Source organism: Neptuniibacter sp. (genome assembly GCF_024231755.1).
GTDB lineage: Bacteria > Pseudomonadota > Gammaproteobacteria > Pseudomonadales > Balneatricaceae > Neptuniibacter.
Window position 1 is genome coordinate 1 of record NZ_JAAEQH010000112.1, and the last position, 57,671, is coordinate 57,671.

The following is a 57,671-nucleotide window of genomic DNA, read 5'->3' on the forward strand; positions in this document are numbered from 1 at the left end:
AATCCTTGTCCGTTACGACTGTCCCTGCCGTGTTCTTAGTTGATCCGCCTAATGTCATTACTCCTATTGGCCAAGGCGCAATGAGCCTTGATGAGCTCAATAATCGAATCATTCTTGCAGCTCATCAAGCCGGTTGGATTGACGATCAAACTTACTATGCCACCAGACCTGTTCAACCCGGCGTGTCACTCGCGATGTCAGCCCAAGAGCTTAACGAGAAGATATTGCAGGGCCCTGAGTTCCTTGTTCGCTATCTGCGTGCACAAGGAGGGTTATAACGATGAAAAAAGTATTCCAAGTATCGCTAATCGCCTGTGCGATTGGTTTTTCGTCTATGAGCCAAGCAAGCTTACAACAGGAGATGAACCAGTTGTTTGGTTCAATGACCAACAGCACTGCGCCTGGTGTATTCGAGAGTCAGCGGCGTGGCGTTATATCTGGCGGAAGCGTTGTTGTTCGTAACAGGATCATGAATGAGAACCTCGTCTCTATGGTGCCACCGTCATTCCAAGCCGGTTGTGGCGGCATTGATATGTTCGCTGGAAGTTTGTCATTTGTTAACGCGGATCAGTTTGTTCAGTTACTTCGCTCTGTAGCAGCAAATGCCAAAGGGTACGCATTCCAATTGGCGCTCAGTGCTATGTGTGAGAAATGTTCCCAGCACATGGAGACTCTGCAAAAGAAAATTCAGCAGTTGAACGAGTATTTTGGCAATTCCTGTCAAATGGCTCAGGGAGTCGTGAACGATACCTTGGCTGCTTTTGGTAAAAAGGGGCAAACAGAAGCCAGCATGTTGAGCTCACTTAAAGGGGCTGGAGACATTTTTACCAGTTGGAGTGAATCCAATGGTAAGAACCCTTACGAGAATGCTTCAAGTGTCGCGGCATCTGATGTGAACAAAACGATTAAAGGCAACTTGGTTTGGCGAGCACTGAAACGTCACTCGGCATCAAGCTGGTTTGCATCGGGGGATGACCGTTTTCTTGAAGCGGTTATGTCCGTGACGGGCTCGATCATCGTTGGTGATTTAGCGAATGCGGCTGATGGTCAAGGTAAAGCCCCAAAACTGACCAGACTGAATGGCAATAAAGTGACTATTGAGCATCTAATTCATGGCGGTAACGTCGCTATGTACCGATGTGACACAGTGACGCAAGACGGTTGTCTGAACCCGACAATTACTAACGTGACTCTTACTGGGTTATCAACCCAGGTAGAAAATTTACTTCTAGGTACAGGTTCTAGTAACGGCATTATTTTTAAATTTGCTCGAAATACAGGGGCAGCTAGCACCACTGAAAAAGCTTTTATGACCTCGGCTCCTGCAAGCATTGGCGGCATGATTCGAACACTTTCTGCATTAAATGAAGGGGCTGCTAGGTCGTTTGCTTCAAGAGCTGCGCCATTTATTGCTGTTGAGATGGCCCGAGCATTGGTTGAAGACATGCTCAATGCAGCTAGAAGTACCTCCGGTGTGGAAGATCATGCCTATGCGAAGTTATTAACGGAAGACCTTGAACGTGCACGTCGCCAAATCAATGAGGAGTACGCTGCGTTGCAGCGAAGATACGGCTCAGAGCAAGAATTGCTGGCGCATTTTAACCAGGTGATTCAGACCATTCGCAAACAGCGTTATTACACCGTTAAATCTACGGCACTGGGGGAATAGGTCATGTGGGAGATCTATTCCATCGGGGATTCGGCATTTTTAGAGCAGGTCTTGAACGCTGTCGCGATGATTACTGGTACAGGCGACTTTACTTCAATGGTTCGCATTGGCTTGCTCATTGGGGTATTGATGGTCTCTGTTCAGGCCTTAATGCAAGGCGGTCGTGGCATTAACTTTCAACACGTTTTAGTCTCATGGTTAGTCTTTGCAACCATGTTTGGACCCAGTACCCGAGTGAGCATTGAGGATGCGTACACGGGGCAAGTTCGAGTGGTTGATAATGTGCCCATCGGTGTTGCTGCCGCAGGTAGTACGATTTCAACTGTTGGCTTTCAAATCACGCGATTGTTTGAAACGGCGTTCTCAACTCCCGCCATGACGGAATACGGCTTTGCATCCAGTTTACAGTCACTGATTAAAGTGAGAAAACAGGTGATGGATCGCTCTGGGTTGGGTGATGCAAATCGTGTCGGCGGCTCGGATATCGAGCAATCGTGGTTTAACTACATTAAAGAGTGCACCTTGATTGGTATCGACATTGGCCAAAAGAACCTCGATCAGGTGCTGAGTGATCCTAACCCGATGACTGCGATTAGGTTTGATTCGCGCATTTATGGCACGCGCATCATGCTCAGTGGTAGCAGTAGCGATCTGGACTGCACCGATGCCTATAGCCAACTGAAACTCATGACAGAATCAACCTTCATTCCGAGGCTTAAACAGGTTCTGTCAGCCTCATTGGGGACTTCGTCAGCCACTGACACTGATGACGTGATCCGAAATGCACTAAATAACCTTGGTTTGGCTTCGGTTAACACCCAAGAGTACATGACCGCGTCAGTGCTTTTGCCTATTTATGAGCAAAGCGTGACCGGCAAGTATATGGATGATCAAGCTTTCACCGCCGCCGTTATGGTTAACCAAGCGATTGAACAGCGCAATACACAATGGGCGGCGGAGCAGACTCTTTTCCAAAGTATCGTTCGTCCGATGATGACGTTTTTTGAGGGTTTCATTTACGCCATCACCCCTTTGATGGCCTTTGTGATAGCCCTTGGCCAAATCGGGATGCGAATGGCTGGGAAGTACTTGTTAATCCTGCTTTGGATTCAACTTTGGATGCCTGTCATGGCCATCATTAACCTGTATATTCATTTAACCGTTGCAGGGAAAATGTCGGCTCTTGATGCCTTTGCAGGTACAGAAGTGCCATCTTTTGCCGGGATGATGCAGATGGATTCAGTGCTGCAAACCTGGATAGCTACTGGCGGCATGTTGGCGTCGAGTGTTCCGGCGATTTCGCTCATGCTCGTGTATGGCTCAGCAATAACCGCTACCCACTTGGCTGGTCGTCTTCAAAACGGTGATGCCATTGATGAAAAGCTGGCAAGTCCAGATGTCGTGAAAAATGCTCCGGTAATGCAATCACAGTCAATGTTCCAAAATTCAGCCCTTACGGGTTCTGCTATGACCGGCGCGTCAAACCTACTAAGCAGTTTCTCTGTCGGAAACGCAGTGGGTTCAATGGTCGGCTCTGCAAAAGAATCCATGACTCAGGCAACCCAAGCCTTTAGTCGTCAGGTTGGGAATACCATGAGTCGAACTTTTGGTGAAAAGCTAAGTTACGACAACCTGTCTTCGGTTGGACGTCAGATCGGCTCATCTAACTCCGCATCTAGCGCCGTTGTTAATCAGGTTACGGATGACCTGCAAACACGGTATGGTTTCGGAGACGATAAAAAAGACGCTGTACGTGGCTTGGTATCTGGCGTGTTATCGGGAGGCCTAAGGGTCGGTGGCGATGGAACTATTACGAATCCCGGTGAGAAAGAAGTTGCTGATAAGGGTTTTCTTGGAAGGCTTCTTGGCACTGGCGGCAATGATTCTCCACAGGGCAACTTGCCAGGAGTCGAAAAGCCAGACTCATCTCGTGTACCAAAACTATCAAGGGTACGAGCAGGCTTGGATTTAGGTGGTAACTTTAGTGGCCAAGTTGAGTCATCAGAGGGCAGTTCTCGATCTACGACCGCAAATACGCTCACTGGGGAGATGCAAAGCTTGGCATCAAGTGATTCACGACGTGCAGAGTATCGCGATGCAATGGTTAAGGACCTTTCAGATTCAAGACGTTCTGGCGTTGAAATGTCCTTGTCTAACCAAGACTATCAGTCTCTTCAGAGTTCAGCACAAGACGTTGTCACGGCATCAAACCGCTTTAGTGAGCTCGATCAGGCCAGCTACAGTCTATCAGGACAAAGGAACACGGATGGTTCGACGTTAACTCGATTAGCAGCGGATAATCCTGAAGTCATGGATTATTTAGGTCGCTATATGAACCAGCATGTTGAAGCAGGTAACCGATTACGTGAAAACCTTCCAATGTATCAGCGCTTGCTACCTGATGATAATCAGGCGTATGTGGCCGCAGCTATGGAGTCTTTAACCTATAGCAACTCCTCAACGCCCGCTGAACGAGACAATGATTATCAAGCAGCAATGACTGTTATGGCCATGGCTACCGGAGCCGATTTACGATCAATTCAACCGCGCTCTAATGAAGGCTTGTCATCAGCTGCACCTACTTTTGGTGGTGCTCAAAGCCAAGTTGAATCGGGTGTATTGGGCGGCTACGAGGATGCAGCAACAGTTCAAACTCAGTTCAACGCAGCTCAATCGGCTTACCAAACCAATCTGTCTGGTATAGATGGACAGTTGAATGCGCATCAGCAGCAAGCCCAACAGGCCGTAGCTACTGACACAAGTACCTATCAATCTGAACTAAACAGTGAAGCTGGATCTCAGTGGCGATCACGTATTATGGCTGATGATAGCGGAGTTTCTGGTGCTGAAATGTTCTTCAACAGCGCCAGTGCTATTGGTGATTTCAGTGGCAAGCATACTGATGCAGCTCTGCATACCCTGAATCACTTTGGCGAAGACTATGAGAGTTACAAAGAACAAGCGCTTGAAGATCCTGGCTCACGAGGTTTCTTGCACAACGCTACTGTGGCCAGCAAATCAACCTGGGATGGCTTAAAAGCCGCCGTTGATGCCGGAACCTCTTTGGAAAACCCATTGACGGCGTTTAATGATGCATACAGTGGATCGAGTTCGCAGTATGCCTCCGAAGTAAACTGGGGCACTAAGTCTGAAGCCATGTTGGCGGGGGCATTCGGTGCGGCAGTTAATAATCGATATGGTGAGTTTCTAGAGCAGTATGCTGATGATTTTAAACAGGAAGCATACAGCGAAGGGCAGAGAATGGGATTGACCCCGATTCAAAGTCAAGTTTTCGCTCAAGCTTTCAATGAAGGTTTGGCGGGGCGCGTTTTCAACTCTGAAGACTCATCGAGTTGGTCGCCTGAAATGCTTGGTCTAAGGGAGCAAATGCTAAATGAGTATCGTCAAAAGGATGAGAGTGGCGCTTACATCTCTGACAGTGTGTCTGATGAAGATAAAGCATTTGTGGATAAGCAGATTGCAGTGATCTCAAATGCATCCCTTGCGGGAGATTATGCTCAGAACAACTTGATCGATATTAGGGCATATAACCAGGCATCAGGAAATAAATAAAACAAGGAGTAGAAGCTCAAGGCTAACGAAGTTTTATGGCTTAATTACGTAGATAGGGATATATTTCTCCGTACTTAGATACGGAGAAATATAACACATGTACACAATTGGAAAATTAGCCGAACAAGCTAGTATCAATGTTGAGACTGTTCGTTATTACGAACGACGTGGTCTTATAGAAAAACCTGAAAAACCGCATCTAGGCTACCGACTTTATCCTTTGGCAACATTAAACCGAATAAAATTCATTAAACGTTCCCAAGATCTTGGGTTCACTTTGGAAGAAATCTCCAATTTACTCAGCCTTAATGACACTCCCTGTATAGAAGTGCAAGAAATGACTTTACACAAGCTTGCAAGTGTGAAAGCCAAAATAGCAGGTCTTCGCCGCTTAGAAACCGTTCTCACAGAATTATTGAATGAGTGTAATTCTAATACTAACCAATCCCACTGTCCCATTATTGATTCCCTACTTCCTGAAGATTAATAATGAGTCAAATTTTATCTTGACTCCGTAGTTGGGTACGGGGTTTAAGCTTGTTTTACTAAAGTACGATAAGTAGAGTGAGTTATGTCAAAAAGTAATCCCAACTTTCCAATCATCGGCGGTGTTATTGCCGCTATTGGCGCTGGTCTTTGCTGCGCTGGTCCTTTCGTCTTGTTGCTGCTAGGCGTGAGTGGCTCCTGGATTGGTAATTTAACCTTGTTAGAACCTTATCGTCCCATTTTTATCCTGCTGGTTTTAGCCTTATTTGGCTTCGCAGGCTGGAAGGTCTATCGCCCCGTCGAGGACTGTGAGCCAGGCACCGCCTGTGCAGTTCCTCAAGTGCGAAAACGTCGGCAGGTGATCTTTTGGTTAACGGCACTGACTGCGTTGGTTTTAGTCACCAGTAATTATTGGATTGTCTGGTTTGCCTGATGACGATTTCTAACCTTTTATTTTGATTAAATCTTTATGGCTTGCTCTTGGAGAAAATTATGAAAACACTCGCCCTAATGTCCCTGTTCGTACTGACCAGCCTGAACGCTTTAGCTGCCCCGAAAACAGTTACTTTGGAAGTCCCAACCATGAACTGTGTGACCTGTCCCTTTACCGTGGAAAAAGCCTTACAAAAAGTCGATGGCGTCAGTAAAGCCGAAGTGACCTTTAAGACCAAACTGGCGGTGGTCACCTTCGACGACGAAAAAACCACGGTAAAAGCACTGACCGAAGCCACCACTAACGCGGGTTATCCGTCAACGCTCAAGGAGTAAAGCATAGAAATGCTAATACGGTTACTGACCCGGTTCGGCGATAAGATTAGCTCATTGGGCGCGCTGGTTTCTGCTATGGGATGCGCCATGTGTTTCCCGGCCATTGCCAGTCTGGGCGCTGCGGTAGGACTGGGTTTTCTCAGCCAATGGGAAGGTCTGTTTGTTAGCACGCTATTACCCCTGTTTGCCTGGATTGCCTTGGTACTCAACGGACTTGGCTGGTTCAGCCACCGGCAATGGCACCGTAGTGCGCTGGGTGTGGCCGGCCCCATTTTATTGCTGTTATCGCTCTATCCGTTTTTCCAGTACGGCTGGAGCAGCTATGTCACCTATTCAGCATTAGGCCTGATGGTTGCCGTATCGCTTTGGGATATTTTTTCACCGGCGAATAAACGCTGTGATGATGACAGCTGTGCTGTTTAACACGACGCAATGCCTGACTACTATTTGAGGAAAACGAATGATCTTACTATCGATAGAAGGGATGACCTGTCCAAGTTGCGTCGCCCACGTTAAAGAAGCACTCGATGCGATCGAAGGCGTTAATAAGGTTGAAATATCTTATGAAAACGCCAGAGCAACGATCACCACGAACGGTGGGGTCAGCGTAACCGTTCTCATTGGAGCAATAGAAGCTCTCGGTTATATCGCAAAAGAATCCACTGGCACTGCAAAAGAAATTACTTCACCGAACGACTGCTGTGACAACGAAAATGCAAGCAACACTGAAAGCAACCAAACTCAACACGTGGCGATTATCGGTACGGGTTCCGGCGCTTTTGCCTGCGCTATTAAAGCCGCTGAAGGTGGTGCCAAGGTCACTCTTATTGAGGGAGCCGATGTGATTGGCGGCTGTTGCGTGAATGTCGGCTGCGTACCCTCAAAAATTCTAATCCGCGCCGCTCAATTGGCTCAGCAGCAACGCAATAATCCCTTTACCGGACTGGAAAATCATGCGCCCCAATTGAGTCGAGCCTTGTTGACTCAGCAGCAGACCGCTCGGGTCGAAGAGCTGCGCGCGGCAAAGTACCAGAATATTCTGGAGACAAATCCTGCGCTTAGTTTACTTAAAGGTTGGGCGCAATTTAAAAATGCCAACACCCTGATAGTCAGAAAAAATGATGGAACCGAGCAGGCAGTTCACGCCGATAAAATCCTGATCGCTACCGGCTCCACGCCAACCATTCCTCCTATTGATGGTTTAACTGAAACACCTTATTGGACCTCTACCGAAGCGCTGTTTGCTCAGGAATTGCCGCAGCACCTGGTCGTGATTGGTTCGTCGGTTGTAGCGCTGGAAATTGCCCAGGCTTATCGCCGTTTAGGCAGTGAAGTCACCATATTAGCAAGACATACATTGCTTTATCGGGAAGATCCCTTGCTCGGTGAAAAACTCACCGGATGTTTTGAAAAAGAAGGCATTCGAGTATTAAACAGTACGCAAGCTACCAAGGTGACCCACGATGGAAGCCAATTTACATTGGAAACTAACGCGGGCGATCTACGCTGCGATCGTTTGCTGGTAAGCACCGGGCGACACGCCAATACTTGCCAACTCAATCTGGGCGCGGTGGGTGTTACGACCAACAAAAAGGGCGAAATCGTTGTTAACGAACGCATGGAAACCAATGTTCCCGGTATTTACGCCGCCGGAGACTGCTGCAACATGCCGCAATTCGTCTATGTCGCCGCGGCCGCCGGTAGCCGTTCCGGCATCAACATGACGGGCGGATACGCCAAACTGGATCTATCCACCATGCCAGCAGTGATTTTTACCGATCCCCAGGTGGCAACTGTTGGGCTCACGGAAGAGCAAGCCAACGCACAAGACATTGAAACCGACAGTCGTGTATTGGAGATGGAGAACGTGCCGCGCGCACTGGCGAATTTCGAGACCGATGGTTTTATCAAATTGGTGACGGAAAAAGCCACTGGCCGCCTGATCGGGGCGCAGATTCTGGCGCATGAAGGTGGAGAACTGATCCAGAGTGCGGCGCTGGCGATCCGCAACCGTATGACGGTGACGGAATTAGCCGACCAGCTTTTCCCTTACCTGACTATGGTGGAGGGTTTGAAGCTCTGCGCCCAAACCTTTAACAAGGATGTCAAAGAACTGTCCTGTTGTGCTGGGTAACGAACTTGAGTTGATCCGTATTCATTGATGGAAATGGCATTTTTCATTCGTAGTACGAAAGTGCCAATCAATTTTTTGAGTATAAGTAAAAAAGCAGTCAATTTACTATGACCTTGTTTTTTTAGGGAGGATAGATGAGCGACCATCTGCAAATTCGTTTACCCAGTACCAATATTTTTTTTCGCTCAGGCTTAGTTCTCGACCGGTATCTTTCAGTTGTCTTTGAAATAAATGGATTAGTCCGCTTAAGCCTAAGAAGGCTAAACCGACACATAAAATTGTCCAACTCGCTTGCCAATATGCGATTGCTAAAAACATAGTGGTGATGGTTATAAGGCCGATAGGACTAGCAATTGCTTTGAATCCCAAGTAGCTGAAAAAAACGATGGTGCAAATCAGAAATGGCAAAGCCGCTAACTTGGCAGATGCCGTTAATATTTCTGAGGGAAAAAAATGAGCCGCAGCCAAAGTCGCCAGAAAAAGCCCCAGTGATATAACCCAGCAGCGTGCTGGTAAAGATTTAAGTAATTTTATCATCTTAGTACTCTCAAAGTGCACGGGCGGTGCACAATCAAATCATGCATCAGCATTTTAGTTCTCAAAAAGTGCTCTAGTGGTTTGCTCGGCCATAATCTCGCACACAGGACATTTAAGCTGAATGCGCTGTTGAGATACCGTCAAATACAGACTGCCGCATCGACACCGGTGTAAGGATGCTAGCTGTGATCTTAAATCACGAGCTAGAACCCAACCTTCATTGATGGTCAGTTTTTTCCAGGGGATCTCAGCTGGAAGATCTGCTTCTTTTCTTGCAACCAAATACGCATCGTAAGCCTTCATCAAAGCATCGATATTTAATTGCTTGTAGACATTATCACCACCAATATTGACATAAAGCGCCATAAGCAGGGAGCCTTCAACTAATGCTCTTCTGCTTTTGACGATGGCATCAGATTCTGGCAATTGACCAGGACAAGGTGACTTGCCAGTCACTTCTTTGTGGAGCCTTCTGATAATGTGGATTGGCAAACCTGTATCGAGCGCGATAATGGTTGTTCGAAATCCGTATTTAATAAGCAGCGAGGCTCGGGTAAACAGCTCACTTTTGGACAGGTTATCAATCATGCATCCCCCTTGTTGTTTAGGGTTGATAATAAATAAGCGATTCTTGGGATACCTGTGCCTTTGCTCTTCACCATCTCAATCAGTTGGCTTTGGTTACCCCTTGGTTGAAACAGCATGAATGATGAGGTCGCCACTCGTTGCAGGTCGTCAACACCGGCATTAATAAGTGCATCCACCACGTCGCGTGTAAGTCCAAAGCGCAAGACCGCCTCTTGCGGATCAATGCGCGCCAATTCCCGTGCTGCGTGCAGGTACGCCAAGTTTAATTGATAGAAGTCTTGTTGATTGGTTGTCATTGACGGACCTCCAGTTCATGTAAAATATTGCGATAAATAGAAAGCACTCTTTGCCCATACCAGCGTGCACGCTCTTCGTTCCAACTGTGATAGCGGCCTATGCCAAGCTCTAAATCGTTAGGTGAAGACTTGATTGCTTCGGCCAAAATACTGGAGCCGACGGTAAGGTTGGTGATGGGGTCTAGCAGTTCCGCCGCTGAGCTCACCCGATGCCCATGCCAATGCAAATTGATTTGCATTAGGCCAATATCGAGCTGGTATTTTTCACTCTCTTGCAGTGCTTGGTTTAACAGTTGCTCCGCTTCTGTCTTAGATTTGGCGTAGGTTGCATTTGAACCATTGCGAATTGCGTATGGCCATGGACTGGTCATGTTAAGACCTCGATGTGAGGCCGACTCAGCCAAGGCAACGGCGTAGAGCATGACTGGATCAATACCAACACTTTGTGCTGCTTTTTCCCACTGATAGCCCGGAAACGCATAGACTGAAGTGCTTGCGGACATGGCTATCACTAGGGCAATGGTTTTTGCTTTAATCGTTTTCATTTTTGTCCTCTAATTGATTTCCGAGAAGCGCCTGAATGGCTTTCGGGCTTATTCTTTTTAATGGCACTGCGCTAAAGTCGGCGATGCCTCTCGTATAAACTTGTGCCGCTTTTGACCAGTCGCCTACGGCAACAGGCGCTTGCATATCAAATCCTTTTTGCTGGTTCTGATGGTCTGCAATACCCTGTAATAGCCTTGGGTATTCACCCACTTCGTCCCGTAGCAAGTAAGCCTGGTAGCGTGTTAAAAACTCTTTTTGCTTAAAGGGGTATTCCCTGTCATCAACCTTGCAGAGTTCAACCCATCCACCCATGTCTGAAATCACGCGGTGGATAAGCGCATCGTCAAACATCACGGATGTCCAAGCGCCAACCTGACGAACAGCCTTGTCAACTTTGTTCCAAGCAACCATGGCTCTTGAACCCGAGTTGCCATCGATATGCTTGATGACGTCAGCGGGCTTTGGAAAAAATTGCCCAGTATCCGGTGATTGAATATGCCGAGTCAGACCGATTCGCACTTCTTCAATGCTATAAGCACGAAGGGCTTCAAATGCGATGGATAGCAATTGCGGTGATACGCTTTTGCCATACATGGCCCAAGCTGCTCCCCAAACTTCAGCAAACTCGCGTTTATCAACCTCCTGCACTTGAACGAACCTCCCGAATACCCGGTCCGGCCCAGCTTTCAGCAATGCGGCGATTGCTTTCTTCAATATTCAATTGGTGATTGCTGCCCTTTAGGCTCGTCGATGATTGCTGTACTTCATCAATGCGAACGTACTCGTCTTCCCATTGCCGGTTTAAAAGCCAGTTATGTGGCATAGGGGTCTTAGTCCGATCTTGATACTGCAATCGGTTTTCTCGTTGCTCTTTCCAGCGTGTTAGCACTTCCAAGGCGAGTTCATGGTCTTCATTGAGGCCCATGCGTAGCCATTCTTCTTTGGCTTTCGCTTTTTTTTCTTTGCGTATTTGTACATCCCAGAAGTCTTCAAACTGTATGTGGTCAACAGTTTTAACTGTTGGTTTATTGCTTCCCTCAGAGTCATCCGACCGTTGAGAGTCCCTTACCGGGTTGCCATCAGGCATAAACAATGATGAAAATTCTTCTGGTAGCCGAGCTTGAAAAGCGGCAAGAGATTTCAAAAGTGATACCATACCAATGAAGTCGGCAGGTACATCTTTAAGCAACCGAAAGGCTGCTTTACCTTGGTTTGGGTTTTCGATTGGGTTGTGCTTCAGAAAGCTCCGAATCAAAGTCCAACCGGATTCCTCGCAACGAATGAGGAACTGATCTTGTTCTAACTCATTTAGAGCCTTGGCAACCTGTTGCTCATCCCAGTTCAAGTCAGAAGCGACGTAACCAATCGGCAATCGAAAGCAGCCAAGCAAATTACAATGTGGGCATGTAAGCAAATACAGTCCTAGCAACTTCGCTGAGTCACTCCAGGACAAAACGTTTTGCTTTAGCCAAAAGCGGGTATAGACCTTGCCATAATCACGCATGGAGGTACTCGCTTTTGTATTTACGTAAAATGCTGACCATTACTTGCCCTTAATCCTACTGGTTACTGGCTTTCAGCTCGCTTTGGCATTCGGGGTAGATGTCCGGTCTTAACTGAGATCGGGTTACCTGTCCTTGCGTAGCTTGTTCGATGGGTAAAACGAATTCAGCGGGAACACGCCCTGATTTATTCAACCAAAACCAGACGTTTTGCTGTTTTGAGTTGATGGCTCTTGCTAATGCTGATTGCCCGCCGACCAAGTCAATGGCACGGCGGAGATGTTTTTGTGTCGTTTTGAACACTTCCATACCGTCTCCTGTTACAATAATAACTGTTACAAGATTGAATGTTACAGTTTAAACTGTAGATAAGTCAACAGTTAAAATTGTTGAAAGACTACAGTTTTATTTGTAGAATGCGGGCTTATGAAAACTTTATCCGAACGACTAAACCATGCCTTGCAGCTTACTGGGGTAACTCAGTCTGAGTTGGCTCGTCGCATTGGTATCAAACAGCAGTCGATCAGCCAGATTTGCTCTGGTAAATCGGCTAGGTCTCGTTACACCATGCAGATCGCGGAGGCGCTTCGCGTGAATGCTCATTGGCTCGCCACAGGTGATGGCGAGATTGGCTTGGGGGTCGGTAATGTAGAAGTCGGGCCTGATATTAAGGGAAGAATTCCTCTCATTAACTGGGTTCAGGCCGGTGATTGGACTGAAATAGCGGAGGGATTTGCCCATGAAGATGCTGAGGAGTGGCGTGAAGTCACTGGGAAAGCACATGAGGGTTGTTTCGCACTTCGCGTAAAAGGCGACAGTATGGAAAATCCAAGCGGAAAAAAATCCATACCTGAGGGGGCAGTGATCGTTGTTGATCCTGAGTTACCTTACTCTTCAGGTTCATTGGTTGTTGCGCGTTTGGATGATTCGAAAGAAGCAACCTTTAAGCAGTTGGTTATTGATGGTGAACAGAAGTATCTAAAACCTTTGAACCCGCAATACCCTGCAATACCGATCAACGGCAACTGCACCATCATCGGTGTAGTACGACAAGCTATCATCGATTTCTGGTAGCGAAGGAATTTGTGGTTTAGCCACAGTTGTTCATTAGCTGAAGAAGCAACGATTGCAAACAGCTACAACTGAGCATTGGTGCACGCTGAGAGTAAATGGTAACCGATTAGATAACCATTGATTGTTTATAAAGTCAAGATCAGCGAAAATAGCGGCCAATTACGATTAACACGACGGATTTGACAAGCGAAGAACTGAAAAGAGAGTACTTCCAAAAGTGTGTACAAATCCGTGTACAAACTAAAAGAATTTATACATGGCAAACCAAGATTTTCTTAATGAAATCAATAAGCGAAGGACCTTTGCTATCATCTCCCACCCCGATGCGGGTAAAACCACCATTACTGAAAAACTGTTGTTATTCGGGCAGTTGATTCAGCAAGCGGGTAGCGTAAAAGGGAAAAAAGGTGATCGTATGGCTACATCTGACTGGATGTCGATGGAGCAGGAGCGTGGTATCTCGATCACCTCGTCGGTGATGCAGTTCCCGTATAACGGTCGAATGGTTAACCTGCTGGATACTCCGGGCCACGAAGATTTCTCTGAGGATACTTACCGCACCTTAACGGCGGTGGATTCTGCGTTAATGGTTGTGGATGGTGCGAAAGGTGTCGAAGATCGAACCATTAAGTTGATGGAAGTTTGTCGCCTGCGTGACACACCTATTTTTTCATTCGTGAACAAAATGGACCGTGAGATTCGTGATCCTATTGAGCTGCTCGACGAGATCGAGGAAGTTCTGAAGATTGCTGCTGCGCCTATCACCTGGCCAATCGAGATGGGGCCGCGTTTTAAAGGTGTTTATAACCTTTATACCGATACGATTCACGTCTTCCAGCCGGGCCAAGGTCATACTATTCCTGAAGATGTCCAGGTTAAAGGTCTTGAGAGTGATGAAGCAAAAGAGCTTTTAGGTGATATCTACGAAGACTTTCTTGATGAAGTTGAGCTGGTACGGGGTGCAACTCATGAGTTTGACCAAGAAGAGTTCATGGCGGGTAAACTGACCCCTGTCTTCTTTGGTACGGCTTTGGCGAACTTTGGTGTACGTGAAATGCTGAATGATTTCGTTGAGTGGGCGCCTGCACCAATGCCGCGTGCGACGTTAACCCGTGAAGTTGAACCGGCTGAAGAAAAATTCAGTGGTTTTATCTTTAAGATTCAAGCCAATATGGATCCGAAACACCGAGACCGTATTGCTTTCATGCGTATCTGTTCTGGTAAGTACAGCAAAGGCATGAAGATGCGTCATTCACGTATCAAAAAGGATGTGAAAATCGCTGATGCGGTAACCTTTATTGCGGGTGATCGTGAGAATGTAGAGGAAGCATGGTCGGGCGATATCATCGGTTTGCATAACCACGGTACGATCCAGATTGGTGATACCTTTACAGCTGGTGAAGAGCTTAAATTTACCGGTATTCCTCATTTTGCACCTGAAATGTTCCGTCGTGTGCGTCCGCTTGATCCTCTGAAAATGAAGCAGTTGCAAAAAGGTCTGCAGCAGCTATCGGAAGAAGGAGCCGTGCAGTTGTTTCAGCCGTTGAAAAACAACGATCTGATTCTTGGGGCAGTCGGTCAGCTGCAGTTTGACGTTGTTGTATTCCGCCTGAAAGATGAATACAAGGTTGAGTGTAAATACGAGCCGATCAGTGTGCAGACGGCGCGTTGGGCTGAGTGCGATGATGATAAGATGCTTTCTGACTTCCAGAAGAAGAATCACGACAACTTAGCTATTGATGGCAGTGGCCTGTTGACCTATCTGGCGCCAACTCGAGTAAACCTGAGCCTTGCTGAAGAGCGTTGGCCAGAGGTTGCTTTCCGTGCAACGCGTGAGCATTAAACTTTTGATGGGGACAGATTTAAATCTGTCCCCCCGTTCAATTTCTTGACCTGCCCTGCATAGAAATACCTCACTACTAGCTTGCTGCTTGCTGCTTGCTGCTTGCTGCTTGCTGCTTGCTGCTTGCAGTTTTGCTGCATAAGCTACACCTATGCAATTTATAGATACTCATTGCCACATTGATTTCCCCGTCTTTGCAGAAAAACGATCTGAGGTTCGAGAGCGGGCCTGTGATGTTGGTGTATCCGACATTGTTGTGCCTGGGGTAACCGCTGAAAAATGGACTACGTTACTTGATATTGCTGGTTCGCAGCCAATGTTTCATCCCGCTTTGGGTTTGCATCCTTGTTTTTTGGAACAGCATAAACCACAGAATTTGGTGCTATTAGATGAGTTGCTGAGTAGAGGGAACATCTGTGCTGTAGGTGAGATCGGCCTTGATCTGTTTATTTCAGGGGCGGATCTTGAGCAGCAATTATTCTATCTCGAAGGGCAGCTGGAGTTGGCTCAGAAATATGATCTGCCCGTGTTACTGCATGTCCGTAAAGCACATGATCAAATGTTAAAGAGTCTTCGATCAGCAAAGCTTTCTCGTGGCGGTATCGTCCATGCTTATTCTGGTAGTAGGCAGCAAGCTGAACAGTATCTCCAATTGGGTTTTAAGCTGGGTATTGGAGGGACTCTGACATATGAGCGGGCGAAAAAATTACGCAGTATTGTCGAGACTTTGCCGCTAGAAGGCTTTGTTCTGGAAACGGATGCTCCGGATATGCCTTTAGCAAATTATAGGGGTGAAATAAATTTGCCGCAGCGAGTGGTCGAGGTGGCTGAAGTGATGGCGAAACTTCGTTCCTGTCCGTTGGAATTTGTGTCCGCTATCACTTCCCAGAATGCCAAACAGATTATTAAGAGCCTGCGCTAAACATCTCTGTTTCGATATCAGTTAGTACTTTCCAAACAATTTTTGTTTTTTCATTTACAGGTATCTGGAAAAAGCGGCCCTCTTGTCCAATGGCTTTTGCTTGGTAGCTGTTGTCATTTGGCTGCTTAAGGATGCGCGTTAATGAAACAGGGTAGTTTGGACCTTTTACTTTTTGATTGTATGCCTTTTCAATCGGAACTAGTTTTGCTCTGGATGACACGATTTTTGTCATGTCTCTACATGACTTTGTATTCCCGAGGCAGAAAAAACGATACTTGGTATCAATCAGGTAATAGCTTGTGTCCGCTTCAGGTTTGTCGCGTGATGTTAGCGAGTCCATACTTACGCAGCCGCTAAGGCCTATAAGTGCTAGAAAAATAAGAGCGGTACGCATATTTGCTTCCTTTTATTTAATTCAGCTTCGGAGATCTTTAGCAGATATCATCAAATGGGTTATCTACATCCAGACTGATTGGGTTGTTGTAACCTGGTAACTCAATCTGGCGGTCACTAATTTTAAGATCTTCCCCCTGAAGGACATTGTTGTCGTAGAGATATATAGGATTAGCATCTCCACGCAGTGCTGATTGGTCATAGGCTGATGCAGCAGCGCGGGTTTGTTCTAGTTTATCTCTATAACAGCTCAACTGTTCTTTGCTGTAACGCTTCTCCAGCATGGAATTAACAACATGGGGAGCTAAAACTGGGGCGGAGGCGTTGTTGCCACCAAAGCCTTTAGAGTTCAGTAGAACAGAATCCATGCCGGTAACGCCTACCTCAATATGCTGATTGCTTAGCAGCAGATTGCTCTGATGCACATCTTCAGCAAATTCGGGTGTTGTGACGATGCCTGGAATATAACCATATTTCCAGACTCCTAGGGATGTGCTTAGCTGATCGCCACCTGCGGTGCCTTGAGAGTGCCCCAGATAGCATTTAACTGCTGCAACCGGCCAGTTCTGGATATCAAATGCTTTAGCGGTTTCGTTAATAACGTGAGACTCTGTTACCCGGTTTTGAGGGGTACTTGTACCATGAGCTTGTACAAAACTGCGTTCTTTAAGAGACTCTTCACCCAGCATCTTTTTGATCAAAGCGGCGGATTTTGCCAGGGTAATATAGTTACCAACGCCTGGAGCAGAGATTGACTTCTTGTGACCGTCAGCATTTACAAACACCTCAGGTACTGCTCCGTAAATTTCGGCGCCAAGCTCAATTGCTAAGTCATCGCTCATCATCAAGACGAACTGACTACTCTCGCCGATAGTAAAACCACAGTTATTACCAAATGGACGGCAGGCTTTACGGTAATCCTGTTCGGAAAGCTCAGTTAGATTATCTAGAGCCAGTAGAGCTTTGTCCTCTGCCAGGGCTCCCATAGCACGGAAGCCTTCGATTATTTCTGGGGTAACGGGGGCATCGCTGCCTCCGACAAGGACAACTTTACGGCGACCTGAACGGATATCATTTACGGCGCTGCGCAGGTTGTAGAGGAACGTTGCGCAGGCCCCAAGAGCCCCACCTGTTGTACCTACATTGCCGAGAACATATGCGTTAACAAAATCAGCAGGCATCTGCGCGTAACCCAGAGGCATCTGCTTAGATGTAGTGCGTTTACCTATGGCTGGAAATTTGGTCAGGCCTCCAAAACCATAATCGTCTAGCTGACCAATGGAGTTGCTGGCGTAAACTGCAATCTGGTCAGGGGCTACCTTTTCCGTAATCTTCTCAAATGGAATGCCAGTTGAAGATAGGGCATCCGAGGCCGCGTAAACTGTCATCTGCAGGTTGCGTGGATGGTTGCGAGATTGGTACAGCTTACCAGGGGTAAAGCCTGAAGGCAGCTGCCCAGCGGCTTGTACTGCAGCGGTTTTTGAATCCGGAAGAATGACGTCCATCTGACCGCTAACTTCTATATCGTATTGGCCAGGGGCTGTTTCTGTTACTTGCCAGTGTTCAGGGACATTAACCGGCATCTGACGTTTCCGTAATCGGAATTTCAGCGTATTGTCGCCACAGTTCAGGGACGCCTGCTTGTTGAACATAACCTGGTCAACGTCAAAACAGTCTTTTTCGATGCGGCGGATCAGAGTGCTGTCTAGCAATTGTGGCTCAAGTTCTTTGATAAGCCCTTCGATTGAGTACGTCTGTCCATCCTGAGTCTGGTATTGCCCATCTTCTGACGAGGCAAGGCCGGTCAGCATTGCTAAATCTAACAGAGTCTCAGCGCGACTTTCTGGATCCAGTTTATCAAGAATCAAGCGTCGGTAAGCGTGGTGAAATGAGGCGCGTCCAGCAGGGTTAATACCCCCAAAACCAACAATGACAGGAAGCTGGGACAATTCGTTCTCCTCAGGATGGATGTAACAGAAGTAATCAATATTCAGATCTATTCCTAAAACTGCTGTAGTAAACAATTGATAGCAGTGATGGCGAGATCCTTACCTTAAACAGAACATTTTATCGGTGTTTCATGAAACTGACTAGTTCGAAAAGAGTATTTATCTGCATAAGTCAGCGAATATTAAGTATTGAATGTATATTATCTAGGAAAGATTTTTCACTGGAGTGGTTATGAGAAAGTTTGTTGCTATTTGTGCTCTTGCGGCCGTCACTGCCGGTTGTCAGACAATTGACCCGTATACCGGTGAGCAGAAAGTTGGAAATACTGCAAAAGGTGCGGGTATTGGGGCTGCTGCTGGTGCTGTATTGGGTGCTGCGGTTTCCAGCAAAGGGGATCGTAAGAAAGGAATACTGACCGGAGCTTTAGTTGGCGGAGCTGTTGGTGGCGGTATTGGTTATTACATGGATCAGCAGGAAGCCTTGTTACGTCAGGAGCTGCAAGGCACCGGTGTTCAGGTGGAACGAGTGGGTGATTCAATTCGTCTCATCATGCCGGGCAATATTACCTTTGCATTGGATTCTGATCAGATTGCAGCCAATTTCTATCCGGTGTTGGATTCAGTGGTTAGGGTATTGGTTAAGTTTGATAAAACCGAGCTTAATGTTGATGGTTTTACTGATAGTACGGGGTCATTTGAATACAACCAGCAATTGTCAGAGCGTCGTGCAGCGCGAGTAGGGGATTATCTGGTAAATTCTGGGGTTGATCAGTTGCGAATTAATGCACGTGGTTATGGTGAGAGATACCCGGTTGCTGATAACGACACAGCAGATGGTCGAGCACAAAACCGCCGTGTTGAAATTAATATCAGTGGTCAGCGAAGCTAGTCTTTAAAGCTATATAGATTCCGTAGAGCCCAAGAGGGCTCTAATTCTTTATTTTCAGTTTGCGATAACCAGATCGCCCGGTCTGATATTGAACTGTTCTACAGCGCCTTTTATCTGCCCCGATGCAAAACTGTTTTGCACGTCCTTTATCACTAGTGTCTGCTGGGTATTCATTAACTGTGTTTGAGGGCGCATATCAGGTGTGTAGAAGGTTGAGCGGCGGTAAACAGTAAGTTTGTCCCCTATTTTTACACCTTGAGCAGAACCCGCTGAGATCCAGATGGTTTTATCCTGGCTATTGGTAATACGTGCGGTGAAGGGTTCGCATAGAAGATTTTCAGTCAAATCATTAACGATCTGCTGCTGAAGTTCCTGAATTTTTTGGCCGTAATCCTCTTGCGCAAAACTGGTACTGGAAAACCCTGTTTTGATACTGGGGTCCAGGTCCCATAATCCTGCCGTTTGATAGCTTTTCTGCATGACTAAATTGCCTGAAAAACCGTCGTGAACAAACAAATCGATTGTGAATGCGCGCAGGTTACGAAGAGGTTTTTGGTTTAGGTATTTAGATCGATTATAAAGGTCTACAAAGTAGTTATCTTCATTGTAGGTACTGGGGTCAACTATGGACATATCTTTGATTACGCCGGAAACCACATAATTAACGTCCATCTTCTTGATATTGCTCAGCATGCTGCTGAGAGCTCCATCGCTTAATTGAGATGTGGCTGCGAGAGAAGGATCGGGGTAAAAATTGATACGCCCGGCATTTAGGGCGGTCAGGGTTTTGCTCTGGTTGAACAGTTGAGTCAGTTGTCTCGGGAAAGCGAGCGGGGCATCATGCAGGTTGCCGAGTTTAGCCTGGCCAAGGTTTTCCAGCGGGAAGGCTGCCAGAGCAAGGCTTTTTACATATTTATTGGTGACGCCATTCTTGCAGCCGGTATCAATGAGAACGTCAGCTATAATTCGGACATGAAGAATATTGCCGATCACTTTTTCATCCAAAACCTGGATGTTGCTTACCTGCCCTAGGGTGCTGATCTCCATGTTGTCGATCTCTAAAATACCGTCACGCACAACTTGGTTGCTTGAGATGAAAACTGCGGCATGCATTGATGCTTGTTGGGTGGCATCCAGAATTGCTGCCTCACGTGCTGCAGCCAGATCGTTGTTTTCAATGATTGCTCTGCCTTCGGCTTCCACAACCGTAGCCTGCACATATCCAGTGAAAAAGAGAAGTATCGCGATGAGGCTAGTTCTGAATAAGCTATTAAACATATCTGCATGCCGACCGATTAAACATAGAGGAACAGTATGTGACAGTATGTAATTGTCGCTTGGTTGTAAATGGTGCGGGAACATACTGTTTGCCAAATAATGATTATGATAGATTGTCGTTCTTAACCTGTGTGTTTGGAAGGTCTGGATGAAGAAAATTTTGCTGCTGCTTCTGGTTTGTTTTCAGACTGGCTGTGTAGTGACAGAGGCGATCAAAGAAGCTGTTAATGAGCCTGTTGCTTACAAAGCGGAAGAGATTAAAACCGATGAGCAGATGGAAGCCAAAGTCCGTGAAATGGAATTTGAGTCCATAGAGGAGTACTACAAGCGTAAGCAGGCTCATCTAGATGCAGAGAGGGCCTATCTTGCGGAAAAAGATGCTCTTCTGGAAAAAGAACGTTCCTTAGTGCAACGACAGGTTGTTCAGATAGGAACTGATTCCAATGGTTTAGATCCAATCAGTGAAGCTCTTGCACAGTTGTCTGTACAGATGAATGCCGGTCTGCAACAGAACAGGGTTAAACGCTTTCCAATGGCGGTGGTGCCATTTACCAATTTGCATAACGAGCGCAAAGTTGGGCGTTTTGGCGAGCGAATTGAGCAGGGTATGATCTATCAACTTCAGCAACATGGTTTTAATCTGATTGATTACCGTGCGGCGGGTTTGACTACTTCAGCGAAACAGCCTTTGTCAAAGCAAGACCTTTCAGCTCTGCGGGTGCGGTATAAAATCTACTTTTTGGTCACTGGTACATACGCCCAGCATTCGGATGGTATCGTGGTTAACGCCCGTGTTATCGATACAACAACACGGCAAGTCTTGGCTACTGGGCAAACGCATATAGCAAACTCTAGACTTGAGGGAGGGCTGCCCGGTTACAATCCATTAGAAGCCCTGAATGAGGGGATGATTATTGAAAACGGTAGCGGTCCGGTAGGTAAATGAGCTGATGAAGAGTTTCCTTAAACAAATTGTTGCTGTTGTTTTAGTTGCGCCGTTGCTGGTTATGCAGGGTTGTAAAACGATGGAAGGCTCTTCGGGAACTGAGGGTGCTGAAGAATCTTTTTGGAGTGTGGATTTTTTATCCCCTTCTTCAGATGATGCTGAAGAAAAAGAGCTCCGTATAGAGGAGCCGAAAGAGCCTCATTGGGTCAGAGCTACGGGCTATGCGCCTATTAGTCTGCAGCCGGGAGCCACTCGCCAGCATAAAATTCTAATGGCGATGCGGGCATCTAAATTACGTGCCTATCAAGAGCTGGCTGGTGTAGTGCACGGGCAGTACATGTTTGGCACCACTCAAGTTAAGGATATGTTGCTGCAGAGTGATGAGTTTAAAACTGCTGTGTCAGGTATTGTGCGTGGCGCGCGGGTAGTGAAAACATTCCCTGTGCAGGAGGATACCTATGCTACAACGCTTGAGGTTGATATGAATCAGGTGCAAAGAGCATGGGTGAGTCGTTAAGGGATTCTGATTACCTTCGAATAAAAAAGAGAGCATGAGCTCTCTTTTTTATTGCTTGAATGCTTTGTTTTGCTGAGGCTTATTTATTTTGGGTCGCTTCAAAAGCAGCTAGTTGTTCCGGCGTCGCTTTTGTTTGGTATTTATCCTTCCAGCTGTCGTAAGGTTCGCCGTAAACCAGCTCACGTGCGGCATCATAATCTACTTCATGACCGCGCTTTTCTGCTTCGGCTTTGTACCACTTGCTCAAACAGTTGCGGCAGAAACCAGCCAGAATCATTAGGTCGATATTTTGAACATCTTTGCGGTTGTCCAGATGTTCCAGTAAGCGGCGAAATGCAGCAGCTTCAATTTCGGTTTTAGTCTGTTGATCCATATCTGGTCTCTTTTTTATTTTCGTAAAAGGGTTAGTTGTTCAGCTGTAGATGCTCATCCAGTTGCTGGCAGATCTCCTGCTGTAGGGTCTGACAGAGTTCCGGGTCTGAGATCGCTTGTCCGTTTTCATCGGTAATGAAGAAAAAGTCTTCTACGCGTTCGCCTACGCTGGCAATTTTTGCCTTGCGTACCGATAAATTGTGTGTGGAAAAAATACCGCCTATGCGTGCTAATAGCCCAGGCCGGTCAGGTGTGACTACCTCAAGCACGGTCTGGTGAGAGACAGAATCGTTACTGACATTAACCTGAGTTGGTGTAGCGAAGAGTTTCATCTGGCGAGGAACGCGGCGCTGAATGATTTCAGGGTAATCGTCAGGATCGTCTAACTCCTCAATTAGGCGCTGCTTTATCTTGTTCAGGTGTTCGGGGTTTTCTGAGAGTGCGGTATTATCATCAGATAGAACGGTATAGGTGTTCAGTGCTTCACCGCTGTCGGTAACGATAATTCGAGCATCCTGAATATTTAGGTGCAGTTGGTCCATGGTCGCAACAGTGGCAGCAAAAAGGTGTTGGATATCGCGGCTATAGATAAATATCTCAGTTGCACCCTCGAAAACTCGATGTGATGTCTGGCGGATCAGTACCAGAGGAACGGCTGGGTCTTTATGTTCAATGATGGCTTTGGTGTGTTCCGCAATACTTTGAGCGGTTTCCCGTAGGAAATAGTCATCACCTATTGAGGCCCATAGATCCTGAACTTCCACATCGTTAACGCCTTGTCGCTCCAATAGAACCATGGCTTCGTGCTGGATCTGCTCAATACGATCTTCTTTGTTGATAGGGTTTTCCAGGCCCCTACGAAGAGCTCGTTTTGTATCGGTGTATAACTTGCGCATCAGTGTTGCGCGCCAGCTGTTCCAGAGAGTGTGGTTCGTAGCATTTATGTCTGCAATGGTAAGTACATAGAGGTAATCCAAGTGCACAACATCACGAACCTGTTGGGCAAATTTATGGATTACTTCCGGATCGGAGATGTCTTTGCGCTGAGCTGTCATCGACATTAGTAAGTGGTTACGAACCAGCCAGGCAATCAGGTGAGTATCCCATTTGCCTAGGTGGTGTTTTTCTCCAAACTCAAGTACATCTTCCGCGCCTAGTTCAGAGTGATCCCCGCCGCGCCCTTTAGCTATGTCATGGAACAGGGCGGCTAAATAAAGCAGTTCAATTTTAGGTAGCTGGTTTACGATGCGGTGTGCGATAGGAAACTCTTCGCGATGATCGTTGTGTCGGAACTGTCGACATTTCTGGATCACTTTCATTGTATGTGCATCAACGGTGTATATATGGAACAGGTCATGTTGCATCTGGCCGATTATTCGGCCAAAGTTTGGCAGGTAAGGTCCTAAAATGCCGTATCGCGTCATTCGCTTAAGTTCGGTAGAAATACCTTCTGGCGAGCGCATTAGCTCCATAAATAGGCTGGTATTACGGATGTCGTTACGAAACTCTTCATCAACCTTATGTCGGTTGTTGCGTACTAGGCGGATAGTTGTTGCACGTACACCCTGAATGTTCTGATTTTGCGCCAGAAGCACAAATAGCTCCATTAGCGCGAATGGGTGATGATCAAAAACGTTTTCGTGGGTAACTTCGATAAAGTCGTTGTGAATCTGAAAGCGGTTGTTAAGGGGAACGATAACTTGTTCTTCATCAGCACGTAGAATCGCTTCGTCAAAGTGCTGTAGTAGCATGTCATTAAATTCTGACATGGTCATGGCAATTCGGTAGTACTTGCTCATGAACTGTTCTACTGCAAGCTTTCCTTCCTCGTCTTCGTAGCCAAAGAACTCTGCCAGGGCGCGTTGGTGGTCAAAAAGAAGGCGGTCTTCTCGGCGCTTGCAGATCATATGTAATGCATAGCGAACCGACCATAGATAAAGCTCGCCTTTATTTAGGATGTCCAGCTCACTTTCGGTCAGGAAGCCATCTTCCACTAAGTCTCGGATATAAGTCGAACCAAAATGGCGTTTAGCTACCCAGCCTATAGTTTGTAGGTCGCGGAGGCCGCCAGGGGAGTTTTTAAGATTTGGTTCTAGATTGTACTCAGTGTTATTGGTTTTTTGGTGGCGATTCTTTTGTTCTCGCTGCTTGGCCAGGAAAAACTCTTTATCGGTCCAGGCGCCTTCAGATGTTACGCGTTCGTACATCTGGCTGTGGAGGTTGTCGTTGCCAGAGAGAGTGCGGGACTCGATCAGATTGGTGGCGATAGTGATATCGCTTTGTGCTTCTTTGTAGCATTCACTGAGTGTGCGTACGCTGGAGCCGATATCTAGATTAATATCCCAGAGGAGGGTTAGGAAACCGCTGATTGAGTCGTGATATTCCTCTGCATCTACTGCATCGTCGAGAAGAATCAATAGATCAATGTCGGAGCATGGGTGTAACTCGCCACGGCCGTAGCCGCCTACTGCTATTAAGGCAATCTTGTTATCCGGCCAGTCGAACTCTTTCCAGATGTTAACCAGAATCCGGTCAATCTCCCAAGCGCGGCCATAAACTAACTTGCGAATATCTTCGCCTGCAGTAAAGCGTTCATCCAAGCTGGATTTAATCTCGCTGAGAGCTTCCTTGTATACCGGGATAGGGGAGGCTGCCTCGGCGAGTTTTTTTTGGAATTCAGGGAAATTAATAATCTCTTCTTCCGCCAGTATTTGATGAAGGGTGCTAGACATCTTTACGCTCTTCGCTGCTGAATTATAGTTTAGATCTTGTACAGTTTTAGATCGTATCGTCCGGGCGTAATGTCAGGATTTCATAACCGTCAGCTGTTACCAATATGGTGTGCTCCCACTGTGCTGATAAACGACGGTCAGAGGTTTCAACTGTCCAGCCATCTTTTTTGGAAAGCTTAACCTGGCGCTTGCCAGCATTGATCATTGGTTCGATTGTGAAAATCATACCTTCTTCGAGTACATCGCCAGTTCCTGCTTTGCCGTAATGAAGAACTTGAGGGTCTTCGTGGAACTCAGCGCCAATGCCATGGCCGCAGTATTCGCGTACAACCGTGTAGTGATTCTGCTCGGCATGGGTCTGAATTGTGTGGCCGATATCTCCAAGGCGTGCGCCAGGTTTGACAAGACGGATGCCGCGATACATGCATTCCAAGGTTACGTCTACCAAGCGGCGTGCGTGCGGCAGTTCCTTTCCGACAAAGAACATTTTGCTGGTGTCGCCGTGATATCCATCTTTTATGACGGTGATGTCGATGTTGATGATATCGCCGTTTTTCAGCGGTTTGTCATTTGGTATGCCGTGACATACAACCTGATTTACTGATGTGCAAATAGACTTTGGGAAGCCGTGGTAGTTTAGAGGAGCGGGAATGGCCTGTTGCTCATTAACTATATAGTCATGACAAATCTGGTTCAGCTCATTAGTGGTGACACCTGGTTTTACATGGGGTTCGATCATGCCTAGCACCTCGGCTGCAAGTCGGCCTGCAACGCGCATTTTTTCGATCTCTTCAGGTGTTTTGATTTTGATGCTCATAAGCTGTCGGTATGTCCTGTGTCAACGCTAACTAAAATAATCTGGTAGTGAATTGTAGCAATGTAGTGCGGTGAAGAGAAACAGATAGAAATAAGCTTTAAATCAGTTGGTGGTTATGGTATAAATCCGCGCTCGATTTGCACATGCAAAATCTAAATGACACACACGTGCCGTCACAACATTCAGGGTGCCTTCGGGTTGGGTGTTGGGGTTCGTGGAGGTTTAACCCAATTTTAGGAAATAAAAATGGCTAAAATTACTATGCGTGACCTGCTGAAAGCAGGCGTTCACTTCGGTCACCAGACTCGTTACTGGAACCCAAAAATGTCCAAATTCATTTTTGGCGCTCGTAACAAGATTCATATTATCAACCTGGAGCACACTCTGCCTGCACTGAATGGTGCTCTGGACAGCATCCAGAACATGGCTTCCAACAAAAACAAAGTTTTGTTTGTTGGTACTAAACGCGCTGCTAGCAAGATCGTTAAAGAAGAAGCTTCTCGTGCAGGTATGCCATACGTAAACCACCGTTGGTTGGGTGGTATGCTGACTAACTACAAAACTATCCGTCAGTCTATTCGTCGTCTACGTGATCTGGAATCCCAGAGTTCAGACGGTACATTTGAAAAGCTGACTAAGAAAGAAGCTCTGATGCGTCAGCGTGAGATGGAAAAGCTTGAGCGCTCTATCGGTGGTATCAAAGAGATGGGCGGTCTGCCAGATGCTCTTTTCGTAATCGATGTTGATCACGAGCGTATCGCTGTAAATGAAGCAAACAAGCTGGGCATCCCTGTTATTGGTGTGGTTGATACAAACAGCAACCCAGATGGTGTTGATGTAGTTATCCCAGGTAACGACGATGCACTGCGTGCTATCCAGATTTACGTTAAGTCTGCAGCTGATGCTTGCCTGGAAGGTACAGAAGCAACTGCTGGCGATAAAAACGAATTCGTAGAAGTTGAAGAGAATCAGGCTGCGGCTGAGTAATCTTGCTGTCAAAACAGTAGATTATTCTCTTTGACTTTATGAGGGGGCCTGGCCCCCTTTTTTGGATTTTTTGATTAACCCGCGACTATTTATAGGGGTATTCGATAATGGCGAAAATTTCCGCTGCACTGGTTAAAGATCTGCGCGACCGTACTGGTCTGGGCATGATGGAATGTAAAAAAGCACTTCAGGGTGCTGATGGTGATGTTGAAAAAGCGATTGAAGAGCTGCGTAAAGCATCTGGTATGAAAGCGGCTAAAAAAGCTGGCCGTACTGCTGCTGAAGGTGTTGTAGTAATCAAAGTTGCTGATGATTCTAGTTATGCGGTTGCTGTAGAAGTTAACTCAGAAACTGATTTTGCTGCACGTGATGAAGGTTTCCTGGCGTTTGCTGATGTTGTTCTGGAAAAAGCATTTGCTGACAAAGCTACTGATGTTGAAGCTTTGATGGCGGGTGAGTTGACCGAAAAGCGTGATGCGCTGGTACAGAAGATCGGTGAAAATATCGGTGTTCGTCGCGTATTCCTGGTTGAAGGTGGTGTTGTTGGTGCATACGTGCACAGCAATAACAAGATTGCTGCACTGGTTCAGCTTGATGGCGGTAACGAAGAAACAGCTAAAGATATCGCTATGCATGTTACAGCGGTAAATCCTCAGGTTGTTAGCAAAGAAGATATGCCTGCTGAAGCTGTAGAGAAAGAGAAAGAGATCATTCTTGCTCAGCCAGATATGGCTAGCAAGCCTGCTGAGATCGCAGAGAAGATGGTTGTCGGTCGTATCAACAAGTTCCTGGCTGAGAACAGCCTGGTTGAGCAGGCGTTCGTTAAGAACCCTGAGCAGAAAGTTGGTCAGGTTGCTAAAGATGCTGGCGCAACCGTTACTTCTTTCACTCGCGTAGAAGTGGGTGAAGGTGTTGAAGTTGAAGAAGTGGACTTCGCTGCAGAAGTTGCTGCTCAGCTGAACGGCTAAGTTGCTGTAAAACCTTTCGATTGCGCATGTTCTGCATGCGCAATCCCTCCTTTTCCTGCTACACTCTCGTGATCTCAAATTCTGTGGAGATATACGGATGCCTTCTACCGAAAAACAATCAAAATATAAACGTATTCTGCTCAAATTGAGCGGTGAAGCCCTGATGGGTGAAGAGAGCTTTGGTATCGACTCCAATGTTCTGAATCGTATGGCTTTGGAAATAGGTCAGTTGGTAGGCATCGGGGTGCAGGTAGGTATGGTTATCGGTGGTGGTAACCTGTTTCGAGGCGCTGCGCTTAATGCTGCAGGGTTGGATCGTGTAACTGGCGACCATATGGGTATGCTGGCAACAGTGATGAATGCCTTGGCAATGCGTGATGCTCTTGAACGAAGTAATATTAATACCCGTGTAATGTCCGCTATACCAATGAGCGGTGTTGTGGATCACTATGATCGCCGTAATGCGATGCGTTATCTTAATCAGGGCGATGTGGTGATCTTTGCGGCTGGCACAGGTAACCCTTTCTTTACTACCGATTCAGCGGCTTGTTTACGTGGTATCGAAGTAGAAGCTGATGTAGTACTGAAAGCGACTAAGGTAGATGGTGTCTATACGGCTGATCCGGTAAAAGATCCGACAGCGCGCCGTTATCGTCATCTTAGTTATGATGAAGTTTTGGAACAGCAGCTGGGTGTAATGGATCTAACGGCAATCTGCCTGACTCGTGATCATGATATGCCTGTGCGTGTCTTTAATATGAATAAACCAGGTGCCCTGGCGAGCCTTGTAGTAGGCGGAGATGAGGGTACTCTGATTGATTGCTGTGAGACGGTTGGAGAAAAATATGCTGAATGAAATTACTCAGGATGCTGGCGAACGCATGCAGAAGAGCGTTGATGCTCTGGTAACAAATTTCAAGAAAATCCGTACTGGGCGTGCCCATCCAAGTATTCTAGAAGGTGTTCAGGTTTCCTATTATGGCTCTGATGTTCCGCTAAGCCAGGTGGCTAACATCTCTGTTGAAGATGGTCGTACGCTTTCTATCGTGCCTTGGGAAAAACCGATGGTGCCGGTAATTGAGAAGGCTATCATGACTTCTAACCTGGGTCTGAATCCTGCTACTGCAGGTGAGAATATCCGTGTGCCTATGCCACCGCTTACTGAAGAAACCCGTAAAGGTTATATCAAGCAGGCGCGCCAGGAAGCTGAAGGTGCGCGAGTTGCTATCCGGAATATCCGCCGTGATGCAAATGGCGATCTCAAGGAGCTTTTGAAAGAGAAAGAGATTACGGAAGATGATCAGCGCCGTGGCGAAGATCAGATTCAGAAAGTTACGGATAAGCATGTTGCAGAGGTTGATAGCCTACTGGAACAGAAAGAAAAAGATCTAATGGAAATCTGATCAAAAACAGTGGCGCTGCAAGGCGCCACTGGCATTTCTCATGGCAGTTGACGCAAACTCAGACAATTCAGCTAAATCAGCACCAAGGCACATTGCCATCATTATGGATGGTAATAATCGTTGGGCTAAAGAACGTCGTTTGCCGGGTTTAGCCGGGCATAAAGCGGGGGTGGATTGCGTTAAATCTGTCATTGAAGGTTGCATAGAGCAGGGTGTTGGAGCTCTGACTTTGTTTGCCTTTAGTTCAGAGAATTGGAAGCGTCCGCCTCTTGAAGTTAAGGGGTTGATGGAGCTGTTTAAGCTTGCTCTTGATCGAGAGTCTAAAAAACTTCAGAAGAATAATATCCGTCTTCGAGTGATTGGCGATAAGAGTGCTTTTAGTCAATCTCTGCAGAAAAAGATTCAGCATGCTGAAGAACTGACAGCTGGTTGTGATGGTTTGCAACTCAATATTGCTGCAAATTATGGCGGTCGCTGGGATATAGTCAGTGCGGCTAAACGTGTGGCTGAAGCCTGTGTTGGAGGTGAACTCGCACTCTCTGATATCAGTGAAGAGCTTTTTTCAGAGTATATTTCGCTTTCAGCTTTGCCAGAGCCTGATTTGTGTATTCGTACTGGTGGTGAGCAGCGAATCAGCAATTTTCTGATATGGCAGTTTGCCTACACCGAGTTTTTCTTTTCCGATCTGTACTGGCCAGATTTTGACAAAAACGCCCTTGGCCAGGCTATCGATAGTTATGGTCGTCGTGAACGTCGTTTTGGGCGTACCAGCGAGCAGTTAGAGGCAGAGAAGAATGCTTAAACAGCGTTTTTTAACCGCAATCGTTTTGGCGCCTTTGGCTCTGTTTGGTGTTTTTGGCCTCCCATTAGAATATTTTGTCTATCTCTTAGATATGGTCATGCTTCTGGCGGCTTGGGAATGGGCTAATTTGTCGGGCTTTACTGAAGGTAAAAAGCGTTACAGCTACGTGGCTACAATAGCTGTAATTGTAGCTGCCAGTCATGCCTTCTACACTCTTCTACCTGTAAATGAAATTCTACTTATTTCCGTGCTATGTTGGTTTGTTGCGCTATATTGGGTTCTGAAATTTCCTGCTGGAAATGGTTGGCGCGCAGAATGGCAGAGGGCGTTGATTGGCGTTGTTGTTCTTATGCCTTGTTGGTTTGCCTTTGTGCAGCTGAAAGCCGGGGAAAGTGGTGAGTTACTCATTCTGCTGCTTTTCTTATTGGTTTGGGGAGCGGATGTCGGCGCGTATTTTTCGGGAAAGAAATTTGGCTGTAACAAGCTGGCCCCAAATGTAAGCCCTGGAAAAACCCGTGAGGGTGTTTATGGTGGGCTGTTAGCTTGTGTGATTGTGGCACTAATCTTTGCGATCTTTGAGGCCGCTTCAGTGGGGCAGGCAATTGTGCTGCTATTACTTTCGATTATTGTTGGTTGCTTCTCTGTATTGGGTGATCTGTTTGAAAGCATGATGAAGCGTTACCGTGGTATCAAAGATAGTAGTCAGCTTTTACCTGGCCATGGCGGGATCTTGGACCGCATCGATAGTCTTACTTCCGCGGCACCTTTGTTTGTCGTGGGTATGCAGTTTATAGCTACAATCTGAATCGCCTATGGAACTGCTGCATACGATTGTCATCACAATTATTACCTTGGGTATCTTAGTTACCATTCATGAGTGGGGGCATTTCTATGTCGCCAGAAGGTGTGGTGTCAAAGTATTGCGTTTTTCTGTTGGATTCGGGAAAGCAATTTATACCTGGAAAGATAAGCAGGACACCGAATATGCAATAGCTACCATCCCCTTGGGTGGCTATGTGAAAATGTTGGATGAACGCGAAGGTGATGTGCCCGAATCTCAGCTGGAACAGGCATTTAACCGTAAGCCTGTAATGCAGCGTATTGCTATCGTCGCTGCGGGTCCGTTAGTAAATCTTATTTTCGCGGTTTTTGCTTATTGGTTCATGTTTACGACAGGGGTTTCGACTGTAGCTCCCGTAATTGGCAAAGTTACCCCGGATACGCCAGCTTACACAGCTAATATCCCTTCTAATGCTGAAATTGTCTCTGTTGATGGTCATAAGACCCTATCTTGGGATGAGGTTAATTTACGTTTAGTTGCTCGGGTGGGGGAAAGTGGCCCTCTCCTTATACAGATTAAAGAGGATGGCTCTTCATTAGTTCGAGAGTATCAGATCCAGTTATCTGACTGGCGTGTTGATGTTGAAACAGAATCGCCCGTTACAGCTTTAGGTCTTGTACCTTGGCGTCCAGATGTTCCTGCTCAAATAGGTCGTCTGGTTAAAAATGGTCGTGCGGAATCAGCCGGTTTACAGGTTGGCGATCTTATCACTGCAGCAGATGGTGTGCCTGTTAGGGATTGGTACCACCTGGTCAGTTTTATTCAGGAAAAGCCTGAACAGCTTCTTGAGCTTGTGGTTTCTAGAGAGGACCAGGAATTAGCCCTATCTATCACACCTGCTGAGAAAATAGCAGATGATGGGCGCCGTTATGGTTTTATTGGTGCTGCTGCGCAGAGTGTGAGTTGGCCTGAAGAGTATCAAAGAACGCTACAGTATGGTTTCGTTCAGGCGGCAGTCAGTGCACTGGATAAAACATTGCAGATGATTTCTTTAACGCTGGAATCGATTTGGAAAATGATCGAGGGCGTTATCTCTGTAAAAAACTTGAGTGGCCCGATAACCATTGCTAAAGTGGCGAGTGCTTCGGCTTCCTCGGGCTTGGAATCTTATATCAGTTTTCTGGCTTATCTGAGTATAAATTTGGGGATTCTTAATCTGCTGCCTATTCCAGTTCTCGATGGGGGGCATCTTCTGTACTATACGGTTGAGCTGGTTACAGGTAAGCCTGTAAGCGAGCGAGTACAGATAATTGGCTTAAAGATAGGTATGGCACTGTTGTTTACCTTGATGTTTGTAGCTTTGTTTAACGACTTTATGAGATTGTGATTAGGTGTAATCACAATTAACTATTAATGGATAATAAGACGTATTTCATGAAACGCGGCATTGGATTTCTGGTAGCGCTATTTTTCTGGAGCTCACTGGCTCAGGCAAATAATTCATCTTTTGTAGTTGAGGATATTCGACTGGAAGGTTTGCAGCGGGTTTCTCCAGGTATTGTATTCCGTAATTTTCCAGTAAATGCGGGTGATCTGGTCAGCTCTTCACAACTAGCGAAAGCTAGCCGTAAGTTATTTAAATCAGGTTATTTTGAAGATATACAGTTGCTACGGGACGATGGTGTATTAGTCCTGAAGATTCAGGAACGACCTGCTATAAGCCTGATTAAGCTAGATGGTAATAAGGTTCTAGAAGATGAGGCTCTTCTGGAGGGCTTGAGACAGACGGGACTTCAAGAAGGTGATGTTTTTAAGCGAGCAGCACTTGAGCAGATAAAACAAGATTTGGTTCGAGTCTATGCATCACAAGGCCGATATGGCGCTTCGGTTGATACTGAAGTGGAGCCTATGCCTGGAAATCGTGTCGCTCTGAATATCAATATTAAAGAGGGACGTGTTGCGACGATTCAACATATTAATATCGTTGGTAACAGTGTTTATTCAGATGAAGAGTTAAAAGAACTCTTTTCTTTGAAGCTTCCAAGCTTCTGGTCTTTCTATAAGAAAGATGACCGTTATGCTCGTCAGAAACTATCAGGTGATTTAGAGCGACTTCGTTCTTATTATCTGGATAGTGGATATGTGAATTTCTCTATCGATTCCACGCAGGTATCTATCACGCCTGATAAGAGCAATGTGTATATCACTGTGAATGTGACAGAGGGTGAAAAATATACCATTCGCGATGTGGGCGTTGCCGGCGAGATGGTTGTTTCGGAAGAAGAGCTGTTAGATGTTGTTCGAGTCGAAAAAGGTCAAACTTTCTCACGCCGGTTGATCACTGAATCTCAGAAAGCGCTTGAGAAGAAGGTTGGGGATGCAGGTTATATGTTTGCGAATATATCACCTGCGCCTGAATTGAATGATGATAATACGGTTACAGTTAAATTCTTCCTCAATCCAGGAAAGCGTACATATGTACGAAGAATTAACATTAATGGCAATACCCGAACTGCAGATGAAGTGGTGCGCCAGCATCTGAAACAGATGGAGGCAGGTATAGCATCCAATGAGCTTATTGAGCAGTCAAAGATAAAATTGGAAAAGACCGGGTACTTTAAGTCTGTAAATGTTGAAACGAGACCTGTTCCAGGAACTGATGATCAGGTCGATCTAGTGTATAGCGTTGCTGAACAGCAGTCTGGTTCCTTTTCTGCAAGCCTGGGCTTTTCTCAGAGTTCAGGCATTATCCTCGGCTTCCAGCTGAAGCAGGATAATTTCCTGGGTACTGGTAATAAAGTGGGTATTGGTATTTCTAACAGTGATACCTTAACTGAGTACTCTTATAGTTTTGTAGATCCTTACTATACAGTTGATGGTGTGAGTCGAGGGTTTGAATTTTACTTCAGAGAGCGAGACTTTGACGAGGATAACACCAGTTCATTTTCGACAGATGAGTTTGGTGGTGGCATTAACTTTGGTTACCCGATTGATGATTATCAGCGCTTGAGCTTTGGCTTAACTGCCGAGCAGGTGACTGTTAATACGAATACTTCATATACTCCGGCAGAAATTACTCAATATCTGAATGATGAAGGTAATGATTACCTTAACTTTATTCTGAAAGCGGGCTGGAGTGATAATCATCTAAATAGAGGCTTTTTCCCAACGAAAGGTTATTCGCAGGGGGCTTCAATTGAGATTGGTCTTCCTGGAAGTGATCTGAGCTATTACAAAGCGCACTACAATGCTAAGTGGTATCAGCCACTGACAGATGATCGTTTCTGGGTGTTCTCATTGAAGGGGCGTCTGGGTTATGGCGGAGAGCTTGGTAGCAACGAGTATCCGTTTTATAAGCATTTCTTTGCAGGCGGTTTAAAAACCGTACGTGGTTACGAGCAAAACTCATTAGGCCCAAGGGATTCATTGGATGATCCTTTTGGTGGGGATGTAATGGTTGCAGGTGGCGCTGAATTTATCTTTCCAGCTCCGTTCGTAAAAGATAAAACTTCGTGGCGTACGTTGTTCTTTGTTGATGCGGGTAACGTGTTTGATACAGATTGCTCATCAGTTTCTACTAATTGCGAAAGTGGGGTCAAACTGGATGAGTTGCGTGTATCAGCGGGTTTTGGTTTGAGTTGGTTAACACCAATTGGGCCGTTGTCTATCGCTTTGGCAACACCGCTTAACGATAAAGAAGATGATGAAACTGAATTCTTCCAGTTCGCACTGGGTCAGACTTTCTAAGGGATAGATTATGAATTTTAAAGTTGTATTGGGTTTTGTTCTGGCATTTGGTTTGAGTCTTTCTGCTCATGCTGAAAAGATTGCGGTTCTGGGTGTTCAGGAAGCTTTGCTAGCATCTTCAGCTGCAAGCGATTTTCGTAAGAAGCTGAAGACTGAGTTTTCTAAAGAAGAGCAGAAGGTGCTTGATCTGGAAAAGCAGGTCAAAGTTGCTCGCGATAAAGTATCCAAGAATAAAGATCTGGTATCTGCGGATGAGCTGAAGAAGCTGAAAGTGCAGTTCCAGAAAGTGTTTGCTGAATATCAGCGCTCTGGACAGGCTCTGCAACAGAAAAGAATGCAGCGTGAGCAATCATTTATTCAAGAGATGCGCCCGATACTGGATAAAGTTATTCGTGGTCTAATTGAGAAAGAAGGCTATGACGTAGTTGTTGCCAAGCAGGCTACTCTGTTTGCAAAAAAAGAGCTGGATATCACACCAAAAGTTGTTGAACTGCTAAATAAGCAGTAAGCCCGATTGATGTCGAGACAAGAATATAGCCTGATCGAGTTGGCAGAGATAATTGCTGCAGATATTCAGGGAGATGCAAACTATAGGGTTTCTTCAATTGGGACCTTGCAGTCTGCATCTTCGGAGCAGTTGACCTTTATTGCCAATCCAAAATATCAGAAGTACCTACCGACTACGCAGGCAGGCGCTGTTATTCTTTCCGAGCAGGACCTCTCTTATTTCTCTGGTAATGCTTTAATTACAGCAAATCCTTATCTTGCTTATGCTCGGTTGAGCCAACTGTTTGCTCGTGACGTATTACTGTCTGCAGGTATTTCCCCTTCAGCAGAGGTGCATCCGTCTGCACAGATCAGTGGCTCTGCTACTGTCGCTGCTGGCGTTATTATTTCCGAAGATGTGAGAATTGCTGACAATGTAGTTGTAGGGCCAAATACTGTAATTGGCGCTGGCTGTATCGTTGGGGAAAATAGTCTTCTACAGGCAAATGTTACGCTTTATCCTGATGTGCATATCGGCAAAGAATGCTTGGTTCATAGTGGCGCGGTACTGGGTGCTGATGGCTTCGGTTTTGCCAATGAATCTGGTAAGTGGGTGAAAATTGCGCAGCTCGGTGGTGTGAGAATAGGTGATAATGTTGAAATTGGCGCCTGTACCACAATTGACCGAGGAGCGCTCGATAACACCGAAATTGGCAATGGTGTGATATTAGATAATCAGATCCAAATCGCCCATAACGTACAAATTGGTGAACATTCTGCCATTGCGGGCTGTACCGCAGTTGCCGGAAGCACTAAAATTGGCGCAAATTGCACAATCGCCGGAGCATGTGGCATTACCGGTCACTTAGAAATTGCTGCTGGAACACATATTACTGCTATGTCCTTGGTTACTAAATCGATCAAAGAGCCAGGGGCTTATTCATCAGGCACTGGGATGTTGCCTACGAAAGAGTGGAAAAAAAGTGTTGTACGTTTCCGGCAGTTAGATGACTTATCCCGCCGCTTAAAGTCTCTAGAAGAAAAAGTTTTGAAAAGTAAGGGTTCTTAAAAATGATGGACGTTAATGAAATTCGGGAATACCTCCCTCATCGCTATCCGTTTCTGCTAGTGGATAGGGTGATTGAGCTTAACAAGGGAGAGTCCATTGTTGCGTACAAAAACGTTACCGTAAATGAACCATTCTTCAATGGCCATTTTCCTGATCATCCTGTGATGCCTGGTGTACTCATTGTTGAGGCGATGGCGCAGGCTGCTGGTATCCTAGGTTTTAAAACCATGGATAAAAAGCCTCAGGACGGTTCAATCTACTACTTCGTAGGCTCAGACAAACTGCGTTTTAAGCGACCTGTAGTTCCGGGAGATCAATTGAAGCTGGAAGCTAAGGTGATCTCAGAGCGTCGTGGTATCTGGAAGTTTGACGTGCATGCATCTGTTGAAGGTGATACCGTAAGTTCAGCAACAATTCTTTGTGCCGATAGAAAGGTTTAAGCATTGATAGATTCCCGTGCCATTATAGACCCAACGGCTAGGCTTGCAGATGATGTGCAGGTTGGCCCTTGGTCAATTATAGGGCCAGATGTAGAAATCCGGTCGGGAACCGTGATTGGTCCCCATGTTGTCATCAATGGACCGACTACGATTGGTGAAAACAACCGTATTTTTCAGTTTGCATCAGTGGGCGAAGATTGCCAGGACAAAAAATATGCGGGTGAACCTACCACGCTAGTTATCGGTGATAACAACGTCATTCGTGAAGGCGTAACTATCCATCGCGGTACCGTTCAGGATGCAGGCACCACCATCATCGGATCCGATAATCTTTTCATGGCTAACGTACATGTGGCTCATGATTGCATTGTTGGTGACAACGTGATTATGGCTAACAATACGGCAGTTGCAGGCCATGTACACGTAGGTGATTGGGCTATTCTAGGTGGCTTTACAGCGGTTCATCAATTCTGCAAAATCGGTCCGCATGTTATGTGCGGCACGTGCTCAGTAGTCTTAAAAGATATTCCTGCTTATGTCATGGCAAACGGCAATACCGCAGCTCCCCATGGCATTAATACTGAAGGCCTCAAGCGTCGAGGCTTTAGTAAAGACGCTATTGCCAATATCCGTAAAGCGTACAAAATTGTTTACCGCAGTAAATTAACTACTGTACAGGCATTAGCGCAGTTGCAGGAAATGGTCGCAGATTGTCCGGAAATATTGCCACTTATCCAATCCATTGAGAGTTCTTCTCGCGGCATTATCCGCTAGGTGTGCCTATGCCAAATCCATTGCGCATAGGCATAGTGGCGGGCGAAGCATCGGGTGATATTCTCGGTAGCGGACTTATTAAATCCCTAAAAAAACGTTTCCCTGATCTCTCTGTAGAGGGTATCGGCGGCGATCTAATGATTGCGCAAGGCTGTAAATCTCACTATCCAATGGATCGGCTTTCGGTAATGGGGTTGGTAGAAGTTTTAGGTCGATTACCTGAATTACTGAAAGCGCGTAAAAAGCTGGTCGAGTATTTCATCGAGAATCCTCCTGATCTTTTTATAGGTGTGGATGCACCTGATTTTACGTTGGGTATGGAAGCGAAATTAAAGCAAGCAGGGATACCAACAGTTCATTATGTCAGTCCTTCAGTATGGGCTTGGAAAAAGAAACGTATCTACAAGATTAAAAAAAGTACTGATCTTGTTTTAAGCCTATTTCCTTTCGAAGAAAAACATTATGCACCTACTCAACAACGAATAGCTTTCGTAGGGCACCCGTTAGCAGATTCAATACCCAAAATGGTAGATGCTGCTAAAGCGCGATCCCGTTTTGCTGTCAAAGAAGGTGAAAAGGTTATCGCTATTCTGCCGGGAAGTCGGGGTAGTGAGCTTAAATATCTGGCAGAACCTTTTCTGGAAACTGCTCGATGGTTATCCGAACGCATAGAAAATGTACGTTTTGTTGTACCTGCTGCGAATGCTACAAGGCATGACCAGTTACATAGCTTAATTGCAGAGAACTATTCGGACCTGAATATCCAATTAGTAATAGGGCATTCGCGTGAAGTCATGGCAATTGCTGATGCTATCTTGATAGCATCCGGAACAGCTACATTAGAAGCGACTATTCTAAGAAAACCAATGGTTGTGGCTTATAAAATGGCATCGTTAACCTATGCTATTTATTCGCGAATGGTGACATCTAGATTTATCTCGTTACCTAACCTTTTGGCTGATAAAGAGCTGGTGCCTGAAATATTACAGGATCAAGTTAACCCTGACGTTCTTGGTCCTGCTGTTCTGAAAGCTATAGAAGACGAAGAGTACAAAACGATGCTTGCCAAAGAGTTTGCTGGCATTCATGCGAGCCTGCATCAGGATGCGGATGAAAAGGCAGCGGATGCAGTGGTCGAGCTGCTGCGCGATAAAGGTGTAATCTGATGCAGAGCTTAGGCTTTGATTTTAGCGCTGGGCTGTTAGTTGCAGGTGTAGACGAAGTAGGCCGCGGCCCGTTGATTGGAAATGTGGTTGCTGCTGCAGTGATTCTTGATCCAGCTAAGCCTATACAAGGTTTGGCGGATTCTAAGAAACTGAGCGTGAAAAGGCGCGAACAGCTCTATGTCGAGATCAAAGAGAAAGCGCTGGCTTGGTGTGTAGCATCAGCCTCACCGCAAGAGATTGACGAGATTAATATTCTTCATGCTTCTATGCTGGCGATGAAAAGAGCTGTCGAAGGTTTGCCTGTCTCAGCAGAATTTGTCTATGTGGATGGTAATCGTTGTCCTGATCTGACTTGTCCTAGTGAGGCCGTGGTAAAAGGTGATAGTAAAATCCCAGAGATAAGCGCTGCTTCTATTCTTGCTAAGGTAGACAGGGATAACGAGATGGCTCTTCTGGACAAAAAATTTCCGCAGTATGGCTTCGCTAAGCATAAAGGTTACCCTACTGCTGCTCACTTTGAGGCTCTGGCCGAACATGGGCCGCTGCCTCAGCATCGTCGCAGCTTTAAACCCGTTCGTGAATTGATAGAAACCGAGTAATTACCCTGTTTATGACTGATCCCAAGTTTATCCACCTTCGAGTCCATACTGAGTTTTCTCTGGTTGATGGTCTGGTACGTGTAAAAGAGTTGGTGGCTGCGGCGAAAGAGGCAGGAATGCCTGCTGTTGGTATGACCGATCAGACGAACTTCTTTGGTTTGGTGAAGTTTTTTAAGGCAGCGACAGGTTCCGGGATCAAGCCTATCAGTGGTTCAGATCTATGGGTTGAAAATAGTGATGATCCAACTGCTGAACCGCATCGGTTAACACTACTGGTTCGTAATGCCGAAGGTTACTTGAACCTAATGGAGCTGATCTCGCAGGCTTATGGCGAAGGTCAGAATATTATTCCAGATATGGCGCTGGTAAAGCCTGAATGGGTTGAGGCCAAATCAGCCGGATTGATTGCGCTGTCCGGTGCAAAAAAGGGTGAGGTTGGCAGAGCTATTCTGGCGGATAAAGGTGATGCCGGTGATATCCTGCAGCGCTGGATGAAAGTATTTCCAGATAGCTTCTATCTTGAAGTGCAGCGCACAGGCCGAGTGGGTGATGAACAGGTTGTACATGACTCTGTTGAGCTGGCAAAACAATATGGTTGTCCCTTGGTGGCGACCAATGATGTGATGTTTGTTAAGCCTTCGGATTTCGAGGCTCATGAAGTACGTGTTTGCATTAACCAGAGCCGTACGCTTGAAGATCCTACTCGCCCTAAAGATTACAGTGACCAACAGTACTTCCGTTCGCAGGAAGAGATGGTTGAACTGTTCAGTGATATCCCTTCTGCGATCTATAACAGTGTTGAGATAGCTAAACGCTGCAATATCGAGATTGAGATAGGTACATACTACCTTCCGAAGTACCCGATCCCTGAAGGGATGCTGATGGATGATTTCTTCCGTAAAGTTACCTATGACGGTTTGGAAGAGCGTCTGGCAATCCTGCTTGATAAAGATGATCCCGAGTATCAGTCTAAGAGACAGGAATATATTGATCGTCTGGAATTTGAGCTGGATATCATTATTCAGATGGGTTTCCCGGGTTACTTCCTGATCGTAATGGACTTTATCAAGTGGGGTAAAGAGAACGGTGTTCCTGTAGGGCCTGGACGTGGTTCTGGTGCTGGCTCACTCGTGGCTTACGCGCAGAAAATTACAGACCTAGACCCACTTGAATATGATCTGCTTTTCGAGCGATTCCTTAACCCTGAACGTGTATCCATGCCTGACTTCGATATCGATTTCTGTATGGATAACCGCGATAAAGTAATCGATTATGTGGCCCGTACTTATGGTCGTGATGCGGTATCTCAGATCGTAACCTTCGGTACTATGGCTGCGAAAGCGGTAGTGCGAGATGTGGCGCGTGTACAAGGCAAGCCGTTTGGTCTTGCAGACCGACTATCGAAGCTTATTCCTTTCGAGCCTGGCATTACTCTTAAGAAAGCCTTGGACCAGGAGCCTATGCTAGGTGAGTTCATTGAGTCCAGTGAAGAGGCTCAAGAAATCATGGAGATGGCCTATAAGCTTGAAGGTGTGACCCGAGGTGTAGGTAAACATGCCGGTGGGGTGGTAATTGCGCCAACCAAACTGACTGATTTTGCAGCCACTTATTGTGATGAGGAAGGTAATGGCCTGGTAACCCAGTTTGATAAGGGTGATGTGGAAGATGCAGGTCTGGTTAAATTCGACTTCCTGGGGTTACGTACCCTGACGATCATCGATTGGGCGCTACAAACGGTTAACCGAATTCGAGATAAAAATGGAGAAGAGCCTCTCGACATTGCTCTGATCGATCTGGAAGACAGGAGAACATTTGATCTTCTGCAGGCTGCAGAGACAACTGCGGTATTCCAGCTGGAATCCAGTGGTATGAAAGATCTGGTCCGTCGCCTTCTGCCATCACGTTTTGAGGATATTGTCGCGCTGGTAGCGCTATTCCGACCAGGACCACTGCAATCAGGCATGGTGGATGACTTTATCAACCGTAAGCATGGTCGTGCTGAGATGGCATGGCCACACCCTGATTACCAGTTGGACTCCCTGCAGCCAGTGTTGGAGCCTACCTACGGCATTATCCTCTATCAGGAACAGGTAATGCAGATTGCCCAGGTGATGGCGGGTTATACCCTGGGTGGCGCGGATATGTTGCGTCGAGCTATGGGTAAGAAAAAACCTGAGGAGATGGCGAAGCAGCGTGCCTCTTTCCTGGATGGTTCGGAAGAGAATGGCATCAATCGTGATCTGGCCGGTAATATCTTTGACCTAGTGGAAAAGTTTGCTGGATATGGTTTTAACAAATCTCACTCTGCCGCTTATGCACTGGTCTCATATCAGACTGCATGGTTGAAAGCCCATTACCCGGCGCCGTTTATGGCGGCAGTAATGTCTTCAGATATGCAGAATACCGATAAGGTAGTGATCTTCATTGAAGAGTGCCGCAATATGGGTATTCCACCTGCCTTGCCGAATGTGAACACCGGCGAATATATGTTCACGGTTAACGATGAAGGTGTCATTGTTTATGGTCTTGGGGCCATTAAAGGGGTGGGTGAAGGTCCAATAGAGGCGATAGTCGAAGCCCGTGCTGAAGGTGGTCCTTTTAACGACCTGTTCGATTTCTGTGAGCGTGTCGGAGCAAAAAAACTAAATAAACGAGTTTTGGAAGCATTGGTACGTTCCGGTGCTGTGGATTGCCTCGGTGCTGAACGTGCAATTCTTTGGGAAGCAATCCCGGATGCATTAAAGGCAGCTGATCAGGCTGCTAAAAACCAGGATGCAGGTATGTTTGACCTCTTTGGTGAGGTTGAAGCTGAATCTGATGCCTGTTCTTATGAAGATTATAAGAATGTACGCCCTTGGACGGATAAAGAGCGTTTAGTCGGGGAGAAAGATACATTAGGTTTGTATCTGACGGGGCATCCGATTGATGAATACGAGTCCGAACTTAAGCACTTTATCAGTAAGCGCATCGTTGAGCTGCAGCCAGCTCGAGGGCAGACACAGAAAATGGCTGGTCTCGTTGTAGATCTCCGTCTGAAGAAGACTAAGAAGGGCGATAATCTGTGTTTTGTTACTCTCGATGATCGAAGTGCACGTATTGATGTTACGCTGTTTGGTGATACCTATGATGAAGTGCGTGAGATAGTCAGTAAGGATGCGGTCCTTGTGGTTGAAGGGGAAGTGGCTGAAGATCATTTCTCTGGAGGGATGAAGGTTCGTGTTAATAAGGTGCTCAGTATCCCTCAGGCAAGAGCGCAGTATGCTTCAGGCGTGCAAGTGCTTTGTGATGAAAAACAGTTGGCTGGACGTAGATTAAAAGAGCTAGAAGAGCTGCTTAACGCTCATAAAGGTAATGGCTCTCTCCCGCTTAAACTTCGCTATCAGCGTGCCGATGCTGCTGCGACCCTGGTTTTAGGGGATCATTGGCAGGTGCAGGCCAGTGATGATTTGCTGATTGCCCTGATGGATAGGTTTGGCCATGACTCAGTAGCGCTGACCTATTAATAGGTTAGCAATAAGTAGCTGAATTCTGTTCACCGATTAAACGGGTCTGGTCCTTAAAGCAGCAAAAAGGTAAACTTTGCACAATTTTTTCACTTCAAATATAGAAGAGTCATAATGAATCCGAACTACCTGGATTTTGAACAGCCTATTGCAGAGCTGCAGGCAAAAATTGAAGAGCTACGTCTTGTAGGGGATTCAGCTGAGCTGAATATCTCCGAAGAGATTACGCGTCTGGAAGACAAAAGCCGTAGCCTGACTAAAACTATCTTTACTGATCTGTCTGCATGGCAGATCTCCCAGTTGGCACGTCACCCGCAGCGCCCATATACACTGGATTACATCGATTACATTTTTGAAGAGTTCGATGAAATTCATGGGGATCGACATTTTTCTGATGATCAGGCAATCGTTGGTGGTATTGCACGCTTGGATGAGCAGCCAGTGATGATTATTGGTCATCAGAAAGGCCGCGGTGTGCAGGAGCGACAGAAGCGTAACTTTGGTATGCCGCGTCCTGAAGGTTACCGTAAAGCGTTGCGCCTGATGGAGATGGCAGAACGTTTTAAAATGCCAATTCTTACCTTTATTGATACACCGGGTGCTTACCCTGGTATTGATGCAGAGGAGCGTGGTCAGTCTGAGGCGATTGCGTTTAACCTCGCTAAGATGTCACAGCTGAAAACTCCGGTTATCTCAACCGTTATCGGTGAAGGTGGTTCTGGTGGCGCATTGGCGATTGGTGTCTGTGATGAGCTGATGATGCTCAACTACTCTACTTACTCTGTAATCTCCCCGGAAGGTTGTGCCTCTATCCTGTGGAAAAGTGCAGAGCGTGCTTCTGATGCAGCTAAAGCGATGGGGATTACATCCGACCGTTTGCATGAGTTAGGTTTGGTTGATCAGGTAGTCAGTGAGCCATTAGGTGGTGCACACCGTGATCCTGCTCTGATGGCTGCTAACTTGAAGCGTCATCTTGCAGAAACTTTGGATAAGCTGTCTGCTCTTCCTGTAGATGAGCTGCTGGAACGTCGTTACCAGCGTCTGATGTCATACGGTTTTGGTGGTGAGCAATAAGCTCAATACCGAAACAGTTCTACAAATTTGCGAGCGCAACTTTTCGAAAGCGCTCGCAAATTTTACCTCCTCTCACAACGTAAATCGTTGGCTGATCGCACATAGTGGTGGTCTGGATTCCCAGTTACTTCTGCATGTTTCTGCCCGGCAAATTCCTGCTGAAAACCTTTTGGTTGTTCATGTTAATCACCATCTACAACCGCAAGCAGATGATTGGGCTGAGTTTTCAACTGCTGAAGCGCAAGCTTTAGGGTTGTCTTCAATAGTATTGGATGTCCATCCCGAAGGCCGATCTGAACAGGCGGCAAGAGATGCGCGTTATACCGCAATTGAGCGGTTGATTCAGGCAGGTGATTGTGTGTTGTTTGGTCATCATGCAGATGATCAGGTCGAAACTATTCTTTATCGGTTGTTACGCGGAGCCGGACTTTCAGGTATGTCTGGCATGCCTGTCAGTAGAAGCTTAGGGACAGGGCAATTATTGCGCCCGCTATTAGGTTGTAGCCGAGATCTATTATCCGCTGCGGTAGAGGCTTTAAATCTGCGTTTTATCCAAGATCCAAGTAATCAACAATTGGATTATGACCGTAACTACCTGCGCCAGAAAATTTTTCCGCAATTGAAGGCGCGTTGGCCAAGTCTGCTGGAGCGTTGGCAGAGCAATGCTGATCATGTGGCAGAGGCTGATGCCCTACTGCAGATTTATTTGGATCTAGATCTTAAGAAGTGCAGTCCTGAACCTGAACAGTTGGATATTGAGCTGTGGCAGCAGCTGGAGCCTGTGCGTCGTAAAGCGCTGTTACGTTATTGGGTGAGCAGAGTTGCGGGGCCTCGGCTCAATGAAAAGCAGGTTGCTGAGATAGTTGCTAGCGTTATTGGAGCGAAGCCTGATGCAAATCCAGTGTATAAATTAAAGAATGCGCTGCTGGGACGTTTCCAGAACAAACTATACCTATTGCCCAAAGTTGTGGAGGTTAAAGATAACCTCTCTATACAAGCGGATGGCCAATACGATTTGGGAGATGGTGTGCTCACCATTTCTGGCCTTCCTGCAGGGGAGGTGTTGAATGTCAGGCGTAGACAGGGAGGGGAAAATTGTTATCCAGTAGGGCGGGGAACCGCAAAATCAGTGAAAAAACTGCTGCAAGAGGCTGTTATACCGCCTTGGTTTAAAGAGCATTGGCCGCTTGTTTTTCGAACAGAAAAAATTGTTGCCATTCCTGGAATCTGTGTGTGTGAAGAAAGTTATGCAGAAAAGGGTGAGTTTTCTGTCTTATGGTGTCCCTTTTCGTTGTCTGATCTCTCCTGATTTGCTATCCTGTAGCCCCATCTCGATCTTAAAAATTCCTCGCTTTTAATACGATCAAACAGGTTCTGCATGACGCGTTATATCTTCGTCACAGGCGGTGTTGTGTCCTCATTGGGCAAAGGCATCGCATCCGCTTCTTTGGCTGCAATTCTTGAAGCCAGAGGGCTTAAAGTCACAATGTTGAAACTGGACCCATATATCAATGTGGATCCAGGCACTATGAGTCCGATTCAACACGGCGAAGTTTTTGTCACAGAGGATGGTGCCGAAACCGACCTAGACCTTGGTCACTACGAACGATTCATTCGTACTACCATGAGCAAGCGTAACAACTTTACTGCTGGTCGTATCTATCAGCACGTGTTGCGCAAAGAGCGCCGTGGCGATTATCTTGGTGGAACAGTTCAGGTAATTCCGCATATCACCGATGAAATTAAACGCCGTGTGATTGAAGGTGCGGGTGATGCTGATGTTGCACTGGTAGAGATTGGCGGTACTGTAGGTGATATCGAATCCCTGCCGTTTATGGAAGCCGTTCGTCAGTTGAAAGCTGAGTTGGGATCTGCACGTGCAATGTTTATGCATCTGACGCTGGTTCCTTACATCGCGACAGCAGGTGAGATTAAAACCAAGCCTTCGCAGCACTCTGTTAAAGAACTGCGCTCTATCGGTATTCAGCCAGATATTCTGGTTTGTCGTTCTGATTTCCCTCTGCCGGATTCTTCCCGTCGTAAGCTTTCTCTGTTTACTAACGTTGAAGAACGCGCGGTAGTTTCTCTGCCTGACGCAGATACTATCTACAATATTCCTCGTATGCTTTCGGAGCAGGGACTTGATGACATTGTTGTTGAACGTTTCCATCTGGAATGTAACGACGCAGATTTAGGTGAGTGGGATCGTGTTGCTGATGCTCACTTGAACCCTGAAGGTGAAGTACGCATTGCCATGGTTGGTAAATACATGGAGCTGTTAGATGCGTATAAATCACTTATCGAAGCGATCTCTCATGCAGGCATCGCGCTGAAGAAAAAAGTACGTATCGAGTGTATCGATTCAGAGCGTGTAGAGCGTGAAGGTGTCGAAATTCTTGACGGTATGAGCGCTATCCTGGTACCAGGTGGTTTCGGTGAACGTGGCGTAGAAGGCAAAATTAATTCTGTACGCTACGCGCGTGAAAACAAAATTCCATATCTGGGTATCTGCCTGGGTATGCAGGTTGCGGTTATTGAATTTGCACGTAATGTTGCCGGCCTTGAAGGTGCAACATCTTCTGAATTCAATAAAGAAGCGGAACATCCTGTAATCGGTCTGATAACCGAGTGGACTACCGGTGAAGGTGGTGTTGAAACTCGTGGTGAGACAGATGATTTGGGCGGTACTATGCGTCTGGGTGCACAGGTATGTCATCTGACGGAAGGTTCGACGGCTGCTCAGGCGTATGGAAATACAGAAATTACAGAACGCCATCGTCATCGTTACGAAGTAAATAATAACTACGTGAGCAAGCTGGAAGAAGCTGGTTTACGTATCTCTGGCCGATCAGTAGACGGTGAGCTGGTTGAGGTGGTTGAAGTAGCTGATCACCCTTGGTTTGTTGCGTGTCAGTTCCACCCGGAATTTACCTCTACCCCGCGTGATGGCCATGGCCTGTTTAAAGGCTTTATTCAAGCAGCGCTGGATCAACAGGCTAAACAGTAATCAAATTTAGGAATGGAGGCTGAAGCCTCCTGAACGAACAAAATCTGGAGTTTTAACCCATGGCACAGATCTCTGATATCAAAGCACGCGAAGTGCTTGATTCTCGCGGTAACCCAACTGTTGAAGCAGACGTAATTCTTGCGTCTGGTGTTATTGGCACTGCTTGTGCGCCATCTGGTGCATCAACTGGTTCCCGCGAAGCGCTGGAACTTCGTGACGGTGACAAAGCGCGTTACCTGGGTAAAGGTGTTCTGAATGCAGTTGCTGCAGTAAACGGTGAGATTCGTGAAGCACTGACAGGTATGGATGTAACTGACCAGCGTGCACTTGATAACAAGATGCTGGAGCTGGACGGTACTGAAAACAAAGAGAAGCTGGGTGCTAACGCAATTTTGGCTGTATCTCTGGCGGCAGCAAAAGCCGCAGCGACTGAGAAAGGCATTCCTCTGTATGCGCACATCGCAGAGATCAACGGTACTGCGGGTCAGTTCTCTCTGCCGCTGCCAATGATGAACATCCTGAACGGTGGCGAGCACGCAGATAACAACGTAGATATCCAGGAGTTCATGGTTCAGCCAGTTAACTTCGATAAGTTCTCAGAAGGTCTGCGTTGTGGTGCTGAGATCTTCCACGCATTGAAAGCAGTTCTGAAAGCGAAAGGCCTGAACACAGCAGTGGGTGATGAAGGTGGTTTCGCGCCAAACCTGGCATCTAACGAAGAAGCGCTGGTTGTTATCAAAGAAGCGATCGAAAAAGCTGGCTACGAGTTGGGTAAAGATGTAACTCTGGCTCTGGACTGTGCAGCGTCTGAATTCTACAAAGATGGCAAATACGATCTGTCTGGCGAAGGTAAAGTATTCGATGCTGAAGGTTTCGGTGATTACCTGGCTGCACTGACAGAAAACTACCCAATCGTTTCGATTGAAGACGGTCTGGATGAGTCTGATTGGGATGGTTGGGCATACCTGACTAAGAAGATCGGTGAAAAAGTACAGCTGGTTGGAGATGACCTGTTCGTAACTAACACTAAGATCCTGTCTCGTGGTATCGAGCAGAGTATCGGTAACTCTATCCTGATCAAGTTCAACCAGATCGGTTCCCTATCCGAGACTCTGGATGCGATTAAGATGGCGAAAGATGCGGGCTTCACAGCTGTAATCTCTCACCGTTCTGGTGAAACAGAAGATACAACTATTGCTGATTTGGCAGTAGGTACAGCTGCAGGCCAGATCAAAACTGGTTCCCTATGTCGCTCTGACCGTGTAGCTAAGTACAACCGTCTTCTGCGTATCGAAGAAGAGCTGGGTGAAGGTGCTATCTACAATGGTTTGAAAGAAATTAAAGGTCAGGGCTAATAGCCGGACTTTTAATAGTCTGATATAAAAAGGGGGCAATAAGCCCCCTTTTTTTACTGATTCTGTTTATGTTTCGTTGGCTGATTTTTCTTCTTATTCTGTTGTTTCTCGCCCTACAGTATCGTCTGTGGTTTGGAGAGCCGAATCTGCGTGATATCTGGAGTTTAGATGCCAGAATAGAGCTGCAGCAGGATATCAATGAAGAGTTGAGTCAGCGCAACAGCGAGCTGGAAGCTGAAGTCCAGGATCTGAAAAAGGGACATGCGGCGCTCGAAGAGCGTGCCCGTAGTGAGCTGGGGATGGTGAAAGAGGATGAGACCTTCTTCCAGTTAGTTGAGCCGGTACAAGAGAAAAAATGACTAATCTGCCCGTTGATTTTAAGTATCTGCATGGCGAACCTGAATGTTCTGCGGTTATCCGCAGTGAGCCAGAAGATTTTCAGGTTGTTGAGCAATTAGGTTTTGAGCCCGAGGGAGAGGGTGAACATGTTTTTCTCTATATCCGTAAGCGTGGTGAAAATACGGATTGGGTAGCGCGTCAACTGGCTAATTTTGCTCAAATCAGTCCACGTGATGTGAGCTATGCAGGAAAGAAAGACCGTCATGCCGTTACTGAGCAGTGGTTTTGCGCGAAGTTTCCGATCAAGCGTAATCTTAACTGGAAGCTGTTTGGTGGTGACTCCATTCAGGTGCTTAAGTCTGTTAGGCATCCAAGAAAGCTTCGTTTAGGTACTTTGCAGGGTAATCAGTTTCGCCTTCGCCTCAGAGAGGTGACTAATATGGCATCGCTTCAAGAGCGGGTGGCGTTAGTTGCTGAAAGCGGGGTGCCAAATTATTTCGGAGAACAACGTTTTGGTCATGATTACGGTAATCTGACAAAGGGTATAGCTCTGCTGAAAGGGGAGATTCAGGAGCGGCAACGGAATAAAAAAGGTATTTATATATCGGCGGTTCGTTCTTGGCTGTTTAATCATCTTTTATCTACACGCATTGAGCAGGGGATGTGGGATACTCTGTTGAGTGGCGATGCATTGATGATTGCGGGTAGCCAGAGTTGCTTTGTTGAGGAAGAGATAACTCCTGAATTGTGTCAGCGTTTGATATCCGGTCAGGTTCATTTGACCGGTCCAATGTGGGGGCGCGGTGAGATGCTTCCCGCTGCTGATGCTGAATCCTGGGAGCGTGATGTTGCTGGTGCTTGGTTAGAATTGACAGGGCTATTGGAGCAACTTAGTTTAAAGCAGGAGCGCAGAGCTTTACGCTTAATGCCAGCCCAAATAAATCTTAATCCCATTAGCGATACAGAGTGTTGGATCGAGTTTGAGCTGGCCTCTGGAACTTTTGCTACCAGTGTACTTAGAGAGCTTTGTGTGACAACTGTGGCAAAAGCCATGGCAGAGTAGAGATAACTATAAATGAAAATATTAATCTCCAACGATGACGGTGTTCATGCACCGGGTCTTGCTGCATTAGCGAAGGCGTTGTCGGAAGTAGCAGAGGTGCTGGTGATTGCCCCCGATCGTAATCGTAGCGGTGCCAGTAACTCATTGACTTTGGATAGACCGCTTGAAGCGTTTATGCATGAGAGTGGCTTTATTGGCGTTAATGGAACTCCTACAGACTGTGTGCATCTAGGGAGTTCCGGTATCTTTGGCTTTGAGCCAGATCTGGTTGTTTCGGGAATCAATGCAGGTCCCAATCTTGGGGATGATGTTATTTATTCCGGTACAGTTGCTGCAGCTATGGAAGGTAGGCATCTGCGCTATCCTGCTATTGCTATCTCATCCTCAAGTTTTCATCCGCAGCATTATGATGTTGCAGCTCAGGTTGCTAAGGATTTGGTGGCGAATATACAGCAGCTTAATTTAGCTCCGAGGACTGTGCTAAATGTAAATGTCCCGGATTGTCCTTCGGAAGATATTAAAGGTATTCATATAACCCGATTAGGGCACCGTTCTGCTGCAGATAAACCAGTTGAAGCGGAAGACCCCAGAGGACAGGTTCGTTATTGGATTGCAGGTGCGGGTCCGGCTGCCGATAAAGAGCCGGGTACCGACTTCTTTGCTCTTGATGAGCAATATGTTTCTATTACCCCCTTACATACTGATATGACGCAATATTCCGGCATGGATAATATTGGGGAGTGGCTGGAGATTAGTTCTTGAACGATCAGCAATTACGCGGAATAGGGATGACTTCGCAGAGAACCAGGGATCGTTTGATCAACCGGTTACGTGAGCAAGGAATAAAAAGTGAGACGGTGCTAGATGTTATGCGCCAAACTCCTCGACACATTTTTATAGATGAAGCGTTATCCCATCGTGCCTATGAGGATACTGCTTTGCCTATTGGTTATAACCAGACTATTTCCCAGCCGTTTATCGTGGCTCGCATGACTGAAACGCTATTGGAGGCCGGTCCTCTTAAGAGAGTTCTAGAAGTGGGAACGGGGTCTGGCTATCAGACTTCTATTTTGGCGCCTTTGGTGGGTGAGTTGTATAGTGTTGAACGGATTCGACCTTTGCAGGAAAAAGCGCGTAACCGCCTGAAACTATTAGGTCTGAATAATACTCATCTCAAGCATACTGATGGAGGTATGGGCTGGCCCGCAAAAGCACCTTTTGATGGTATTCTCGCGGCTTGTGCGCCGGAAGAGGTACCGGAAGAGCTGAAGCAGCAGCTTGCTGTTGGTGGGCGTTTGATTATTCCTGTGGGTGGCAGTGAAAATCAGGAGCTAAAACTGGTAGTAAGAGAGTCAGAAACTGAATATACAACTCAGGTTCTAGAATGCGTTAAATTTGTTCCTCTCTTGAGTGGTACGGTTCGATAACGGAGATGTAATGCAGAAACAACGCTCCTTACAAGAGTACTTGGCTCTGTCAGGAAAAGGGATGATGATGGGGGCGGCGGATGCTGTGCCTGGTGTATCTGGTGGTACCATTGCTTTTATCACTGGAATCTACGAAGAGCTCATCTTTTCGTTAAAGCAGTTTGGTCCAGATGCACTGATGATGCTGTTCAAGCAGGGGCCTGCGGCTGCATGGAAGCATGTTAATGGTTCATTCTTGCTGACCCTGTTAGCCGGCATTATTTTCAGTCTTGCGACTATCTCTCGTGCTGTTCTGTTCTGGTTGGATAATTACCCTGAACTGCTCTGGTCCTTTTTCTTTGGTCTTATTTTAGCGTCGGTGTGGTCTGTATGCCGACATATAGAGCGTTGGGAAAGTAATGTCTTTACCGCATTTGTAGCGGGTACTGTAGTCGCATATTTGGTGACGTCCATATCACCTACGACAATTGAGGTGACGCCGCTGTTTGTTTTCCTATCGGGTATGGTGGCTATATGTGCGATGATTCTTCCGGGAATATCTGGGAGTTTTATTTTATTGCTGCTCGGAATGTATACCCCCGTACTTATGGCAATTAAGAACTTCGAGGTTTTTACTCTAAGTATTTTTGCCTGCGGCTGTGTGATAGGTCTATTAAGTTTCTCACGTGTGCTAAGTTGGATGTTCAGCTCTTTTAAAACCACCACGCTGGCACTATTAGGTGGGTTTATGCTGGGTTCTTTGAACAAGGTTTGGCCTTGGAAATATACAACGGCTTATACAATTGATCGCCACGGTGAGCAGATTCCTTTGGTGCAGGAAAATATCTCCCCTCTCTCGTTTGAATCTTTAACCGGTCAGCCTGCATTTCTGGCATATGCTGTTGGCTTGATGATTCTGGGTGCGGGTGTGGTTTACCTGTTGGAGCGATTTGGCCGGAGGTCTGAGGTATAGTCAGGTGTATCTGAAGCAGGGAGTAACGATTGCACTTTGTATACTGCTGGCTGCATGTGGTGGAAAAACCTATGCGCCGGTTAGTGATCGTTCCCTTGGTACAGATTCCCGACCCAGTCCCAATCAATATGTAGTTCGCAAGGGTGATACACTCTATTCCATAGCGTTTCGTTATGGGCTTGATTACCGTTCTCTGGCGAAAATCAACGGTATAGACAAGAGCTACAGCATCTATCCAGGGCAGCGCCTGAAGTTACGCAACCTAGACGTTGTACCGACCGGTGAATCCATAGTTCGAGACGCTTCTGCCGGGGGCACGAAGGTTCGCCCTTCAGATCAGGTGCAAGCTAAGCCACCTATCAAGAAACAACCCTCGGCAGTAGTAACTTCAGCAAGTAAACAGCAGGTTAAAAAAGCTGTTGTATCAAAAAAAGTTGAACCAAAGCGTTCTTCGCCCCCTCAAAATCCTCAAGTAACAGCTACAGGTCCGATTGATTGGCGTTGGCCTGCGTCAGGAAAAGTGATCGCTCATTATAGAACCAAAGGGACTGTAAATAAGGGGATTAATATAAGTGGCAATAAGGGGGATCCGATATATGCCGCGGCTTCTGGGAAGGTTGTGTATGCTGGGAATGGCCTTCTCGGGTACGGTAATTTAGTAATAATTGATCACAATCAGCAATTTTTAAGTGCTTATGCACATAACAGTCGTGTTTTAGTTAAAGAAAGTGATATGGTTAAAGTAGGGCAGAAAATAGCAGAAATGGGGAGCAGTGGTGCTGACCGTACTATGCTTCATTTCGAGATTCGACGGGACGGCAAGCCCATGAATCCGCTGAAGTTTTTGCCAAAAAAATAATTACTATAAACCATAACAATAAAAATATTAATTGCTAGAAGCGCAGTGAAAGCTTAAGGGGTCGGTTAATGGAAAATATTGAAAACGACTGTGAAACGGATGTTCAGGATTTAGCACTTGAGAGCGAAGATAAACAGGAAAATGAAGCTGAAGAGACTTCAAAGAAGCAACCTGAATTTCTCAATAGTGGCAGGGGCAGAGGAAGTATGGCGCATAAGGACCTACTTAATGCCAAAAACCTGGATGCTACCCAGCTCTATCTAAATGAGATAGGTTTCTCTCCTCTGTTGAGTGCAGAGGAAGAGGTGTATTTCTCTCGTCTTGCATTGAAGGGAGATGAGGCTGCACGCAAGCGTATGATTGAGAGTAACTTGCGACTGGTGGTTAAAATCGCTCGTAGGTATATCAATCGCGGCCTGACACTTCTTGATCTGATCGAAGAGGGTAACCTGGGTCTGATTAGAGCGGTTGAAAAGTTTGATCCAGAGCGAGGTTTTCGCTTCTCCACTTATGCAACTTGGTGGATTCGCCAGACTATCGAGCGGGCGATCATGAATCAGACCCGTACAATACGTCTGCCTATCCATGTTGTAAAAGAGTTAAATGTCTATCTTCGTGCTGCGCGTGAGCTGGCGCAGAAGCTTGATCATGAGCCTTCTCCTGAGGAGATCGCTGAGCTGGTGGATAAGCCGGTTGAGAATGTGGAAAGAATGCTGGGTCTTAATGAGCGAGTCAGCTCAGTAGATACCCCGATGGGTAAGGATTCAGATAAATCTCTACTGGATACTATCCCTGATACGGTTTCTTCCGATCCCGCCACCTTGCTGCAAAGTTCTAACATCAGCGGGAATCTTGATAAATGGCTCGATATGTTGCCGGAGAAACATGCTGAGGTACTATCGCGCCGTTTTGGTCTGCGTGGTTATGAGATGAGTACGCTGGAAGAGGTAGGTAAAGAGATTGGCCTTACCCGTGAACGAGTTCGTCAAATACAAGTTGAGGCACTGCGTAAGCTACGTGATATCGTAGAGAAAAACGGTTTGAGCGGAGAGGATCTCCTGCAGCAGTAATAGTCTTTACGAATAAAAAAAACCGCCATTTGGCGGTTTTTTTATGTTTAATGAATCTCATCGTGAGGTGTGAACCCACCAATACCGCGGAGGCGGCAGTCTAGTGAATCATCCCTTTTAGTTTATAGACCAGATCTAATGCCTGACGTGGAGTCAGGTCGTCTGGGGAAACTTTTTTTAGTTCCTTCACCGCTTTAGGTTCCGGTGCTGCAAACATATCATTCTGCACGGGTGGCGGAGGTGAGCTGAGCTGCGCGCCTACGCTGACATCCTGTTCCAGCTGTATCAGCTTGGTTTTGGCTTGTTGAATAACATGTAATGGAACTCCTGCCAGTTGCGCTACTTGCAAGCCATAACTTTGGCTGGCGGGACCATCTTTTACCTCATGCAGAAATACGATGTGGTCGTTATGTTCTACAGCAGTTAGGTGTACATTGAAAACGCTTGTGGCCTGGTCAGGCAGGCTTGTCAGCTCAAAGTAATGGGTTGCAAACAGGGTAAAAGCCTTGGTTTCGCGGGCAAGGTTATCAGCGCAGGCCCAGGCCAGTGATAAGCCATCAAAAGTGCTGGTGCCTCGGCCTACTTCGTCCATCAAAACCAGACTGCGCTCTGTCGCGTTATGCATGATGTTGGCTGTCTCGGTCATCTCAACCATAAAGGTAGAGCGACCGCCGGCTAAATCATCCGAAGAACCCATGCGGGTGAATATTTTATCGACGATGCCGATGGTAGCAGCTGATGCGGGTACATAACTGCCTATGTGTGCCAACAGCGTAATCAGGGCTGCTTGGCGCATATAAGTAGATTTACCGCCCATGTTTGGACCGGTGATAATCAGCATTTTTCGTTCGTCGTGCAGATCCAGGTCGTTAGCAACGAATGGATCGTCTAAAACTGTTTCGACAACAGGGTGGCGGCCTCGCTGAATTTTTATCTGTGGCTCATCGGTTAATGTAGGGGGTGCATAATCAAGAGATGTTGCTCGTTCTGCTAGATTGTTTAGCACATCCAGTTCAGCAATTGCCGCAGCGGAATCCTGCAGTTCTGGAAGCTCTGAGGCTAAAGTTTCCAGTAAATCATCGTAGAGTGCTTTTTCCCTGGCTAAAGCTCGGCTCTTTGCGGACAAAGCTTTATCTTCAAACTCTTTCAGCTCTGGGGTGATATAGCGCTCGGCATTTTTCAGGGTCTGGCGGCGGATGTACTCGGCTGGCAGCTCGGCATTCTGCGCTTTACCAATCTCGATAAAATAGCCATGAACTCGGTTATAGCCTACTTTAAGGGTGGCTATGCCGGTGCGTTCCCGCTCTCTGGTTTCAAGGTCGATAAGGTAGGCGCCGGCATTTTCACTAATACCACGTAGCTCATCTAGCTCGGAGTCAAAACCTTCAGCAATTACGCCACCGTCACGGATGACGACAGGAGGGTTGTCGATGATAGCGTTGGTTAAAATCTCTGCCAGTTTGGGGAACTCTGAAATCTGTTCGGCCAGCTCAGCAACAAGTGGTGCTTGGGTTTCGTTCAGTAGTTGTTGGATCTCTGGCAGAATCTGCAGGGCAGTTTTAAGGCGTTCAAGGTCCCTCGGGCGTGCAGAGCGCAGTGCTATGCGCGCAAGGATGCGTTCGCTATCACCTATCAGTTTCAGTTGCTGCTGGATATCTTCAAAGCGGTAGCCTTCTTGCAGCCATTGAATGGATGCTTGTCGGGCCAGAAGTGTTGTTCTGTCTTGCAAAGGCCTGTGCAGCCAGCGACGAAGCAAGCGACTACCCATTGGGGTTCTGCATTTATCGATAACTTTCGCCAAGGTGTTGTCAAAACCACCAGAAAGGTTCTGATCGATCTCGAGGTTCTTGCGGGTAGCTGCATCTAAAGCTACGCAGTCATTATGCTGTTCTATCTGAATGCGGCGGATGTGGGGCAATGCTGTGCGTTGGGTGTCTTTTGCATACTGCAGTAGACATCCGGCTGCGGTGATTGCTACAGACAGATGATCGCAACCAAAGCCTCCCAGGTCTTTTACTTTGAATTGTTGGCAGAGAAGATCGTGAGCAGTGTCAGCTTCAAAATGCCATGGGGCTTGAGGGCGAAGACCTTTATGGGTTTCCAGAAGTTTTCCTAAAGAGGAATCTTCATTGTAGAGTGTTTCTGAAGGGCGAAGGCGCTCGAGTTCGCTCATTAACGCGTCTTCGTTATCAACTTCCATCAGGCTGAATCGGCCTGATGCTATATCAACGATGGCAAAGCCAAAGTTATCTCCAATCTGATTTAGGGCAACAAGAAGGTTGTCTCTGTTTTCATCCAGTAGAGCTTCATCGCTGACTGTGCCGGGTGTGATTATGCGTGCTACGGCCCGTTCTACAGGGCCTTTACTTGTGGCAGGGTCGCCTATCTGTTCGCAGATCACGACTGATTCCCCGGCTCGGACTATCTTTCCTACATAGGCTTCGGCAGCATGATAGGGGATACCGGCCATAGGGATCGGTTCACCAGCAGATTTGCCTCGTGCGGTAAGGGATATATCCAGCAGTTCAGCGGCTTTTTTTGCATCATCAAAAAAAAGTTCGTAAAAGTCACCCATGCGATAAAACACCAGCTGATCCGGATGTTGTGCTTTGATGCGTAGATACTGTTGCATCATTGGGGTGTGCTCTGTTTTTTGAGCTGTTGCTTTACTTTTTTTAGATGTCATATTTTCTGGCTTGTTAATATAAAACAGAGTGTTGGCTTGAACGGTTCAATGTCAGCTTTGGAGGGGAATAGGCTGTTAGTATAAGTCAATTTGGAGATTGTCTGCACACTAAATTTTTAATGACTTTTGGGGTGTGCAATTGGTACTATAGCGCGTATTAGGACTTCGGTTCCAAGCATAGCTAAGAGTTTTTTGGAGGTTTCGTGAGTATCACACCTGAACAGTTTGAGGAAGGAATTAGTAATACTCGAGTTAATTCTGCTGTAATTAATGCTGCTCGAGCCGTAGTGTATGGTCAGGTATCTTGTGAAGATGCAGCTGACCAATATGGTGTTAATTCTAAATCTGTTGCAAATGCAATCAGCCGCGCAGAAGAAGAATATGCGAAACAGCCCGAATATCAAAAGTATACTGTTCATGTGCCATCAGAGCAGATGTCCAGCATATCGGCAATGCTTAAGTCCCTTGGATGTAAAATAGTTAAAAAATATTGAGTAAATCCGGGCATCGACAGAGTCGAGATTATATTCTCAGTTGATGCCGGATAATCTGATTTTTCGGTGCTGTTTCCTACAATCCAGCTCCAGTAGAAATTTGCTAGCCTGTAATCTTCCTTCTCCATCTGCCCCACCTCTGCGCTGGTCACACCTCATATCGATGATCTATCGATACACTTTATCTCTGCTTTAAATATGGCGCAAAATGTTAGACTGGTCCTCATGGTGCATCGATTCGATGAATAACTGTTGCATGCTTTGTACACACTAGCGCCTCAAAAAATTATCAATAAAAGAGATATGTTTAGTGACCATTATCGGAATGGAAGCTTTTTGGTAGGGAGTAGATTTGACTATGAATGAGATTGTCTACCGGATTGCAGAGGGTTTAACTAAGAGATCCTACTATCTGGCAGTGGCTGAATCTTGTACAGGCGGCTGGATCGCGCAAGAAATGACAGCAGTAGCGGGTAGTTCTGAGTGGTTCGATTGTGGATTTGTTACATACAGCAATGAGTCAAAGCAGAGGATGCTGGGAGTGGCACATAATACCTTGGAGCAGAATGGTGCTGTTTCTCAAGCCGTTGTTGCTGAAATGGCTGAGGGTGTGCTCAGTAATAGTCGGGCTAGTATTGGCGTTGCAACCAGTGGAATAGCAGGCCCTGGTGGTGGTAGTAATGATAAGCCTGTGGGTACTGTATGGTTTGCCTGGGCTGAAGAGGGTAAGGCTACACGTACGGAAAAAATGATTTTCTCCGGTGATCGTGAATCCGTGAGAAAACAAGC

Annotated in this window: 55 protein-coding genes and 3 pseudogenes (1 of these 58 running past the window's edge); 43 read left to right on the forward strand and 15 right to left on the reverse strand. The window is 46.5% G+C overall.

Features of this window, described 5'->3' with window-relative positions; translation table 11 throughout:
• The 8 genes from traF to merA form a co-directional block, all read left to right on the forward strand.
• A partial coding sequence (gene traF, locus GY843_RS05960; RefSeq protein ID WP_297307520.1) for a conjugal transfer protein TraF occupies positions 1 to 278 on the forward strand: 278 nt, incomplete at its 5' end.
• A gap of 2 nt (positions 279 to 280) precedes the next feature.
• Positions 281 to 1,669, forward strand: coding sequence for a conjugal transfer protein TraH (locus GY843_RS05965; RefSeq protein WP_297307522.1), 1,389 nt, complete (start codon positions 281 to 283; stop codon positions 1,667 to 1,669).
• Positions 1,670 to 1,672: 3 nt separating this feature from the next.
• Complete coding sequence (locus GY843_RS05970; RefSeq protein WP_297307523.1) at positions 1,673 to 5,242, forward strand: conjugal transfer protein TraG N-terminal domain-containing protein; 3,570 nt, start codon at positions 1,673 to 1,675, stop codon at positions 5,240 to 5,242.
• Positions 5,243 to 5,339: 97 nt separating this feature from the next.
• The gene (gene merR, locus GY843_RS05975; RefSeq protein WP_028867973.1) at positions 5,340 to 5,729 is read left to right on the forward strand and encodes an Hg(II)-responsive transcriptional regulator; all 390 of its coding nucleotides are present in this window, start codon (positions 5,340 to 5,342) and stop codon (positions 5,727 to 5,729) included.
• A gap of 84 nt (positions 5,730 to 5,813) precedes the next feature.
• A complete protein-coding gene (locus tag GY843_RS05980; protein ID WP_028867974.1) occupies positions 5,814 to 6,161 on the forward strand; it encodes a mercuric transporter MerT family protein in 348 nt (115 codons plus the stop codon).
• Between the two features lie 59 nt (positions 6,162 to 6,220).
• Entirely contained in the window at positions 6,221 to 6,496 is a 276-nt protein-coding gene (gene merP, locus GY843_RS05985) for a mercury resistance system periplasmic binding protein MerP (protein ID WP_028867975.1), read from the forward strand.
• Between the two features lie 15 nt (positions 6,497 to 6,511).
• Positions 6,512 to 6,919, forward strand: a complete 408-nt coding sequence (gene merC / locus GY843_RS05990; RefSeq protein ID WP_196575170.1) for an organomercurial transporter MerC — start codon at positions 6,512 to 6,514, stop codon at positions 6,917 to 6,919.
• Between the two features lie 37 nt (positions 6,920 to 6,956).
• Entirely contained in the window at positions 6,957 to 8,630 is a 1,674-nt protein-coding gene (gene merA, locus GY843_RS05995; RefSeq protein WP_028867977.1) for a mercury(II) reductase, read from the forward strand.
• Between the two features lie 105 nt (positions 8,631 to 8,735).
• Here merA and eexR read toward each other — a convergent pair whose 3' ends face one another.
• Genes eexR through GY843_RS06030 form a run of 7 tightly spaced genes read right to left on the reverse strand, consistent with a single transcriptional unit; the run spans position 8,736 to position 12,408 of the window.
• A complete protein-coding gene (gene eexR / locus GY843_RS06000; protein ID WP_297307528.1) occupies positions 8,736 to 9,167 on the reverse strand; it encodes an entry exclusion protein EexR in 432 nt (143 codons plus the stop codon).
• Positions 9,168 to 9,221: 54 nt separating this feature from the next.
• Positions 9,222 to 9,755: a FlhC family transcriptional regulator gene (locus GY843_RS06005; RefSeq protein WP_000566755.1), complete on the reverse strand. Its 534-nt coding sequence runs from the start codon at positions 9,753 to 9,755 to the stop codon at positions 9,222 to 9,224.
• A complete protein-coding gene (locus tag GY843_RS06010; RefSeq protein WP_000210563.1) occupies positions 9,752 to 10,051 on the reverse strand; it encodes a flagellar transcriptional regulator FlhD in 300 nt (99 codons plus the stop codon). Before GY843_RS06010 ends, GY843_RS06005 begins: the two co-directional genes overlap by 4 nt.
• Positions 10,048 to 10,596 (reverse strand): lytic transglycosylase domain-containing protein, encoded by a 549-nt coding sequence (locus GY843_RS06015; RefSeq protein WP_025610846.1) that lies wholly within the window; start codon positions 10,594 to 10,596, stop codon positions 10,048 to 10,050. The genes GY843_RS06010 and GY843_RS06015 overlap by 4 nt, the downstream gene beginning before the upstream one ends.
• Complete coding sequence (locus GY843_RS06020) at positions 10,583 to 11,245, reverse strand: DUF6475 domain-containing protein (protein WP_007105460.1); 663 nt, start codon at positions 11,243 to 11,245, stop codon at positions 10,583 to 10,585. Before GY843_RS06020 ends, GY843_RS06015 begins: the two co-directional genes overlap by 14 nt.
• The gene (locus GY843_RS06025; protein ID WP_028867980.1) at positions 11,232 to 12,101 is read right to left on the reverse strand and encodes a hypothetical protein; all 870 of its coding nucleotides are present in this window, start codon (positions 12,099 to 12,101) and stop codon (positions 11,232 to 11,234) included. Before GY843_RS06025 ends, GY843_RS06020 begins: the two co-directional genes overlap by 14 nt.
• Positions 12,102 to 12,156: 55 nt before the next feature.
• The gene (locus tag GY843_RS06030; RefSeq protein WP_022609764.1) at positions 12,157 to 12,408 is read right to left on the reverse strand and encodes a helix-turn-helix domain-containing protein; all 252 of its coding nucleotides are present in this window, start codon (positions 12,406 to 12,408) and stop codon (positions 12,157 to 12,159) included.
• A gap of 117 nt (positions 12,409 to 12,525) precedes the next feature.
• Here GY843_RS06030 and GY843_RS06035 point away from each other — a divergent pair, with 117 nt between their 5' ends.
• The 3 genes from GY843_RS06035 (at position 12,526) to GY843_RS06045 (ending at position 15,938) form a co-directional block, all read left to right on the forward strand.
• The gene (locus tag GY843_RS06035; RefSeq protein ID WP_000854920.1) at positions 12,526 to 13,173 is read left to right on the forward strand and encodes a LexA family transcriptional regulator; all 648 of its coding nucleotides are present in this window, start codon (positions 12,526 to 12,528) and stop codon (positions 13,171 to 13,173) included.
• Between the two features lie 256 nt (positions 13,174 to 13,429).
• On the forward strand, positions 13,430 to 15,016 hold the full coding sequence (locus GY843_RS06040) for a peptide chain release factor 3 (RefSeq protein ID WP_297307561.1): 1,587 nt from the start codon (positions 13,430 to 13,432) through the stop codon (positions 15,014 to 15,016).
• A 151-nt stretch (positions 15,017 to 15,167) separates the two neighbouring features.
• Positions 15,168 to 15,938: a TatD family hydrolase gene (locus GY843_RS06045; RefSeq protein WP_297307563.1), complete on the forward strand. Its 771-nt coding sequence runs from the start codon at positions 15,168 to 15,170 to the stop codon at positions 15,936 to 15,938.
• On the opposite strand, the gene GY843_RS06050 is transcribed toward GY843_RS06045, so the two are convergent.
• Together GY843_RS06050 and GY843_RS06055 are read right to left on the reverse strand one after the other, a co-directional pair.
• The gene (locus tag GY843_RS06050; RefSeq protein WP_297307565.1) at positions 15,922 to 16,332 is read right to left on the reverse strand and encodes a hypothetical protein; all 411 of its coding nucleotides are present in this window, start codon (positions 16,330 to 16,332) and stop codon (positions 15,922 to 15,924) included. The genes GY843_RS06045 and GY843_RS06050 overlap by 17 nt on opposite strands.
• Positions 16,333 to 16,369: 37 nt before the next feature.
• Positions 16,370 to 18,280 carry a beta-ketoacyl synthase gene (locus tag GY843_RS06055; protein WP_297307567.1) on the reverse strand — a complete coding sequence of 637 codons (1,911 nt, stop codon included), beginning with the start codon at positions 18,278 to 18,280 and terminating at the stop codon, positions 16,370 to 16,372.
• A gap of 232 nt (positions 18,281 to 18,512) precedes the next feature.
• Between GY843_RS06055 and GY843_RS06060 the strand changes: the two genes are divergently transcribed.
• Positions 18,513 to 19,169, forward strand: coding sequence for an OmpA family protein (locus tag GY843_RS06060; protein ID WP_297307569.1), 657 nt, complete (start codon positions 18,513 to 18,515; stop codon positions 19,167 to 19,169).
• Positions 19,170 to 19,223: 54 nt separating this feature from the next.
• Here the strand turns inward: GY843_RS06060 and GY843_RS06065 are convergent, their stop codons facing one another.
• Complete coding sequence (locus GY843_RS06065; RefSeq protein ID WP_297307571.1) at positions 19,224 to 20,372, reverse strand: flagellar assembly protein T N-terminal domain-containing protein; 1,149 nt, start codon at positions 20,370 to 20,372, stop codon at positions 19,224 to 19,226.
• Between the two features lie 223 nt (positions 20,373 to 20,595).
• Between GY843_RS06065 and GY843_RS06070 the strand changes: the two genes are divergently transcribed.
• Together GY843_RS06070 and GY843_RS06075 are read left to right on the forward strand one after the other, a co-directional pair.
• A complete protein-coding gene (locus GY843_RS06070) occupies positions 20,596 to 21,393 on the forward strand; it encodes a FlgO family outer membrane protein (protein ID WP_297307573.1) in 798 nt (265 codons plus the stop codon).
• A 4-nt stretch (positions 21,394 to 21,397) separates the two neighbouring features.
• Complete coding sequence (locus GY843_RS06075) at positions 21,398 to 21,910, forward strand: hypothetical protein (RefSeq protein WP_297307575.1); 513 nt, start codon at positions 21,398 to 21,400, stop codon at positions 21,908 to 21,910.
• 79 nt (positions 21,911 to 21,989) lie between these two features.
• On the opposite strand, the gene GY843_RS06080 is transcribed toward GY843_RS06075, so the two are convergent.
• From GY843_RS06080 to map, 3 genes and pseudogenes are all read right to left on the reverse strand, one after another.
• Positions 21,990 to 22,283, reverse strand: coding sequence for a DUF1244 domain-containing protein (locus GY843_RS06080; protein WP_297307577.1), 294 nt, complete (start codon positions 22,281 to 22,283; stop codon positions 21,990 to 21,992).
• A 31-nt stretch (positions 22,284 to 22,314) separates the two neighbouring features.
• On the reverse strand, positions 22,315 to 25,014 hold the full coding sequence (locus GY843_RS06085; RefSeq protein ID WP_297307579.1) for a [protein-PII] uridylyltransferase: 2,700 nt from the start codon (positions 25,012 to 25,014) through the stop codon (positions 22,315 to 22,317).
• A gap of 46 nt (positions 25,015 to 25,060) precedes the next feature.
• A pseudogene (map, locus tag GY843_RS06090) lies at positions 25,061 to 25,834 on the reverse strand (type I methionyl aminopeptidase); the annotation flags it as partial.
• 243 nt (positions 25,835 to 26,077) lie between these two features.
• On the opposite strand from map, the gene rpsB reads away from it, so the two are divergent.
• The 17 genes and pseudogenes from rpsB to tilS (GY843_RS20990) all read left to right on the forward strand — a co-directional run.
• Positions 26,078 to 26,818, forward strand: coding sequence for a 30S ribosomal protein S2 (gene rpsB, locus GY843_RS06095; protein ID WP_297307581.1), 741 nt, complete (start codon positions 26,078 to 26,080; stop codon positions 26,816 to 26,818).
• Between the two features lie 107 nt (positions 26,819 to 26,925).
• Entirely contained in the window at positions 26,926 to 27,786 is an 861-nt protein-coding gene (tsf, locus tag GY843_RS06100) for a translation elongation factor Ts (RefSeq protein WP_297307583.1), read from the forward strand.
• A gap of 97 nt (positions 27,787 to 27,883) precedes the next feature.
• Positions 27,884 to 28,642 (forward strand): UMP kinase, encoded by a 759-nt coding sequence (gene pyrH, locus GY843_RS06105; protein WP_297307584.1) that lies wholly within the window; start codon positions 27,884 to 27,886, stop codon positions 28,640 to 28,642.
• Positions 28,632 to 29,189 carry a ribosome recycling factor gene (gene frr, locus GY843_RS06110; RefSeq protein ID WP_297307586.1) on the forward strand — a complete coding sequence of 186 codons (558 nt, stop codon included), beginning with the start codon at positions 28,632 to 28,634 and terminating at the stop codon, positions 29,187 to 29,189. The genes pyrH and frr overlap by 11 nt, the downstream gene beginning before the upstream one ends.
• Positions 29,190 to 29,229: 40 nt before the next feature.
• Complete coding sequence (gene uppS, locus GY843_RS06115; RefSeq protein WP_297307588.1) at positions 29,230 to 29,991, forward strand: polyprenyl diphosphate synthase; 762 nt, start codon at positions 29,230 to 29,232, stop codon at positions 29,989 to 29,991.
• Entirely contained in the window at positions 29,984 to 30,796 is an 813-nt protein-coding gene (locus tag GY843_RS06120; protein ID WP_297307590.1) for a phosphatidate cytidylyltransferase, read from the forward strand. The genes uppS and GY843_RS06120 overlap by 8 nt, the downstream gene beginning before the upstream one ends.
• 7 nt (positions 30,797 to 30,803) lie before the next feature.
• Positions 30,804 to 32,159, forward strand: coding sequence for a sigma E protease regulator RseP (gene rseP / locus GY843_RS06125; RefSeq protein WP_297307592.1), 1,356 nt, complete (start codon positions 30,804 to 30,806; stop codon positions 32,157 to 32,159).
• 47 nt (positions 32,160 to 32,206) lie between these two features.
• Positions 32,207 to 34,519 (forward strand): outer membrane protein assembly factor BamA, encoded by a 2,313-nt coding sequence (gene bamA, locus GY843_RS06130; protein WP_297307593.1) that lies wholly within the window; start codon positions 32,207 to 32,209, stop codon positions 34,517 to 34,519.
• 10 nt (positions 34,520 to 34,529) lie between these two features.
• A complete protein-coding gene (locus GY843_RS06135; RefSeq protein WP_297307594.1) occupies positions 34,530 to 35,027 on the forward strand; it encodes an OmpH family outer membrane protein in 498 nt (165 codons plus the stop codon).
• A 9-nt stretch (positions 35,028 to 35,036) separates the two neighbouring features.
• Positions 35,037 to 36,074, forward strand: coding sequence for a UDP-3-O-(3-hydroxymyristoyl)glucosamine N-acyltransferase (gene lpxD, locus GY843_RS06140; RefSeq protein ID WP_297307596.1), 1,038 nt, complete (start codon positions 35,037 to 35,039; stop codon positions 36,072 to 36,074).
• Between the two features lie 2 nt (positions 36,075 to 36,076).
• Entirely contained in the window at positions 36,077 to 36,514 is a 438-nt protein-coding gene (gene fabZ / locus GY843_RS06145; RefSeq protein ID WP_297307598.1) for a 3-hydroxyacyl-ACP dehydratase FabZ, read from the forward strand.
• Positions 36,515 to 36,517: 3 nt separating this feature from the next.
• A complete protein-coding gene (gene lpxA / locus GY843_RS06150; protein ID WP_297307600.1) occupies positions 36,518 to 37,288 on the forward strand; it encodes an acyl-ACP--UDP-N-acetylglucosamine O-acyltransferase in 771 nt (256 codons plus the stop codon).
• Positions 37,289 to 37,296: 8 nt separating this feature from the next.
• Positions 37,297 to 38,454, forward strand: a complete 1,158-nt coding sequence (gene lpxB, locus GY843_RS06155) for a lipid-A-disaccharide synthase (protein WP_297307602.1) — start codon at positions 37,297 to 37,299, stop codon at positions 38,452 to 38,454.
• Positions 38,454 to 39,053 carry a ribonuclease HII gene (gene rnhB, locus GY843_RS06160; protein WP_297307604.1) on the forward strand — a complete coding sequence of 200 codons (600 nt, stop codon included), beginning with the start codon at positions 38,454 to 38,456 and terminating at the stop codon, positions 39,051 to 39,053. Before lpxB ends, rnhB begins: the two co-directional genes overlap by 1 nt.
• An 11-nt stretch (positions 39,054 to 39,064) precedes the next feature.
• Entirely contained in the window at positions 39,065 to 42,556 is a 3,492-nt protein-coding gene (gene dnaE / locus GY843_RS06165) for a DNA polymerase III subunit alpha (protein WP_297307606.1), read from the forward strand.
• Positions 42,557 to 42,670: 114 nt separating this feature from the next.
• Positions 42,671 to 43,630, forward strand: coding sequence for an acetyl-CoA carboxylase carboxyl transferase subunit alpha (accA, locus tag GY843_RS06170; RefSeq protein WP_297307608.1), 960 nt, complete (start codon positions 42,671 to 42,673; stop codon positions 43,628 to 43,630).
• Positions 43,620 to 44,234 (forward strand): annotated as a pseudogene (tilS, locus tag GY843_RS20990) (tRNA lysidine(34) synthetase TilS); the annotation flags it as partial. The gene accA and the pseudogene tilS (GY843_RS20990), both read left to right, overlap by 11 nt.
• Here tilS (GY843_RS20990) and GY843_RS20995 read toward each other — a convergent pair.
• Positions 44,223 to 44,303 (reverse strand): annotated as a pseudogene (locus tag GY843_RS20995) (hypothetical protein); the annotation flags it as partial. The pseudogenes tilS (GY843_RS20990) and GY843_RS20995 sit on opposite strands and share 12 nt — an antisense overlap.
• On the opposite strand from GY843_RS20995, the gene tilS (GY843_RS21000) reads away from it, so the two are divergent.
• From tilS (GY843_RS21000) to rpoS, 10 genes are all read left to right on the forward strand, one after another.
• On the forward strand, positions 44,304 to 44,939 hold the full coding sequence (tilS, locus tag GY843_RS21000) for a tRNA lysidine(34) synthetase TilS (protein WP_367183809.1): 636 nt from the start codon (positions 44,304 to 44,306) through the stop codon (positions 44,937 to 44,939).
• A 69-nt stretch (positions 44,940 to 45,008) separates the two neighbouring features.
• Positions 45,009 to 46,637 carry a CTP synthase gene (locus tag GY843_RS06180; RefSeq protein ID WP_297307612.1) on the forward strand — a complete coding sequence of 543 codons (1,629 nt, stop codon included), beginning with the start codon at positions 45,009 to 45,011 and terminating at the stop codon, positions 46,635 to 46,637.
• Between the two features lie 59 nt (positions 46,638 to 46,696).
• A complete protein-coding gene (gene eno, locus GY843_RS06185; protein WP_297307614.1) occupies positions 46,697 to 47,992 on the forward strand; it encodes a phosphopyruvate hydratase in 1,296 nt (431 codons plus the stop codon).
• Positions 47,993 to 48,060: 68 nt separating this feature from the next.
• Positions 48,061 to 48,351, forward strand: coding sequence for a cell division protein FtsB (gene ftsB / locus GY843_RS06190; RefSeq protein ID WP_297307616.1), 291 nt, complete (start codon positions 48,061 to 48,063; stop codon positions 48,349 to 48,351).
• Positions 48,348 to 49,394 (forward strand): tRNA pseudouridine(13) synthase TruD, encoded by a 1,047-nt coding sequence (truD, locus tag GY843_RS06195; protein ID WP_297307618.1) that lies wholly within the window; start codon positions 48,348 to 48,350, stop codon positions 49,392 to 49,394. The genes ftsB and truD overlap by 4 nt, the downstream gene beginning before the upstream one ends.
• A gap of 12 nt (positions 49,395 to 49,406) precedes the next feature.
• Positions 49,407 to 50,156: a 5'/3'-nucleotidase SurE gene (surE, locus tag GY843_RS06200; RefSeq protein WP_297307620.1), complete on the forward strand. Its 750-nt coding sequence runs from the start codon at positions 49,407 to 49,409 to the stop codon at positions 50,154 to 50,156.
• A gap of 26 nt (positions 50,157 to 50,182) precedes the next feature.
• Positions 50,183 to 50,821 (forward strand): protein-L-isoaspartate(D-aspartate) O-methyltransferase, encoded by a 639-nt coding sequence (locus GY843_RS06205; RefSeq protein WP_297307686.1) that lies wholly within the window; start codon positions 50,183 to 50,185, stop codon positions 50,819 to 50,821.
• A 10-nt stretch (positions 50,822 to 50,831) separates the two neighbouring features.
• Positions 50,832 to 51,773, forward strand: a complete 942-nt coding sequence (locus tag GY843_RS06210; protein ID WP_297307623.1) for a DUF368 domain-containing protein — start codon at positions 50,832 to 50,834, stop codon at positions 51,771 to 51,773.
• 4 nt (positions 51,774 to 51,777) lie between these two features.
• Complete coding sequence (locus GY843_RS06215; RefSeq protein ID WP_297307625.1) at positions 51,778 to 52,632, forward strand: peptidoglycan DD-metalloendopeptidase family protein; 855 nt, start codon at positions 51,778 to 51,780, stop codon at positions 52,630 to 52,632.
• Positions 52,633 to 52,700: 68 nt separating this feature from the next.
• Positions 52,701 to 53,702, forward strand: a complete 1,002-nt coding sequence (gene rpoS / locus GY843_RS06220) for an RNA polymerase sigma factor RpoS (protein ID WP_297307627.1) — start codon at positions 52,701 to 52,703, stop codon at positions 53,700 to 53,702.
• 100 nt (positions 53,703 to 53,802) lie between these two features.
• Here the strand turns inward: rpoS and mutS are convergent, their stop codons facing one another.
• The gene (gene mutS, locus GY843_RS06225) at positions 53,803 to 56,388 is read right to left on the reverse strand and encodes a DNA mismatch repair protein MutS (RefSeq protein WP_297307629.1); all 2,586 of its coding nucleotides are present in this window, start codon (positions 56,386 to 56,388) and stop codon (positions 53,803 to 53,805) included.
• Positions 56,389 to 56,591: 203 nt separating this feature from the next.
• Between mutS and GY843_RS06230 the strand changes: the two genes are divergently transcribed.
• Both GY843_RS06230 and GY843_RS06235 read left to right on the forward strand, forming a co-directional pair.
• Entirely contained in the window at positions 56,592 to 56,882 is a 291-nt protein-coding gene (locus GY843_RS06230; protein WP_297307631.1) for a hypothetical protein, read from the forward strand.
• Between the two features lie 358 nt (positions 56,883 to 57,240).
• Positions 57,241 to 57,671, forward strand: partial view of a CinA family protein gene (locus GY843_RS06235; protein ID WP_297307633.1) — the 5' portion only. The gene runs 46 nt beyond the window's last position; only the first 431 of its 477 coding nucleotides appear in the window; its start codon is at positions 57,241 to 57,243; its stop codon lies beyond the right edge, outside the window.

Excerpts from the sequence above, each read along its gene's own strand:
- GY843_RS05965 (WP_297307522.1), top strand. The coding sequence starts at position 281 with ATGAAAAAAGTATTCCAAGTATCGCTAATCGCCTGTGCGATTGGTTTT.
- GY843_RS05970 (WP_297307523.1), top strand. The coding sequence starts at position 1,673 with ATGTGGGAGATCTATTCCATCGGGGATTCGGCATTTTTAGAGCAGGTC.
- merR (WP_028867973.1), top strand. The coding sequence starts at position 5,340 with ATGTACACAATTGGAAAATTAGCCGAACAAGCTAGTATCAATGTTGAG.
- GY843_RS05980 (WP_028867974.1), top strand. The coding sequence starts at position 5,814 with ATGTCAAAAAGTAATCCCAACTTTCCAATCATCGGCGGTGTTATTGCC.
- merP (WP_028867975.1), top strand. The coding sequence starts at position 6,221 with ATGAAAACACTCGCCCTAATGTCCCTGTTCGTACTGACCAGCCTGAAC.
- merA (WP_028867977.1), top strand. The coding sequence starts at position 6,957 with ATGATCTTACTATCGATAGAAGGGATGACCTGTCCAAGTTGCGTCGCC.
- eexR (WP_297307528.1), bottom strand. The coding sequence starts at position 9,167 with ATGATAAAATTACTTAAATCTTTACCAGCACGCTGCTGGGTTATATCA.
- GY843_RS06005 (WP_000566755.1), bottom strand. The coding sequence starts at position 9,755 with ATGATTGATAACCTGTCCAAAAGTGAGCTGTTTACCCGAGCCTCGCTG.
- GY843_RS06010 (WP_000210563.1), bottom strand. The coding sequence starts at position 10,051 with ATGACAACCAATCAACAAGACTTCTATCAATTAAACTTGGCGTACCTG.
- GY843_RS06015 (WP_025610846.1), bottom strand. The coding sequence starts at position 10,596 with ATGAAAACGATTAAAGCAAAAACCATTGCCCTAGTGATAGCCATGTCC.
- GY843_RS06025 (WP_028867980.1), bottom strand. The coding sequence starts at position 12,101 with ATGCGTGATTATGGCAAGGTCTATACCCGCTTTTGGCTAAAGCAAAAC.
- GY843_RS06030 (WP_022609764.1), bottom strand. The coding sequence starts at position 12,408 with ATGGAAGTGTTCAAAACGACACAAAAACATCTCCGCCGTGCCATTGAC.
- GY843_RS06035 (WP_000854920.1), top strand. The coding sequence starts at position 12,526 with ATGAAAACTTTATCCGAACGACTAAACCATGCCTTGCAGCTTACTGGG.
- GY843_RS06040 (WP_297307561.1), top strand. The coding sequence starts at position 13,430 with ATGGCAAACCAAGATTTTCTTAATGAAATCAATAAGCGAAGGACCTTT.
- GY843_RS06045 (WP_297307563.1), top strand. The coding sequence starts at position 15,168 with ATGCAATTTATAGATACTCATTGCCACATTGATTTCCCCGTCTTTGCA.
- GY843_RS06050 (WP_297307565.1), bottom strand. The coding sequence starts at position 16,332 with ATGCGTACCGCTCTTATTTTTCTAGCACTTATAGGCCTTAGCGGCTGC.
- GY843_RS06060 (WP_297307569.1), top strand. The coding sequence starts at position 18,513 with ATGAGAAAGTTTGTTGCTATTTGTGCTCTTGCGGCCGTCACTGCCGGT.
- GY843_RS06070 (WP_297307573.1), top strand. The coding sequence starts at position 20,596 with ATGAAGAAAATTTTGCTGCTGCTTCTGGTTTGTTTTCAGACTGGCTGT.
- GY843_RS06075 (WP_297307575.1), top strand. The coding sequence starts at position 21,398 with ATGAAGAGTTTCCTTAAACAAATTGTTGCTGTTGTTTTAGTTGCGCCG.
- GY843_RS06080 (WP_297307577.1), bottom strand. The coding sequence starts at position 22,283 with ATGGATCAACAGACTAAAACCGAAATTGAAGCTGCTGCATTTCGCCGC.
- GY843_RS06085 (WP_297307579.1), bottom strand. The coding sequence starts at position 25,014 with ATGTCTAGCACCCTTCATCAAATACTGGCGGAAGAAGAGATTATTAAT.
- rpsB (WP_297307581.1), top strand. The coding sequence starts at position 26,078 with ATGGCTAAAATTACTATGCGTGACCTGCTGAAAGCAGGCGTTCACTTC.
- tsf (WP_297307583.1), top strand. The coding sequence starts at position 26,926 with ATGGCGAAAATTTCCGCTGCACTGGTTAAAGATCTGCGCGACCGTACT.
- pyrH (WP_297307584.1), top strand. The coding sequence starts at position 27,884 with ATGCCTTCTACCGAAAAACAATCAAAATATAAACGTATTCTGCTCAAA.
- frr (WP_297307586.1), top strand. The coding sequence starts at position 28,632 with ATGCTGAATGAAATTACTCAGGATGCTGGCGAACGCATGCAGAAGAGC.
- uppS (WP_297307588.1), top strand. The coding sequence starts at position 29,230 with ATGGCAGTTGACGCAAACTCAGACAATTCAGCTAAATCAGCACCAAGG.
- GY843_RS06120 (WP_297307590.1), top strand. The coding sequence starts at position 29,984 with ATGCTTAAACAGCGTTTTTTAACCGCAATCGTTTTGGCGCCTTTGGCT.
- rseP (WP_297307592.1), top strand. The coding sequence starts at position 30,804 with ATGGAACTGCTGCATACGATTGTCATCACAATTATTACCTTGGGTATC.
- bamA (WP_297307593.1), top strand. The coding sequence starts at position 32,207 with ATGAAACGCGGCATTGGATTTCTGGTAGCGCTATTTTTCTGGAGCTCA.
- GY843_RS06135 (WP_297307594.1), top strand. The coding sequence starts at position 34,530 with ATGAATTTTAAAGTTGTATTGGGTTTTGTTCTGGCATTTGGTTTGAGT.
- lpxD (WP_297307596.1), top strand. The coding sequence starts at position 35,037 with ATGTCGAGACAAGAATATAGCCTGATCGAGTTGGCAGAGATAATTGCT.
- fabZ (WP_297307598.1), top strand. The coding sequence starts at position 36,077 with ATGATGGACGTTAATGAAATTCGGGAATACCTCCCTCATCGCTATCCG.
- lpxB (WP_297307602.1), top strand. The coding sequence starts at position 37,297 with ATGCCAAATCCATTGCGCATAGGCATAGTGGCGGGCGAAGCATCGGGT.
- rnhB (WP_297307604.1), top strand. The coding sequence starts at position 38,454 with ATGCAGAGCTTAGGCTTTGATTTTAGCGCTGGGCTGTTAGTTGCAGGT.
- dnaE (WP_297307606.1), top strand. The coding sequence starts at position 39,065 with ATGACTGATCCCAAGTTTATCCACCTTCGAGTCCATACTGAGTTTTCT.
- accA (WP_297307608.1), top strand. The coding sequence starts at position 42,671 with ATGAATCCGAACTACCTGGATTTTGAACAGCCTATTGCAGAGCTGCAG.
- GY843_RS06180 (WP_297307612.1), top strand. The coding sequence starts at position 45,009 with ATGACGCGTTATATCTTCGTCACAGGCGGTGTTGTGTCCTCATTGGGC.
- eno (WP_297307614.1), top strand. The coding sequence starts at position 46,697 with ATGGCACAGATCTCTGATATCAAAGCACGCGAAGTGCTTGATTCTCGC.
- ftsB (WP_297307616.1), top strand. The coding sequence starts at position 48,061 with ATGTTTCGTTGGCTGATTTTTCTTCTTATTCTGTTGTTTCTCGCCCTA.
- truD (WP_297307618.1), top strand. The coding sequence starts at position 48,348 with ATGACTAATCTGCCCGTTGATTTTAAGTATCTGCATGGCGAACCTGAA.
- surE (WP_297307620.1), top strand. The coding sequence starts at position 49,407 with ATGAAAATATTAATCTCCAACGATGACGGTGTTCATGCACCGGGTCTT.
- GY843_RS06205 (WP_297307686.1), top strand. The coding sequence starts at position 50,183 with ATGACTTCGCAGAGAACCAGGGATCGTTTGATCAACCGGTTACGTGAG.
- GY843_RS06210 (WP_297307623.1), top strand. The coding sequence starts at position 50,832 with ATGCAGAAACAACGCTCCTTACAAGAGTACTTGGCTCTGTCAGGAAAA.
- rpoS (WP_297307627.1), top strand. The coding sequence starts at position 52,701 with ATGGAAAATATTGAAAACGACTGTGAAACGGATGTTCAGGATTTAGCA.
- mutS (WP_297307629.1), bottom strand. The coding sequence starts at position 56,388 with ATGACATCTAAAAAAAGTAAAGCAACAGCTCAAAAAACAGAGCACACC.